Source organism: Gammaproteobacteria bacterium (assembly GCA_033720895.1).
Taxonomy (GTDB): Bacteria; Pseudomonadota; Gammaproteobacteria; order Natronospirales; family JAJUFS01; genus JAWWBS01.
Map to the genome: position 1 here is coordinate 1 of JAWWBS010000006.1, position 54,915 is coordinate 54,915.

At 62.1% G+C, this 54,915-nt stretch carries 59 protein-coding genes, 1 other RNA gene and 1 riboswitch (1 of these 61 only partly in view); of the genes, 25 read left to right on the forward strand and 35 right to left on the reverse strand.

The window, feature by feature from the left end:
• The 3 genes from R3217_01925 to R3217_01935 form a co-directional block, all read left to right on the forward strand.
• Positions 1-333, forward strand: a 333-nt coding sequence (locus tag R3217_01925; GenBank protein MDX1454192.1) for a UDP-N-acetylmuramate:L-alanyl-gamma-D-glutamyl-meso-diaminopimelate ligase, incomplete at its 5' end; no start/stop codon positions are given.
• Positions 330-953 carry a flavin prenyltransferase UbiX gene (locus R3217_01930; protein MDX1454193.1) on the forward strand — a complete coding sequence of 208 codons (624 nt, stop codon included), beginning with the start codon at positions 330-332 and terminating at the stop codon, positions 951-953. The genes R3217_01925 and R3217_01930, both read left to right, overlap by 4 nt.
• Positions 943-1,563, forward strand: a complete 621-nt coding sequence (locus tag R3217_01935) for an LON peptidase substrate-binding domain-containing protein (protein ID MDX1454194.1) — start codon at positions 943-945, stop codon at positions 1,561-1,563. The genes R3217_01930 and R3217_01935 overlap by 11 nt, the downstream gene beginning before the upstream one ends.
• 9 nt (positions 1,564-1,572) lie before the next feature.
• Here R3217_01935 and R3217_01940 read toward each other — a convergent pair whose 3' ends face one another.
• From R3217_01940 to hemL, 5 genes are all read right to left on the reverse strand, one after another.
• The gene (locus tag R3217_01940; GenBank protein ID MDX1454195.1) at positions 1,573-2,082 is read right to left on the reverse strand and encodes a DedA family protein; all 510 of its coding nucleotides are present in this window, start codon (positions 2,080-2,082) and stop codon (positions 1,573-1,575) included.
• A 115-nt stretch (positions 2,083-2,197) separates the two neighbouring features.
• Entirely contained in the window at positions 2,198-2,638 is a 441-nt protein-coding gene (locus tag R3217_01945) for a cyclic nucleotide-binding domain-containing protein (protein MDX1454196.1), read from the reverse strand.
• Between the two features lie 67 nt (positions 2,639-2,705).
• Entirely contained in the window at positions 2,706-3,167 is a 462-nt protein-coding gene (locus tag R3217_01950) for a cyclic nucleotide-binding domain-containing protein (protein ID MDX1454197.1), read from the reverse strand.
• Positions 3,168-3,214: 47 nt separating this feature from the next.
• Positions 3,215-3,661, reverse strand: a complete 447-nt coding sequence (locus tag R3217_01955; protein MDX1454198.1) for a group II truncated hemoglobin — start codon at positions 3,659-3,661, stop codon at positions 3,215-3,217.
• Complete coding sequence (hemL, locus tag R3217_01960) at positions 3,658-4,929, reverse strand: glutamate-1-semialdehyde 2,1-aminomutase (protein ID MDX1454199.1); 1,272 nt, start codon at positions 4,927-4,929, stop codon at positions 3,658-3,660. The genes R3217_01955 and hemL overlap by 4 nt, the downstream gene beginning before the upstream one ends.
• Before the next feature lie 217 nt (positions 4,930-5,146).
• Between hemL and R3217_01965 the strand changes: the two genes are divergently transcribed.
• Positions 5,147-6,556: a DUF418 domain-containing protein gene (locus R3217_01965; GenBank protein ID MDX1454200.1), complete on the forward strand. Its 1,410-nt coding sequence runs from the start codon at positions 5,147-5,149 to the stop codon at positions 6,554-6,556.
• A gap of 41 nt (positions 6,557-6,597) precedes the next feature.
• On the forward strand, positions 6,598-7,956 hold the full coding sequence (locus R3217_01970; protein MDX1454201.1) for a DUF418 domain-containing protein: 1,359 nt from the start codon (positions 6,598-6,600) through the stop codon (positions 7,954-7,956).
• Positions 7,957-7,964: 8 nt separating this feature from the next.
• On the opposite strand, the gene thiE is transcribed toward R3217_01970, so the two are convergent.
• Positions 7,965-8,603: a thiamine phosphate synthase gene (gene thiE / locus R3217_01975; GenBank protein ID MDX1454202.1), complete on the reverse strand. Its 639-nt coding sequence runs from the start codon at positions 8,601-8,603 to the stop codon at positions 7,965-7,967.
• Positions 8,604-8,609: 6 nt separating this feature from the next.
• Positions 8,610-9,410, reverse strand: a complete 801-nt coding sequence (locus R3217_01980; GenBank protein ID MDX1454203.1) for a hydroxymethylpyrimidine/phosphomethylpyrimidine kinase — start codon at positions 9,408-9,410, stop codon at positions 8,610-8,612.
• A gap of 141 nt (positions 9,411-9,551) precedes the next feature.
• On the opposite strand from R3217_01980, the gene R3217_01985 reads away from it, so the two are divergent.
• Positions 9,552-9,716 carry a rubredoxin gene (locus R3217_01985; protein MDX1454204.1) on the forward strand — a complete coding sequence of 55 codons (165 nt, stop codon included), beginning with the start codon at positions 9,552-9,554 and terminating at the stop codon, positions 9,714-9,716.
• 24 nt (positions 9,717-9,740) lie between these two features.
• Here R3217_01985 and R3217_01990 read toward each other — a convergent pair whose 3' ends face one another.
• The 3 genes from R3217_01990 to R3217_02000 are packed head-to-tail and all read right to left on the reverse strand — an operon-like array spanning position 9,741 to position 11,954.
• Positions 9,741-10,616, reverse strand: coding sequence for a TraB/GumN family protein (locus tag R3217_01990; GenBank protein ID MDX1454205.1), 876 nt, complete (start codon positions 10,614-10,616; stop codon positions 9,741-9,743).
• Positions 10,613-11,197, reverse strand: coding sequence for a class II aldolase/adducin family protein (locus tag R3217_01995; protein MDX1454206.1), 585 nt, complete (start codon positions 11,195-11,197; stop codon positions 10,613-10,615). Before R3217_01995 ends, R3217_01990 begins: the two co-directional genes overlap by 4 nt.
• Positions 11,190-11,954: a metallophosphoesterase gene (locus R3217_02000; GenBank protein MDX1454207.1), complete on the reverse strand. Its 765-nt coding sequence runs from the start codon at positions 11,952-11,954 to the stop codon at positions 11,190-11,192. The genes R3217_01995 and R3217_02000 overlap by 8 nt, the downstream gene beginning before the upstream one ends.
• Positions 11,955-11,985: 31 nt before the next feature.
• On the opposite strand from R3217_02000, the gene R3217_02005 reads away from it, so the two are divergent.
• A complete protein-coding gene (locus tag R3217_02005) occupies positions 11,986-12,648 on the forward strand; it encodes a class I SAM-dependent methyltransferase (protein ID MDX1454208.1) in 663 nt (220 codons plus the stop codon).
• A 61-nt stretch (positions 12,649-12,709) separates the two neighbouring features.
• On the opposite strand, the gene R3217_02010 is transcribed toward R3217_02005, so the two are convergent.
• The 6 genes from R3217_02010 to R3217_02035 all read right to left on the reverse strand — a co-directional run bounded on the left by R3217_02010 (position 12,710) and on the right by R3217_02035 (position 19,902).
• Positions 12,710-15,016, reverse strand: coding sequence for a TonB-dependent receptor (locus R3217_02010; protein MDX1454209.1), 2,307 nt, complete (start codon positions 15,014-15,016; stop codon positions 12,710-12,712).
• Positions 15,017-15,095: 79 nt separating this feature from the next.
• Entirely contained in the window at positions 15,096-15,404 is a 309-nt protein-coding gene (locus R3217_02015) for a hypothetical protein (GenBank protein ID MDX1454210.1), read from the reverse strand.
• 53 nt (positions 15,405-15,457) lie between these two features.
• A complete protein-coding gene (locus R3217_02020) occupies positions 15,458-16,045 on the reverse strand; it encodes a hypothetical protein (protein MDX1454211.1) in 588 nt (195 codons plus the stop codon).
• A 93-nt stretch (positions 16,046-16,138) separates the two neighbouring features.
• Positions 16,139-17,557 carry an adenosylhomocysteinase gene (gene ahcY / locus R3217_02025; GenBank protein ID MDX1454212.1) on the reverse strand — a complete coding sequence of 473 codons (1,419 nt, stop codon included), beginning with the start codon at positions 17,555-17,557 and terminating at the stop codon, positions 16,139-16,141.
• Between the two features lie 18 nt (positions 17,558-17,575).
• Positions 17,576-17,672: riboswitch (S-adenosyl-L-homocysteine riboswitch) on the reverse strand.
• Positions 17,673-17,742: 70 nt separating this feature from the next.
• Positions 17,743-18,906, reverse strand: a complete 1,164-nt coding sequence (gene metK / locus R3217_02030) for a methionine adenosyltransferase (GenBank protein MDX1454213.1) — start codon at positions 18,904-18,906, stop codon at positions 17,743-17,745.
• A gap of 120 nt (positions 18,907-19,026) precedes the next feature.
• The gene (locus tag R3217_02035) at positions 19,027-19,902 is read right to left on the reverse strand and encodes a DMT family transporter (protein ID MDX1454214.1); all 876 of its coding nucleotides are present in this window, start codon (positions 19,900-19,902) and stop codon (positions 19,027-19,029) included.
• Positions 19,903-20,131: 229 nt separating this feature from the next.
• Between R3217_02035 and tkt the strand changes: the two genes are divergently transcribed.
• From tkt to R3217_02060, 5 genes are all read left to right on the forward strand, one after another.
• Complete coding sequence (gene tkt / locus R3217_02040; protein ID MDX1454215.1) at positions 20,132-22,129, forward strand: transketolase; 1,998 nt, start codon at positions 20,132-20,134, stop codon at positions 22,127-22,129.
• Positions 22,130-22,161: 32 nt separating this feature from the next.
• A complete protein-coding gene (gene gap, locus R3217_02045; protein ID MDX1454216.1) occupies positions 22,162-23,172 on the forward strand; it encodes a type I glyceraldehyde-3-phosphate dehydrogenase in 1,011 nt (336 codons plus the stop codon).
• Between the two features lie 74 nt (positions 23,173-23,246).
• On the forward strand, positions 23,247-24,428 hold the full coding sequence (locus R3217_02050) for a phosphoglycerate kinase (protein ID MDX1454217.1): 1,182 nt from the start codon (positions 23,247-23,249) through the stop codon (positions 24,426-24,428).
• A 73-nt stretch (positions 24,429-24,501) separates the two neighbouring features.
• On the forward strand, positions 24,502-25,944 hold the full coding sequence (pyk, locus tag R3217_02055; GenBank protein ID MDX1454218.1) for a pyruvate kinase: 1,443 nt from the start codon (positions 24,502-24,504) through the stop codon (positions 25,942-25,944).
• Positions 25,945-26,068: 124 nt separating this feature from the next.
• The gene (locus R3217_02060; protein MDX1454219.1) at positions 26,069-27,001 is read left to right on the forward strand and encodes a diguanylate cyclase; all 933 of its coding nucleotides are present in this window, start codon (positions 26,069-26,071) and stop codon (positions 26,999-27,001) included.
• A gap of 24 nt (positions 27,002-27,025) precedes the next feature.
• Here R3217_02060 and R3217_02065 read toward each other — a convergent pair whose 3' ends face one another.
• The gene (locus R3217_02065) at positions 27,026-27,574 is read right to left on the reverse strand and encodes a peroxiredoxin (GenBank protein ID MDX1454220.1); all 549 of its coding nucleotides are present in this window, start codon (positions 27,572-27,574) and stop codon (positions 27,026-27,028) included.
• A gap of 92 nt (positions 27,575-27,666) precedes the next feature.
• Complete coding sequence (locus tag R3217_02070; GenBank protein ID MDX1454221.1) at positions 27,667-28,368, reverse strand: ParA family protein; 702 nt, start codon at positions 28,366-28,368, stop codon at positions 27,667-27,669.
• A 178-nt stretch (positions 28,369-28,546) separates the two neighbouring features.
• Between R3217_02070 and R3217_02075 the strand changes: the two genes are divergently transcribed.
• Entirely contained in the window at positions 28,547-29,743 is a 1,197-nt protein-coding gene (locus R3217_02075; protein ID MDX1454222.1) for a patatin-like phospholipase family protein, read from the forward strand.
• Here R3217_02075 and mgtE read toward each other — a convergent pair.
• The 10 genes from mgtE to R3217_02125 form a co-directional block, all read right to left on the reverse strand.
• Positions 29,731-31,089, reverse strand: a complete 1,359-nt coding sequence (gene mgtE / locus R3217_02080; GenBank protein MDX1454223.1) for a magnesium transporter — start codon at positions 31,087-31,089, stop codon at positions 29,731-29,733. The genes R3217_02075 and mgtE overlap by 13 nt on opposite strands.
• A gap of 135 nt (positions 31,090-31,224) precedes the next feature.
• Complete coding sequence (gene rapZ / locus R3217_02085) at positions 31,225-32,139, reverse strand: RNase adapter RapZ (GenBank protein ID MDX1454224.1); 915 nt, start codon at positions 32,137-32,139, stop codon at positions 31,225-31,227.
• Positions 32,140-32,266: 127 nt separating this feature from the next.
• A complete protein-coding gene (gene raiA / locus R3217_02090) occupies positions 32,267-32,587 on the reverse strand; it encodes a ribosome-associated translation inhibitor RaiA (protein ID MDX1454225.1) in 321 nt (106 codons plus the stop codon).
• A 10-nt stretch (positions 32,588-32,597) separates the two neighbouring features.
• Positions 32,598-34,037, reverse strand: coding sequence for an RNA polymerase factor sigma-54 (gene rpoN, locus R3217_02095; GenBank protein MDX1454226.1), 1,440 nt, complete (start codon positions 34,035-34,037; stop codon positions 32,598-32,600).
• An 84-nt stretch (positions 34,038-34,121) separates the two neighbouring features.
• Positions 34,122-34,859 carry an LPS export ABC transporter ATP-binding protein gene (gene lptB / locus R3217_02100; GenBank protein ID MDX1454227.1) on the reverse strand — a complete coding sequence of 246 codons (738 nt, stop codon included), beginning with the start codon at positions 34,857-34,859 and terminating at the stop codon, positions 34,122-34,124.
• On the reverse strand, positions 34,856-35,407 hold the full coding sequence (gene lptA / locus R3217_02105; protein ID MDX1454228.1) for a lipopolysaccharide transport periplasmic protein LptA: 552 nt from the start codon (positions 35,405-35,407) through the stop codon (positions 34,856-34,858). The genes lptB and lptA overlap by 4 nt, the downstream gene beginning before the upstream one ends.
• Positions 35,394-35,945, reverse strand: a complete 552-nt coding sequence (lptC, locus tag R3217_02110) for an LPS export ABC transporter periplasmic protein LptC (GenBank protein MDX1454229.1) — start codon at positions 35,943-35,945, stop codon at positions 35,394-35,396. Before lptC ends, lptA begins: the two co-directional genes overlap by 14 nt.
• Positions 35,942-36,448 carry an HAD-IIIA family hydrolase gene (locus R3217_02115; GenBank protein ID MDX1454230.1) on the reverse strand — a complete coding sequence of 169 codons (507 nt, stop codon included), beginning with the start codon at positions 36,446-36,448 and terminating at the stop codon, positions 35,942-35,944. The genes lptC and R3217_02115 overlap by 4 nt, the downstream gene beginning before the upstream one ends.
• Positions 36,449-36,462: 14 nt before the next feature.
• On the reverse strand, positions 36,463-37,446 hold the full coding sequence (locus tag R3217_02120) for a KpsF/GutQ family sugar-phosphate isomerase (GenBank protein ID MDX1454231.1): 984 nt from the start codon (positions 37,444-37,446) through the stop codon (positions 36,463-36,465).
• A gap of 57 nt (positions 37,447-37,503) precedes the next feature.
• Positions 37,504-38,472 carry a calcium/sodium antiporter gene (locus tag R3217_02125; protein MDX1454232.1) on the reverse strand — a complete coding sequence of 323 codons (969 nt, stop codon included), beginning with the start codon at positions 38,470-38,472 and terminating at the stop codon, positions 37,504-37,506.
• 184 nt (positions 38,473-38,656) lie between these two features.
• On the opposite strand from R3217_02125, the gene R3217_02130 reads away from it, so the two are divergent.
• Both R3217_02130 and murA read left to right on the forward strand, forming a co-directional pair.
• Entirely contained in the window at positions 38,657-38,887 is a 231-nt protein-coding gene (locus tag R3217_02130) for a BolA/IbaG family iron-sulfur metabolism protein (protein ID MDX1454233.1), read from the forward strand.
• 32 nt (positions 38,888-38,919) lie between these two features.
• Entirely contained in the window at positions 38,920-40,179 is a 1,260-nt protein-coding gene (gene murA, locus R3217_02135; GenBank protein MDX1454234.1) for a UDP-N-acetylglucosamine 1-carboxyvinyltransferase, read from the forward strand.
• A 69-nt stretch (positions 40,180-40,248) separates the two neighbouring features.
• Here murA and R3217_02140 read toward each other — a convergent pair whose 3' ends face one another.
• Positions 40,249-41,379, reverse strand: coding sequence for a trypsin-like peptidase domain-containing protein (locus R3217_02140; protein ID MDX1454235.1), 1,131 nt, complete (start codon positions 41,377-41,379; stop codon positions 40,249-40,251).
• Between the two features lie 248 nt (positions 41,380-41,627).
• Between R3217_02140 and petA the strand changes: the two genes are divergently transcribed.
• The 5 genes from petA to R3217_02165 all read left to right on the forward strand — a co-directional run bounded on the left by petA (position 41,628) and on the right by R3217_02165 (position 45,633).
• Complete coding sequence (gene petA / locus R3217_02145; GenBank protein ID MDX1454236.1) at positions 41,628-42,224, forward strand: ubiquinol-cytochrome c reductase iron-sulfur subunit; 597 nt, start codon at positions 41,628-41,630, stop codon at positions 42,222-42,224.
• Positions 42,224-43,687 (forward strand): cytochrome bc complex cytochrome b subunit, encoded by a 1,464-nt coding sequence (locus tag R3217_02150; protein MDX1454237.1) that lies wholly within the window; start codon positions 42,224-42,226, stop codon positions 43,685-43,687. The genes petA and R3217_02150 overlap by 1 nt, the downstream gene beginning before the upstream one ends.
• Before the next feature lie 5 nt (positions 43,688-43,692).
• On the forward strand, positions 43,693-44,454 hold the full coding sequence (locus R3217_02155) for a cytochrome c1 (protein ID MDX1454238.1): 762 nt from the start codon (positions 43,693-43,695) through the stop codon (positions 44,452-44,454).
• Positions 44,455-44,528: 74 nt separating this feature from the next.
• Positions 44,529-45,158, forward strand: a complete 630-nt coding sequence (locus R3217_02160) for a glutathione S-transferase N-terminal domain-containing protein (protein MDX1454239.1) — start codon at positions 44,529-44,531, stop codon at positions 45,156-45,158.
• Positions 45,159-45,177: 19 nt separating this feature from the next.
• A complete protein-coding gene (locus R3217_02165; GenBank protein MDX1454240.1) occupies positions 45,178-45,633 on the forward strand; it encodes a ClpXP protease specificity-enhancing factor in 456 nt (151 codons plus the stop codon).
• Positions 45,634-45,683: 50 nt separating this feature from the next.
• On the opposite strand, the gene R3217_02170 is transcribed toward R3217_02165, so the two are convergent.
• Positions 45,684-46,304 (reverse strand): DUF1295 domain-containing protein, encoded by a 621-nt coding sequence (locus tag R3217_02170; protein ID MDX1454241.1) that lies wholly within the window; start codon positions 46,302-46,304, stop codon positions 45,684-45,686.
• Positions 46,305-46,354: 50 nt separating this feature from the next.
• Between R3217_02170 and R3217_02175 the strand changes: the two genes are divergently transcribed.
• A complete protein-coding gene (locus R3217_02175) occupies positions 46,355-46,855 on the forward strand; it encodes an O-acetyl-ADP-ribose deacetylase (protein ID MDX1454242.1) in 501 nt (166 codons plus the stop codon).
• Positions 46,856-46,864: 9 nt separating this feature from the next.
• Here R3217_02175 and R3217_02180 read toward each other — a convergent pair whose 3' ends face one another.
• From R3217_02180 to R3217_02195, 4 genes are read right to left on the reverse strand one after another with little or no spacing between them, the layout of a single operon-like run.
• Complete coding sequence (locus R3217_02180; protein MDX1454243.1) at positions 46,865-48,268, reverse strand: FAD-linked oxidase C-terminal domain-containing protein; 1,404 nt, start codon at positions 48,266-48,268, stop codon at positions 46,865-46,867.
• Positions 48,268-48,855 carry a phosphoheptose isomerase gene (locus R3217_02185; protein ID MDX1454244.1) on the reverse strand — a complete coding sequence of 196 codons (588 nt, stop codon included), beginning with the start codon at positions 48,853-48,855 and terminating at the stop codon, positions 48,268-48,270. Before R3217_02185 ends, R3217_02180 begins: the two co-directional genes overlap by 1 nt.
• A gap of 35 nt (positions 48,856-48,890) precedes the next feature.
• Positions 48,891-49,253, reverse strand: a complete 363-nt coding sequence (locus R3217_02190; GenBank protein ID MDX1454245.1) for a YraN family protein — start codon at positions 49,251-49,253, stop codon at positions 48,891-48,893.
• Positions 49,222-51,195: a penicillin-binding protein activator gene (locus R3217_02195; GenBank protein ID MDX1454246.1), complete on the reverse strand. Its 1,974-nt coding sequence runs from the start codon at positions 51,193-51,195 to the stop codon at positions 49,222-49,224. The genes R3217_02190 and R3217_02195 overlap by 32 nt, the downstream gene beginning before the upstream one ends.
• A 127-nt stretch (positions 51,196-51,322) precedes the next feature.
• Between R3217_02195 and rsmI the strand changes: the two genes are divergently transcribed.
• Together rsmI and rnpB are read left to right on the forward strand one after the other, a co-directional pair.
• The gene (gene rsmI / locus R3217_02200; GenBank protein ID MDX1454247.1) at positions 51,323-52,165 is read left to right on the forward strand and encodes a 16S rRNA (cytidine(1402)-2'-O)-methyltransferase; all 843 of its coding nucleotides are present in this window, start codon (positions 51,323-51,325) and stop codon (positions 52,163-52,165) included.
• 73 nt (positions 52,166-52,238) lie between these two features.
• An RNA gene (gene rnpB, locus R3217_02205) (RNase P RNA component class A) lies at positions 52,239-52,596 on the forward strand.
• A gap of 20 nt (positions 52,597-52,616) precedes the next feature.
• On the opposite strand, the gene R3217_02210 is transcribed toward rnpB, so the two are convergent.
• On the reverse strand, positions 52,617-53,639 hold the full coding sequence (locus R3217_02210) for a phospholipase A (protein MDX1454248.1): 1,023 nt from the start codon (positions 53,637-53,639) through the stop codon (positions 52,617-52,619).
• Between the two features lie 295 nt (positions 53,640-53,934).
• On the opposite strand from R3217_02210, the gene mraZ reads away from it, so the two are divergent.
• Positions 53,935-54,387: a division/cell wall cluster transcriptional repressor MraZ gene (gene mraZ / locus R3217_02215; GenBank protein ID MDX1454249.1), complete on the forward strand. Its 453-nt coding sequence runs from the start codon at positions 53,935-53,937 to the stop codon at positions 54,385-54,387.
• Between the two features lie 14 nt (positions 54,388-54,401).
• Positions 54,402-54,915, forward strand: partial view of a 16S rRNA (cytosine(1402)-N(4))-methyltransferase RsmH gene (gene rsmH / locus R3217_02220; GenBank protein MDX1454250.1) — the 5' portion only. Its footprint extends 419 nt past the window's final position; the window shows 514 of its 933 coding nt (coding positions 1-514); its start codon is at positions 54,402-54,404; its stop codon lies beyond the right edge, outside the window.

Genomic DNA, 54,915 nt, shown 5'->3' on the forward strand with positions numbered 1-54,915 from the left:
GGGGCCCGGCGCAAGCATCCCGACGGACGCCTGTTTGCGGTACTGGAGCCACGCTCCAATACCATGAAGATGGGTGTGCACCGCGATACATTGGGTGGCTCTCTGCGCGAGGCCGATCGGATCCTGTTGTCACAGCCCGAGGGCGTTGAATGGTCCTTGCAGGATGTCGCGGTGGAACTGGGGGATCGGGCAGCAGTGACCAGCGGTATCGATGCGCTGGTAACCCTGCTTGCCAGCGAGGCGGTTGCCGGCGATACCATCGTATTGATGAGCAACGGCGGTTTTGGTGGTATTCACGACAAGCTGCTGTCGGCACTGGAGGCAAAGTCATGAGCAATACCGGCAAGCGACGGATCGCACTGGCAATCACCGGTGCGTCCGGCGTGCAATATGGCTGGAGAGTGCTGGAGGTCCTGTTGACCTCCGGCCATGCCGTGCAGTTGATGGTCTCCAAGCCCGCCCAGGTGGTCTTCGGGACCGAGACCGACATCAGGCTGCCGGCGAGAACGGCCGATATGCGGACGTTCGTCGCCGACACTTTCGATGTCGATGCGGCACTCTTGCAGGTTCATGGTCCCGAGGAATGGACCGCGTCCTGTGCCAGCGGTTCCAACCCGCCGGACGCCATGGCGATCTGCCCTTGCAGCATGGCCACGCTGTCGGCCGTTGCGGTCGGTGCCAGTCGCTCGTTGATCGAGCGTGCTGCCGACGTGATTCTCAAGGAACGTCGGCGACTGGTGCTGGTACCGCGCGAAGCCCCTTTTTCAAGTATCCACCTCGAGAACATGCTGCGCCTGTCACAGGCGGGCGCCATCATCCTGCCACCTTCACCCGGCTTCTACGGTCACCCGCAATCGGTCGGTGACATCATTGATTTCGTTGCAGCGAGGGTCCTTGACCAGCTGGAGATCGACCATGCCCTCGGGCCGCGCTGGGGTGCGGATGAGCACTGAAGAGCTGCCCGTTTTCCCGCTGGGTACGGTTCTCTTTCCCGAGGGGCCGTTGCCGCTGCGGATTTTCGAAACCCGTTACGTCGACATGGTGTCGCGCTGCATGAAAGAAGGCAGCGGCTTCGTGGTTGCTGCGATCACCTCAGGTGATGATGTCGACACCCGCGGTTTTCACGACACCGGCACGATTGCACATATCCGGGATTTCGAGTCCTTGCCGGATGGCTTGCTGGGCATATTTGCCACTGGCGGACAGCGGGTTCGCATCCTGTCCAGTCGCAAGCAGGGCGATGGCTTGAATGTCGGCACGATAGAGAGGCTGGCAGACGAACCGGGCTGTGCCGTCGCCAGCGAACACGAGGACCTGCGTGGCTTGCTGCAGGAACTGCTTGTGCAATTGCCGGAATATTACGGCAGCATTCCGCGTCGCGATGACGATGCCAGCTGGCTGGGTTACCGGTTGAGTGAAATCCTGCCCTTGTCGCTGAGCCAGAAGCAGTACTTCCTGGAAATGGAAGACCCGGCCCGACGCCTGGATATCCTCAAGCCGCTGCTGGGTTCCCTGCAGATGATCGAGCCCACGGGAGAGTCCGGTTCCGGCGCCAGTCATTGAGAGTCGATTTCAAACGGCCAGGAACCATTCGGCGCCGTAATACCCCGGCAGGATGTACAGCGGTGCCCAGGCCAGGGCCGATAGCAGGTCGGTTGCGATGAAGACGCGCCTTGGCATGCCGGCCGCTCCCGCGACCGTCGGCATGACAGGGCGAATCAGCCCGATGAAACGGCCTGCGACGATGGCGAACATGCCGTAGCGAACGAAAAAATCATGCGCCTTGTCCCATTTCTCCTGGTGCTTCTGCATCCAGCCAAGGTGCCTGGCTTCCATGCCGAAGAAACGCCCCAGGAAATAGGAAATGGTGTCGCCGCAAATGGCGCCGGCGGCGGCCCAGGCCATCAACGGCCAGGCAGAGATGTCAGCCGCTGCGCCGGCTGCTGCTGCCGCAAACAGGATGGCAACGCCGGGAACGATGATCCCGACCACGAAGAAGGATTCGACACAGGCGGTGAAAGCAATGCCGATACCGAGGTATTCGGGATTGCCTGTCAGCCACTCGATGAAGGATTCGAACATGCCTGCTGCCATCCTGCTAGATCGCGCTTGAGGTGAAGGCGCCATTGAAAACGGCGCTGGTCGTGATGCCCAGCGCCGTTTCCGGGTTTGTCTGGAGTGTCAGCTTACAGCCCGGTCAATCGTTGTTCCACTCGTCGCCTTTTTCTTTCGTGACCTGGCCCGTGGTTTCTCGCAGGCGCTGGCTGAGCAGGAATGCCAGCGACTGGAAGAAACGGCCGAAAAACCCCGGGTTCTCGCGAATGATCGCCTGCACCTGTTCATGGGTGATGTAGACGACCTGCACGTCGGTCTCGGCAATCACGCTGGCATTCGCCGCATCCGACTCGATGAATGACATTTCACCGAAAATCTCACCCGGACCGGCTTCGGAAAGCTGGATCTTGAAGCCAAGATGGTCGCGGCAGACCTTCGCCTTGCCCTTGGCAATGATTACGATGCCGCGAGACTTGTGGCCTTCTTCCAGGATGACATCGTCTTCGTGGAAGGTCTTCTTCTCGGCCTGGCCAAGCAGTGTCTGCCATTCGGCATCGCGCAGGAACTTGAACGGATTTTCCATAACTTCCCCCCTTTACTTGCAGAAATATAGCAGTTGAATCAAGTGTTTGCCTCGCAAAATGACTGCGTCATATCAATTCCCAGTCGGGAATCCTGCCGAATCGACGGGTGAACGGGTCGCCGCCCGCCTCGAGATTCAGACGGCGCAGCCGCTGGCTGATGATGTAGGCAATGGATTGATAGAACCGTCCCGCCAGCCACGGGTTGGAGGCAAACAGTGGCAGCAGGCGACCCTCGGTGAACACCAGGCAGTCGGTCGCTTCGCGGGCTCGCACCGAGGCGGTTGCCGGCCCGGCCTTCAACAGGGCGTTCTCGCCGACCAGTGCGCCTGCCCGGAGCGTGGACACGATGATGTCCTGCCCGCCGTGGCATCTGCAGATGTCGACCGAACCGTGTTGCAGAACGAAGATCCCGGCGGGTACAGCGCCTTCGCGGATCAGCAGCTGTCCGCTGCTGAGCCGTGCCAGCTGGGCCTTGCGATACAACAGGCGCGTGTCTTCAGCCGTGAGGAATCGAAATTGTCCTTTCATGTTGCCCGGCACTCCCTGGCATGAGGCGTATGAAAGGAGGGGCGGTATCAGGCCTCGTTGCCGTCGCCCTGGCCTTGCTCGTGGCCGTGTTCCGCGCGATTGCGCATGTGGTGGGCTGTCATGGCAAAGCTCTGCATCAGGCGTTCGCGCAGGAAATCGTCCAATTGCATTTCCTCGAGCGCCGTGGCCATGCAAAGCAGCCACTCCGCCGCCTCCCGTTCGCCTATGGAAAAGGGAAGGTGGCGGTAACGTAATCGGGGATGACCGTGAATTTGATTGTAAAGAGCCGGACCGCCGAGCCAGCCAGACAGGAAGAGGTACAGCTTGTCACGGGATTCGGCCAGGTCCTCAGGATGCATGGCCCTGATGGTCGCCGCCTTGTCCAGGCGGTCCATGGCGTCATAGAAGCGGTCGACCAGCTCGCGGGTACCTGCCTCCCCACCGATTCGGGCGTAGGGCGTATCCTGTTGCTGCCCCGGTACTTTCTCGTTCACAGCGCCTTGAGAACCTCGCGGGCAGCGGCAACGGTTGCCTCGATATCGGCATCGGTGTGGGCCGTCGAAACGAAGCCCGCTTCGAATGCGGAGGGAGCGAGATAGACACCGGCATCGAGCATGCCGTGGAAGAACTTCTTGAACCGCTCGACATCACAGGCCATCACGTTCGCAAAGGTCGTGATGCTCTCCTGCTCGGTGAAGAAGAAGCCGAACATGCCGGGCACGTGGTTGAAGTGCATCGGAATGCCCGCCTCGGCGGCTGCATCCTTGAGGCCTGCCACGAGCTTGTCCGTGCGCTCGGCCAGTTGCTGGTGGAAGCCGTCCGCACTGACGATGTCCATCATCGCGATGCCGGCCGCCATGGCCACGGGATTGCCCGACAGCGTGCCGGCCTGGTAGACCGGACCGAGCGGCGACAGGTGCTCCATGATCTCCCGCTTGCCACCGAAGGCACCGACCGGCATGCCGCCACCGATGATCTTGCCCAGAGTGGTCATGTCGGGGGTGACGCCGTAAAAGGCTTGCACGCCACCGGCGGCAACACGGAACCCGGTCATCACTTCATCGAAAATCAGCACGCTGCCGTGCTCGTCGCAGACCGCTCGCAGCGTTTCCAGGAAGCCCGGCACCGGTGGCACGCAGTTCATGTTGCCTGCGACCGGCTCGACGATGATGCAGGCCACGTCCTTGCCATGCTCCGAAAAGAAGGTGCGCACGCCTTCGGCGTCGTTGTAATCAAGGGTGATGGTGTGTTCGGCCGCACCTTTTGGCACGCCCGGCGAGGTCGGCACGCCGAAGGTCAGGGCGCCCGAACCGGCCTTGACCAGCAGGGCATCGGAATGACCGTGGTAGTTGCCTTCGAATTTCACGATCTTGTCGCGGCCGGTGAAACCGCGCGCCAGGCGAATGGCCGACATGGTCGCCTCGGTGCCGGAGTTGCACATCCGCACGAGGTCGATGGACGGCACCAGCTCGCAGACCTTTCTCGCCATTACTGTTTCTGCCGGCGTGGGCGCGCCGAACGACAAGCCCTTTTCGGCCGCCTTGATCACGGCCTTGCGCACATCGGGATGGTTGTGGCCGGCCACCATCGGGCCCCAGCTGCCGACGTAATCGATGTAGCGCTTGCCCTCGGTATCCCAGGCATGCGGACCCTCTGCACGGTCGAAGAACACCGGATCGCCGCCAACGCTCTTGAACGCGCGGACCGGGGAATTCACCCCGCCGGGGATGTAGCGCCTGGCTTCGTCAAATGACTGGGACATGGAACCTCCTGCTGTCCTTCAAGGTGACCGGGATGCGTATGCTACCTGAAATTTTCAGCCAATTCGGACCCGTGGACAGGCGGGATGCCGCCTTGTACAAGAATTTCCGGTGTTATACTGAACTAAACCACCCGTGGGTGGTCACAATAGCCGGAGCCCCCGCAGCGGGGCAGGTCAGATAAACGATTGCGCGCCGCGGGGCGCGGGGGGAAAGGGCATGAATACCACCGTCGATTCAGCGGGGCAGCTGAACGAAATCCAGACTTCCAGCGAAACGCCGAAGGAAGCTGCCGGGCCGATTACGGCCGCCGAGCGCATCCTGACGCTGGACGTGCTGCGCGGCTTCGCGCTGTTCGGCATCATGTTCGTCAACGTACATGCCATGGTCCATCCGGATGCCTGGTTCGATATTGCCTGGAGCACGCTGAGTGCCGGCGATTACGGCTTCGAGGCCTTCAAGATCCTGTTTACCCAGGGCAAGTTCTACACCCTGTTCGCTTTCCTCTTCGGGCTCGGCTTTGCCGTGCAACTCGACCGGGCAGAGAAGAAGGGCGTCCGCTTTGCCGGCCGCTTCTTCTGGCGAATCCTGCTGCTGTGGTTCATTGGCGTCACGCACATGATCCTTATCTGGGACGGCGACATCCTCAACACCTATGCCGTTGGCGGCCTGTTCCTGCTCTTCTTCTTTGGTTGCAAGCGAGGCCTCGACCGCCTGGTTCGGCGCTTCAGCAAGAAGCGCGACAAGCTGCCCCGCTGGACAGCGCTGGTGGTGTCCTTCCTGCTGATCTTCGGCCTCTTTGGTGGCGGTTACTTCGCCTTCCAGGGCCAGATAGCCGCCGTGGAGGATCTCAAGGCGCGCGCCGTGGCGGGCGAAGAATTGAGCGAGGAAGAGCAGGAGCGCTATGACCGCATCGTTCACCGTGAATCGGAGGCGGGCCGGGCCGAGCAGGCCGAGCAGCGCGCCGAAACACGTGCGGTTTACACTGACGGCAGTTACCTCGATACCGTCGAATTCCGTGCCGGTCGTTTCGCGAACCGTGCAATTTCAGGACCGTTCTGGCTGGTCATTGCCGGCATCTTCATTCTTGGCGCCTACTTCGGGCGCAACAATTTCATCGGTCGGGCCGCCGAGTTGAAGGGTGGATTCAAGAAACTGCTGTGGATCAGCCTGATCGCCGGCTTGCCGCTCACCTCGCTGTTCCTATACGTGAACATCCTCAGCGAGCATGAGACCGGATTCAGCATTCTTCGTTTCGCCGGCTTCTTTCTGAAAACCGCTTCGGGCCTGGCCTTTGCCCTGTTCTTCGTGGCGGCAATCACGCTCGGCATGCTGGGATCGGCCCAGCGCTGGCTGAAGTGGTTTGCACCGGTGGGTCGCATGGCGCTGACCAACTACATCATGCAGTCGATCATCGGCACGTTCTTCTTCTATGGCTGGGGCCTTGGCATGATGGAACACTTCAACAACGGACTTGAACTGGTGTACATGATCACGATCTTTGCCTTCCAGACATGGTTCTCGATCTGGTGGCTGGAACGCTACCGCTTCGGACCGCTGGAATGGCTGTGGCGCTCGGGTACCTACCTGAAGTGGCAGCCGATTCGAAAGGCCGCTGTTACGGCCTGATGGCCATCATCCAATAACGAAAATGAAAACGGGGAATTTTCATGACATCGTCAACTGACCAGCAAACGGGCCTTGCGCCCGTTTCGGCTTCCGAACGCATCCAGACCATCGACGTGCTGCGCGGCTTTGCGCTGCTTGGCATCCTGCTGGTGAACATGCACTTTTTCTACAAGCCCATCATGGAAGCGTTCAACGTCGACGCGGACGCGCTCTCACCGCTGGGATATGGCGTCGAGTGGTTCATCGGCTTCTTTGCGCAGGGCAAGTTCTATCCGCTGTTTTCGTTCCTGTTCGGCCTGGGCTTTGCCGTGCAGCTGACCCGCGCCGAGGCGAGGGGCGGACCGTTCAAGCGGACCTATGCACTGCGTATCTTCATCCTGCTGGTGATTGGTGTCTTGCATGGCACGCTGATCTGGGCGGGCGACATCCTGACCATGTACGCCATCATGGGCTTCGTGATGTTGCTGCTGTTCATGTTCAAGCGACTGCTGGAACTGCCGTTCAAGCGCAAGGATGGCACGCGGCGCAGGATCCCGTTCTGGATCGTGTTGCTGTTTGCAGCCCTGTTCTTCGCTCTGCCCTTGCAGATGTTCAGTTTCTGGGTGGGTTCCGTACAGGAGGCGCAGGCGCTGCAGGAAGCGGGTGCCGAACTGACGCCGCAGCAGCAGGAATTCATCAAGCAGATCGAGCAACAGCAGCAGTACACCAGTCCCGAAGCGCAGGAGCAGGCACGCTACGCATACGGCGAGGGCAGCTGGCTCGAGGCCACCAAGCAGCGTTCCCAGGATTTTGCCTTGATGCTCTCCGGACTTCCGCTGGCCGGCTGGTTCGTGTTGTGCATGTTCCTGATAGGAGCTGTATTCGGCCGCCTGAATCTCATCGGCAGGGCAAGCGAGTTCAAGGGTTTGTTCGTTACCTTGCTGGTACTGGGCGTTGCTGTCGGCATGCCGCTGTCCTGGCAGTACACCGGCCTGTACTTCGAGACGAATCTCATGAAGCCTGGACCTGAAATGCTGAAGGCCAACCAGCTGAACATGTTCGCTGGCCTGTTCATGTCCCTGATGTTCGTCGCAGCGATAACCCTGTTAATGCAGACGGGTGCGTCCAAGTGGCTGGGCAAGCTGGCACCGATGGGACGCATGGCGCTGACCAACTACCTGTTGCAGTCCTTCATCAGTACCTTCGTGTTCTATGGCTACGGACTCGGGTTCTTCGGCCAGATCGGTCCGGTGACGGCGTTCATCTACGCCATCGTGTTCTGGTCCTTGCAGATTCCGCTCAGCATCTGGTGGATGAATCGCTATGCCTTCGGGCCGGTGGAATGGCTGTGGCGCACGCTGACCTACATGAAACGCCAGCCGATGAAACTGGCAAACAGGGATCCGGTCACGATCGCCTGAGCAGCCAGTCAGGCCCGGGAGATGGCCCTGGCATACTGACGCGCATTGTTTTCGACTGCCGTCACGCTGTCGACATCGAACAGGCCTTTGACCACGGCAATCATCTGCGCCCCGGCTGCCATCACGGCCGGGGCGTTTTCCGTTGTGATGCCGCCAATCCCGCAACAGGGCAGCCCGAGCTCGGCTGTCTGCGCAAAAATATCGAGTTCGATGGTCGGCGCGTCCGGCTTGGTTTGTGACATGAACAGGGCGCCGAAGGCCAGGTAGTCCGCACCTGCAGCGGCGGCGCTGCGAGCCCGGTCGAGGTCGCCGTAGCAGGACACGCCGATGATCGCATCCTTGCCGAGGTGTCGACGGGCCTTGTCCAGTGCCGTGTCGTTGGCACCGAGGTGCACGCCATCCGCGCCGCTGGCCAGGGCCAGGTCGACATCATCGTTCACAATGAACAGTGCGCCTTCGTCATGGCAGACCCGGCGCAAGGCGTTCGCTTCATGGAGTTTCAAGCGGCGGTCGGACGTCTTGTCCCGGTACTGGACCAGGCGCGCGCCACCCCGGATGGCGGCTTCCACACCCGCTTCGAGGTCGAAACGAGACCGGCTGGACTCGTCGGTAATGGCGTAAAGGCCTTGCAGGTGGTGCGTGCCCAACTCGTCTCAGTCCTGCTGCGCGCGCAAGGGCCAGCTGCGCCAGGGCACATCCTGGCCACGACCGGGTTTGAAGCCACGGGCAATGGCTTCCTGGGTGAACTGCTGAGCGTGTTTGACCGCGCGCTCCATGGATTCGCCCTGAGCGAGGAAGCTGGCAATGGCGGAAGCCAGGGTACAACCCGAGCCATGATGGCTGCCGGGGACGCGCTCCCAGCGCCAGCTGCGATGCTGGCCGTCGCGTTTGTAAAGCGTGTTCTCGACTTCAGGAGTGTCCTCGTCGCCGCCCTTGCACAATACGTACTGGCAGCCGGTGGAAAGCAGCCGCGTGGCGCGGGCGCTCTGACTGTTTTCGCCGGGCGCCAGGGCGCGAATCTCTTCTGCGTTGGGCGTGAGCACCGTGGCGCGAGGCAGGATCTCGTGCAGGTAGACCTCCAGCAAGCGTTCTTCTGCCAGGCGTGCGCCGCCTGCCGCCACCAGCACGGGGTCGGCAACCACGGGTATCTCCGGGATCTTGGCCAGCAGCCGGGCAACTTCCATGCCGATCTCGGCGGTCGCCAGCAGGCCCAGCTTGATGGCCTTGATGTTCAGGTCCTTGAGCACGGTCTCGGCCTGGAAGCGAACGAAGAACGGCTCCACGGGCTCGATTTCGTACGCATTGATGGTGTCCTGCACCGTCAGCGACGTGACCACGGGCGCGGGATGGGCGCCGGTTGCCGAGATGGCCTGGATGTCGGCGGCCAGGCCGGCGCCACCGCTGGGGTCGTTGCCGGCGATGACCAGCACGCTGGGAATCTTCTTCTTGTCCATGCCTGCCATGGTACTGCAAAGCCTTGTGAACTGTTCAACCAGGATGGCGATTTGACCTCGTGCTGCCGGCCACGGAGAATGCCCGGCTCTGGCAGGCATCCAGCCTGAACCCCATGGAAACCAGTCGACAAGGTTGTGGTAATGAAAGCCTACATGTGCGTTATCTGCGGCTTTATCTACGAAGAGGAAAAGGGCCATCCCGAGACCGGCATCGAGCCGGGTACGAAGTGGGAAGACGTGCCATTGAACTGGCAGTGCCCGGATTGCGGTGCCGGCAAGGAAGATTTCGAACTCATCGAGATCTGATATCCCGGGGTTGGCGAAGCGGTCTCAGTCGAGGCGATTCACCGCCAGCCCGTCGGCCCGCAGCAATACGGGCAGGCTGTCCGGCCCGGCCAGGTGTGCGGCCCCCACGACCACCAGCGACGTTCCCGGTATTTCCAGCAGTTCCTGGAGCTGGCGAGTCCAGTCACGATTGCGCCTGGCCAGGAATATCTCGTTCAATTCCGGCTGCTCCTTGAAGCTTTGCGCGACCAGCTGGTCCAGTCTGTCCAGGTCACCCTGTCGCCACGCTTCCACCAGTTCGGCCATTTCGCTCGCGGAGCTGTCGATGTTCTCGAGGTATTGCAGCAGCATGGCAACCTGGGTATCCAGCGGCAGGTCATCGAAGAATTTCATTTGCTGTCTTGCCGTCTCGAGGCCTGCCATCGGCAGTTCCCTTGCGCGAGCCATGGCCTTGACCTGCGCCTCGACCCCGCTGTCCGGCGTGAAGCCAAGCCGTTGCAGGTGCAGCGCCTGGTACTGGATCAGCAACAGCCAGGGCTCGTAGCGTTGCAGTTGCGCCAGTGGCAGGTCGGCCGCCGAGGTCAGTTCCATCAGCCGCTGGTAGTCCTCGCTGCCGATCAGGTCGGGCAGGGTTCCGCTGCCGGGAATGGTGCCCAGCGCCATGACAATGCGTGCCACGCTCTGGGGATCTAGTTCGTTGGCCGGCAGTTCGAAAACAATGCGGTCGGCGGTGTCGACCAGTTCCTCGATGATCGGCGGCAGTTGCCTGTCGCTGCCTGGCAGGATGTGGATGCTGCCAAGCAGGATGATGCGACTGTCGGCATCGCGGAATTCGAACGCCGGTGGCGTATCCGCGACAGCAGGCAGCGCGCTGCCTGCCAGCAACAGGGTGGCGAGCGCGATGATCAGGCGCAGGTTCATTGGCCGGCTTCCTTTGCCGTACCGGCCTGCAAGGCAAGCCAGGCGGTCCGGGCTGACAACTCCAGCGAGCAGGCCCACTTGTACGCCAGGTCGAGCGTCTTGCCCTGCACGTAGACACCATGCCCTCGATAGACGACGGCCTTGTTGCTGGCCAGCGCGTCGGAGATCAGGTCGGCCGATTTCTCGACATATTCCGCGTAGCCTGCGTTGATGACAGGCACTTCCGGAAAATAGTACTGGCCTTCGAAGTCGATCGGTTTGAAGGCCTTGCCGTTCATGGTCAGTGCCACCGTGTGGGGATTGTGGGTGTGCAGGACGGCGGTCGCCTCTGGATTCTTCTGGTAGACCTTGACGTGCATGGGCCCATCCAGCGAAGCACTTTCACCGACGCTGCCATCCATTCCACAGGCAATGAGGTCATTCGCCTCCAGCGTGTCGGCACAGCAGCCCGTTGGCGTGACCCAGACGGTGTCACCGTCGCGAACCGAGGCGTTGCCGCTGTGACTGTCGTTCAGGCCGTGCTGGCGTGCCAGCCGGTAGTAGAACACCAGTGCGTCCCTGGGGTCGGCAGGTTCAAGCATGGGTGGTTTCCTCGTCCGGCAGCCAGCAGATATCGGTATCGATAGTGCCATCGTCATGCAGCTCCAGCCAGCGATAGGCGGGCGGGCGGGTGTCGAGTGCGAATTCATCCGAGCGGGGCAGGAACTGCGTGCCGGTGGAGGGCGTGCCAAGAATCCTGAGCTTGCCCTGCTGGCTGTCCCAGGCCTGGTGCACATGACCGAACAGGCACAGGCTGGCCTCCAGGTCCTCCAGCAGCGCCAGCACCTCGGCGCCATCGTCCATGCCGACGCTGTCGAGCCAGCGACTTCCCATTACGACCGGTGGGTGATGCAGGGTAACGGCCAGGTGGCGATGTCCGCGGCCCGCCGCAGCCTGGCGCAGCCGCTCGCGTTCTTCGTTCGGCAAGCTGCCACCAGCCTGGCCAGCAATGCGCGAGTCCAGTGCCACGATGCGCCAGTTGCCAAGATCATGCTGGCCACACCAGTACAGTGGCGGTTCACTGAACGCGGCGCCCGCTTGGACCGGATCGTCGTGGTTGCCGGGCAGGGCGATCACGGGGCAGTCCCAGCGACGCGCCATGTGTGCCAGGCGCGCGTAGCTTTGGTCGAATTCGTCGTTGGCCAGGTCACCGGTCAGCAGTACAGCATCGGCTGGCCAGTGATTACGGCGTGCATGGTAGAGTGTGGCCTCGAAGCTGCGTTGCGGAACAGCACCGCGCCATTCGGCGGCTGGATCGTTCAGCAGGTGCATGTCGGTAAATTGCAGCAAGCGTGTCATTGTCAGCCCTTCGCGAGTCGAGGTATCCAGCATGAGCAACAGGACCCTGAGTGTAACGGACTCCGTGTACGACTACCTGTTGAAGGTGTCCTTGCGCGAAGACGAGGTGCTCGTGGCATTGCGGCAGGAGACCATGGCGATGCCGCAGTCCAACATGCAGATTGCGCCCGAGCAGGGCCAGTTCATGCAGTTGCTGCTGCAGCTCATTGGTGCAAGGCGGGCCATCGAGGTCGGTACCTTCACAGGCTATTCGAGCATCTGCATCGCCCGGGCGCTGGGCGTTGACGGCGAACTGATCTGCTGTGACACCAGTCGCGAGTTCACCCGCACGGCGGAGAGCTACTGGCAGCGAGCCGGGCTGGCGGACCGCATCGAGCTGCGTCTCGGTCCTGCGGATCGAACCTTGCAGGAGCTGGTCGATGCCGGTGAGTCCGGGTCCTTCGATTTCGTGTTCATCGATGCCGACAAGAAGGGCTATCCGGAATACTACGAACTGGCTCTGCAATTGCTGCGGCCTGGTGGCCTGGTCGCCGTCGACAACACGCTCTGGTACGGGCGGGTGGCCGATCCGGCCAACGATGAGAGCAACACCGAGGAAATTCGCCAGTTCAATGCGAGCCTCGCGGATGACCAGCGAATCGATCTCAGCCTGGTGCCGATCGGTGATGGCCTGACCCTGGCCAGGAAGCGCTGAGGTCGAACGCAATGAAAAAGCCCGCCGTCAGGCGGGCTTTTTCATGCAAGGCGACGCTGCTTCAGAATGCGCCGCGCAAACCGAGGGTGAAGTTCCGCCCTGGCAAAGGCGCGAGATCCTTGAGGAAGGACGCATGTCGGCGCGCTTCCTCATCCAGCAGGTTGCTGGCGCGCAGGAATACTTCCCAGTCCAGGTGTCGGCCAAGCAGGCGATAGGAGACGCTGGCGTCCACCATCAGGTAGGCCTCGGTGGGCAGCTCGAGCATGGCCGTGTCGTCCTGCTCGTCATGCTGCGTCGCCTTCAGGCCGGCGGCCCATGCCGTTGACTTGAAATCCAGTCCGGCGCCAAAGCGACGTGGTGGAATGCGCGGCAGCATGCCGCCGGCATCCAGCTGTCCGGTCGTTTCATCCGCAAAGACCCGCAGCGACAGCTCGCTGCCGGCTTTTTCCCAGAGGCTGGTTTCCAGCTCGGTTTCGAAGCCTTCCAGCGTGGCATCGGCCTGGGTGTAGACAGCCACTGGCAGGCCATCCAGCTCGGTGCCGGTGCGCGCCAGGTAGATGAAGTCATCCACCGAGTTGCGGAACAGGTTCAGCGTCCAGGTCACGCGACCCTGGTGCTTGCGGAGGGTCAGGTCGATATTGTTGGCGGTCTCCTTGCCGAGATCGGGATTGCCGATTTCATACTGCAAGGTGGCCAGGTGAGGACCATTGGAATACCGCTCTTCGATGTCCGGGATGCGTTCCGCCTGCGTCAGGTTGATGCCGAGATTCCATTGTTCGGCGGTGCGCCAGACATAACCGGCGGACAGGCTTCTTGCCGTGTCATCCTGTTCGGGGCCGGTCTGTGGTTTCTGGTCCTGGGTTTCGAGGCGGGCACCGATCTCGAACCGACCGGGGCCGATTTCCTTCTCTTCCACCAGGAAAATGCCCAGGGTGTCGGCCTCGGTCGGCGGCACGTAGGCCTCGGCACCAGTGGCAGCGAAATCACGCTGGGTAAGCTGCAGGCCGTAGGCGCCGCGCCATCCATTGATGGGCAGGTGAACCAGCTCCAGGCGGGCATCCACGGCATCGTTCTCGAACACCGTGCCCACGGCACCGTCTTCGATTTCCCTGTGGGTGTAGTCATTGCGGCCAACGCGCAGCTTCAGGCTTTCGATACCGCGCCATGGCTCCAGGAAGCGTCCTTTCACATCCATGCGCGTCTGTTCGAGGTCGATACGCACGCCTTCTTCTTCTTCCGCCTCACCCGCGGCAGCCAGCGGCTCTTCCTCGTGGGCATGACCGGGGACCCCGTAGTTGCTGCGATAGGTGCTTATCGAGGCACCGAAGTGATCCTCGCCGTCGACCCAGGAAAGCCCGAAGGCACCGCCCTCGGCATCGATGTCGCTGTTTTCGAGGTGATCGCCTTCTCCGGATTCGATGGCCGTGCCTTCTTCCAGGGCTTCGAGGGTACGAAGCGCAAGGCTTTCGGAGGCGGCGGGGATTTCCACGTCATCGGTCGTGCGCGTGAAGGCATCGGCATGCCACGCCAGCTTGCCGGCACCGCCATCGATACGCAGTACCGCCGTCTGTTCACTGGCGGCCGTGTCCGTGCGCAGCTCGAAGCTGCCCTCGTAGGCGCTCAGCGCCTGCTCGTCCGGGATGCGGCTGTCCTCCAGGTTGACCACGCCGCCAAAGGCGCCGTTGCCATACAGCAGGGTTGCCGGTCCCTTGACGATCTCGACCGCATCGATCAGCAAGGGCTCGATCGACACCGCATGATCGGGCGACAGGGCGGAAACGTCCATCGACCCGATGCCATCCTGCTGCACCCGGACGCGGTTGCCGGACAGGCCGCGGATGACCGGCCGGCCCGCCGCCGGGCCGCCGTAGGTTGAACTGACGCCCAGCTGGTTCGACAGCGTTTCGCCGATGCTGGCTTCCTTGAGCGCATTCAGGTCGTCGCCGGAAATCAGCTCGACAGGCTGCGCCAGGTCAAGCTTGCCAATGCCGGCAAAGGGCGAGGAACGAACGATGATGTCGTCCAGCACGGCATCGAAGAGTATGTCGATATCGGTGACGCCGGATTCGCGCACCACTGCATACTCGGATGTCTGGCTGTTTTCACTGCGGATCCTGACCAGGTAGCGACCGGCCGGGATGTCCTCGAGGTGAAAGTGACCTCGGTTGTCGGTCCGCGTGCTTTGCTCCAGCCCTTCCAGCGTCACGCTGGCATTGCTGACAGCCTGGCCGTCGGATGTGACAACGCGACCCTCGAGATCGCCGGCGTGAGACGCCAGCGGCAGCAGGGCCAGCGTGGCAATCAGGAAGGGATTCTTGCTTGCTGGGCGGCCGCCTTTCGCGACGGCGCCGGTATTCCATAGAAACATCTGTTTTCTCCACTGTGCGGCTGGGCAGCCGCGAGTCTTGCCTGGGACCGCAAGTGCATTGCGGTAATGACCACAAGGATCAGGCAGCAGGTGGAGCTTTGTTGCGAATCTCGCGCGGCTTGCTGTGCAGGACAGCCTGTGAGCTCCGGACTTCCGGGATGCTGCCCGGCACCGAAGGTGTCAGCGTGTAGCAGGCGGGCGGAATGGCATGGTCCTGGCGCTCTGCCTGCTGGCAAACGCGGCAGTCTTCGATGCTGGAGTGATCGGCATCCGCAAAGGCATGCGCCGCAAAGCCCAGCTGCATGACCAGCAGCACGCCAGCAAGCAGCAGGCGCAGCGGCGAGGCTGGCCTGGTGACTGAGCTGGAATTTGGCAGTTCTTTGCGCATGGCTTCGACTGATCGAGACGTTGACCGGAATCTGTCAGACCGCGGTGGGCTGCCTAGGTTCCGACAAAATGCCGTCCCAACGCAAGTCCATAGGCGTAGATGGCCGGGATTTGCAGTGCGAGCGCCGAAAATGCCGCCAGCCCCGGGCGTTGCCGCACCCGGGCTGGCATCAGCCGTGGGCCGAAATGGCCAAGCAGGGCCAGGACCAGCATGGAGGTCGCGGTGCCGACGCCGGGCCACAACGAGGGACTGTCGACGCCCATCGCGAGTGCGGTCCACTCGGCCAGCAGGGCAAGCAGGCCCCAGGCCTGCAGGGGGATGGTCAGGCCCGGTATGCGACCGATGACCGGGATGGCAGGCAGCAGGAAGCCGAGCAGCAGCACCAGGTGGAACGCCTTGTCGAAACCGTTCTCTACCTGGCCGAGTGTCTCGCCCAGCGGGGGCGCATCGGCCAGGCCGAACACGGCCGGGTAGCTGCCAAAGACCAGGGCGACGACGAACAGCGCCCGCAGTCCCGGCTGGTACAGGTAGTTCCATAGTGGTCGCTGTTCGGGGTGTCGCTCCACGAAGCGCTCGCCCGCTTCTTCCAGGAAGAAGGCAGGGGGAAGCAGGACGATGGCGATTATCAGCAAGTGCAGCATGGCGTCATCTTACCGTGGCGGCCGCAGGACGAAAAACGGGAGCCTCGCGGCTCCCGTCTTCGTTTCCGGTATCTCGCTCGAGAGCGAACGGAATCAGTAGCGATAGTGCTCCGGCTTGAACGGGCCGTCCTGGCTCACGCCGATGTAATCAGCCTGTTCCTTGGACAGCTTCGTCAGGTTCGCGCCGATCTTCTTCAGGTGCAGTTCAGCCACCTTCTCGTCCAGGTGCTTCGGCAGTACGTACACGTCGTTCTTGTACTTGTCGCCGTGGGCGAAGAGTTCGATCTGCGCCAGCGTCTGGTTGGTGAAGGAGTTCGACATCACGAAGGACGGGTGGCCGGTGGCGCAACCCAGGTTAACCAGGCGACCGCGGGCCAGCAGGATGATCTTCTTGCCGTCTTCGAAAACGACGTGATCGACCTGGTCCTTGATGTTCTCGAAGGTGCAGTTCTTCTCGAGAGCCGCAACGTCGATCTCGTTGTCGAAGTGACCGATGTTGCAGACGATGGCCTGATCCTTCATGCGCTTCATGTGATCGTAGGTGATCACGTTGTAGTTGCCGGTCGCGGTCACGAAGATGTCGGCGTGCTCGACGGCTTCTTCCATGGTGACGACCTTGAAGCCTTCCATTGCCGCCTGCAGGGCGCAGATCGGATCGACTTCGGTGACCCAGACCTGGGCAGACAGGCCGCGCAGCGACTGTGCCGAGCCCTTGCCCACGTCACCGTAACCGGCGACCACGGCAATCTTGCCGGCAACCATCACGTCGGTGGCGCGCTTGATGGCGTCGACCAGCGATTCGCGGCAACCGTAGAGGTTGTCGAACTTCGACTTGGTGACCGAGTCGTTGACGTTGATGGCCGGGAACGGCAGCGTGCCTTCCTTGACCATGCGGTACAGGCGGTTCACGCCCGTTGTCGTTTCCTCGGTAACACCCTGGATGTTCTTCTTGATGTTCGAGTAGAAGCCCGGCTTCTCTTCCAGGCGCTTCTTGATCGACTTGAACAGCGCGACTTCTTCCTCGCTGCCCGGCTTGTCGAGCACCGAAGCATCTTCCTCGGCCTTGGCACCCAGCAGCACCAGCATGGTGGCATCACCGCCATCATCGAGGATCATGTTCGGCGTGCTGCCGTCATGCCATTCCATGATGCGGTGGGTGTATTCCCAGTACTCGTCCAGCGTCTCGCCCTTGAAGGCGAAGACCGGAATGCCGGCAGCGGCCATCGCGGCAGCCGCGTGGTCCTGGGTGGAGTAGATGTTGCAAGACGCCCAGCGGACTTCCGCGCCCAGCTCGACCAGGGTCTCGATCAGCACGGCGGTCTGGATGGTCATGTGCAGGGAACCGGCAATCTTCGCGCCCTTGAGCGGCTTGGACTTGGCGTATTCCTCGCGGGTGGCCATCAGGCCCGGCATCTCGGTTTCGGCAATGGCAATTTCCTGCCGGCCGAACTTGGCGAGATTGATGTCCTTGACGTCGTAGTCAGTGAAATTCTTGTCTACCACTGCGTTCATAATTGAACTCTCCAATTAATAGAACGAGCGCCGTTGCTATGAATGACCGCTCGGCAAGCCTGGCAACCCGGGTCGCTCGAACGAGCTGGGGGTTGTCGCAACGCTCCTTGCCTGAACGGGCAGGGCGACCCCTGGTTTCAACCGGGGAGATCGCCCTGCGAATACAAGTCGTTGATTATACCGCCTCAGGAGGCGGCTTTCATGCCCGCTGCATCACGCAGCTCTTCGGCCTTGTCGGTGGCTTCCCAGGGGAATTCCTCGCGACCGAAATGGCCGTAGCTGGCCGTCGGGCGGTAGATCGGCTTGATCAGGTCCAGCATGGTGACGATGCCGTAGGGACGCAGGTCGAAGTGCTCGCGCACCAGCGCCTCCAGCTTGCCTTCGTCGACCCTCGCCGTGCCGAAGGTCTCGACCGAGATCGAGGTCGGCTCGGCCACGCCAATGGCGTAGCTGACCTGGATTTCGCACTTGTCGGCCAGGCCCGCGGCGACGATGTTCTTGGCCACGTAGCGGCAGGCATAGGCTGCACTGCGGTCGACCTTGGACGGATCCTTGCCGGAGAAGGCGCCGCCACCGTGACGGGCCATGCCGCCATAGGTATCGACGATGATCTTGCGGCCGGTCAGGCCGGCATCACCCACCGGACCACCAATGACGAACTTGCCGGTCGGGTTGATGTGGAACTTGGTGTCCTTGGAAATCCATTCGGCCGGGATGACGGGCTTGATGATGTGCTCCATCACCGCTTCCTTGAGGTCATCCTGCGAGATTTCAGGGTTGTGCTGGGTGGAAAGCACGACAGCGTCCACACCGGCGGCCTTGCCGTCTTCATAGCGGAAGGTGACCTGCGACTTCGAGTCCGGACGCAGCCAGGACAGCTCGCCGGCCTTGCGCACGTCGGCGTGCTTCTTTACCAGCCGATGCGCATAGGTGATCGGCGCCGGCATCAGTACGTCGGTTTCGTTCGAGGCATAGCCGAACATCAGGCCCTGGTCGCCGGCACCCTGTTCTTCCGGGTTGCCGCGGTCCACGCCCTGGGCAATGTCGGGCGACTGCTTGCCGATGGCATTCAGCACGGCACAGGTTTCCCAGTCGAAACCCATTTCGCTGGTATAGCCGATGTCCTTGATGACACCACGAATCAGGTCCTCGAGATCGACCCAGGCAGAGGTGGTCACCTCGCCGGCAACAATGGCCATGCCCGTCTTGACCAGCGTTTCGCAAGCAACGCGCGCGTTCTTGTCCTGCTCCAGGATGGCGTCGAGGACGGCATCGGAGATCTGGTCGGCCATCTTGTCCGGATGACCCTCGGAAACCGATTCCGAGGTGAAGAGATAATTCTTGTGCATCAAAGACTTCCTGTTGATCCAGTCGTAGCACCCGGCCGCGGCCGGGTACGCGAAGTGGCCCAGTCTACAACGGCTTTTGCGCGATTTCTAAGAAAGATGTGCTATCCGTAACCGGTGACGTCAAGGCGGTGTCACCGGCTGCGGAATCCGCTCGCGGCGCAACAGGTAAAGACCGCTGCCGACAACCACTGCCGCACCCGCCCAGACGGCCATGCCCGGCAACTGGCCGAAAATGGCGAGGTCCAGCAGCAGGCCCCAGAACAGGCTGGAGTATTCGAACGGTGCCACGATGGAGGCGGGGGCCCGCTTGAAAGCCTCGGTAATCAGCAACTGCCCCAGTGCGCCGGTGACGCCCATGCCAAGCAGCCACCAGGCATCGCCCGCCTGCAGGGGCACCCAGCCGGGCGCGGCCAGTGCCCCGGCGCCAATGGCCAGGAAGACCACGAACCAGAAAGCCATCGCCGCCGAGGTGTCGGTCCTGCCCAGCAGGCGCACGCTCAGGACATTCAGGGCATAGCAGGTCGCGCCGACCAGGGCGGCGACGGCGCTCCAGCCTATGGTGTTGAAGCCTGGCCGCAAGGCGATCAGCACGCCCCCAAAACCGATGGCAATGGCCAGCCAGCGTTGCCACTCGACGGTTTCGCCCAGCAGCGGCACGGACAGCGCCGTGATCAACAAAGGTGCGATGAAGAACAGCGTGTAGGTCTCCGACAGCGGCATCTGGCTGATGGCGTAGATGAAGCTGGTCAGCATGATCACCGCCAGCGCGCCGCGCATGAGGTGCCAGCGCCACCGCACGTTCACCAGCGTGGTGAAGCCGCGCTCGCGCCACCAGACCCAGGCCAGCAGGAAGGGGATCGATACCAGCCCGCGCAGGGCAGCCACCTGCAGCGGCGGATAATGGCCGGACAACTGCTTCATGGTGCCATCCATCAGCGACAGGCTGGCCATGGCGGCCAGCATCAGCAAGATGCCCTGGATGTTGCTGTTGCGCATGCGAAAGGCCTGCCAGTCGGTGATCGAAAGTGGCGGGATTCTAGCGAGTCTCGGCGCCCTGCTACAGCTCTCATGCGCAAGGGCAAAAAAAAACCGCTCAATTGTCGAGCCCGATTGTCCTAAGTCATTGTTTTTCAAGCGCAGGCAGGGTTTCGGCGCCGCGCCGCGGGGTTGCCCCGGCAGGGGCTTTTCGGCGAAAATGCGCGGCTTCACCGAGCAGGGAGTCCCGATGTCTTCACGACGCGAACTTGCGAACGCCATTCGAGCGCTCGCCATGGATGCCGTTCAGTCGGCCAATTCAGGTCATCCAGGCGCCCCGATGGGCATGGCTGACATTGCCGAAGTGCTCTGGAACGATTTCCTCAAGCACAATCCCGCCAACCCCGACTGGGTCGACCGCGATCGCTTCGTGCTGTCGAACGGCCATGGCTCGATGCTGCTTTATTCCCTGCTGCATCTCAGCGGCTATGAGCTGTCCATCGACGACCTCAAGAACTTCCGCCAGTTGCACGCCAGGACACCGGGTCATCCGGAATACGGTTACGCCCCGGGTGTCGAGACGACGACCGGCCCGCTGGGCCAGGGCCTGGCCAATGCCGTCGGCATGGCGCTGGCCGAAAAGATGCTGGCCGCGCAGTTCAATCGCGACGGGCACGACATTGTCGATCACCACACCTGGGTGTTCATGGGCGATGGCTGCCTGATGGAAGGCATTTCGCACGAGGCCTGCTCGCTGGCCGGCGTCATGGGCCTGGGCAAGCTGATCGGCATTTACGACGACAACGGCATTTCCATCGACGGTGAAGTGGACGGCTGGTTCCGTGACGACACGCCAGCGCGCTTCGAAGCCTACGGCTGGCACGTGATTCGCGATGTCGATGGTCATGACGCCGACGCCGTCAAGGCGGCCATCGAGAAGGCGAAAGCCGAGACGAACAAACCGACCCTGATCTGTGCCAAGACCGTCATCGGCTTCGGCTCGCCGAACAAGGCCGGTACCGAGGGCGTGCATGGTGCCGCGCTGGGTGAAGACGAGGTGGCGGCCTCTCGCAAGGAGCTTGGTTGGGAGCACGGTCCTTTCGACATTCCCGAGTCGATTTACGCCGGCTGGGATGCGAAGGAAAAGGGCCAGGCTGCCGAAAACGACTGGGATGTGAAGTTTGCACGCTATGCCGAAGACCATCCGGAACTGGCTGCCGAATTCACCCGCCGCATGCAGGGCGCGCTGCCCAGGGACTGGCAGGCCAAGTGCAGCGAGCTCGTTAAAACCATGCTGGAAGGCCAGGACAAGGTCGCCACGCGCAAGGCCTCGGAAATGGCCTTGAACATCATCGGCCCGGCACTGCCGGAGATGGTCGGTGGTTCGGCGGACCTGACCGGCTCCAACAACACCTTCTTCAAGGGGTCCAAGGCAATCAGTGCCGACGACGCCTCCGGCAACTACCTGTTCTACGGCGTGCGCGAATTCGGCATGGCTGCCGCGATGAACGGCATGAGCCTGCACGGCGGGTTCATTCCCTACGGCGGCACCTTTCTGGTGTTCTCGGATTATTCGCGCAATGCCATTCGCATGGCCGGCATCATGAAGCAGGGCGTCGTGCACGTCCTGACCCATGATTCCATTGGCCTGGGCGAAGACGGCCCGACCCACCAGCCGGTGGAGCATGTCGCTTCGCTGCGCCTGATTCCGAATGTCTCGGTGTGGCGCCCCTGTGACACGGTCGAAACCGCGGTCGCCTGGCAGCAGTCGGTCGAGCGCCGTGACGGTCCGAGCGTGCTCGCGCTGTCGCGCCAGGGCCTGCCCTACATGCCGCGCAGCAAGGATGCCGTCGAGAACATCGCCAAGGGCGGCTACATTCTCAAGGACTGCGAAGGCATGCCGGAACTGATCCTGATCGGCACGGGTTCCGAAGTGGAACTGTGCATGCAGGCCGCCGAGCAGCTGGCGGCGGATGGAACCGCCGTGCGTGTCGTGTCGATGCCGAATACCAAGGTGTTCGACCAGCAGGACGAGGCGTATCGCGCATCGGTCCTGCCGCGTGAAGTGACCAGGCGCCTGGCTGTCGAAGCCGGTGTCACTGACGGGTGGTGGCGATTCGTCGGCACCGAGGGTCGCGTCATCGGCCTGGACCGCTTCGGCGAGTCCGCACCGGCCAAGGCGGTATTCGAGTACTTCGGCTTCACGACGGACAATGTCGTGAAGCAGGCAAAAGCATTGTTGAACTGATTTTTTGACTTCACTGATTGGGAGATAGAGACATGGCGATCAAGGTAGCGATCAATGGTTATGGCCGCATTGGCCGCAACGTACTGCGCGCGCTGTACGAATCCGGGCGCACCGGCGAAATCCAGATCGTGGCGATCAATGACCTGGGTGATGCGGAAACCAATGCCCACCTGACCCGCTTCGACACTGCGCACGGCAAGTTCCCGGGCGATGTGTCGGTCGAGGGCGAGCACATGGTCGTCAACGGCGACAAGATCAAGGTGCTGGCCGAGCGCGATCCGGCCAAGCTGCCCTGGGGCGAGCTGGGCGTCGATGTGGTCATGGAATGCACCGGCTTCTTTGCCAGCAAGGAAAAGGCTTCGGCCCACCTGCAGGGTGGTGCCAAGAAGGTGATCATTTCCGCCCCCGGCGGCAATGACGTCGACGCGACGATTGTCTATGGCGTCAACCACGACACCCTGAAGGCTTCGGATACCGTCATCTCGAACGCTTCGTGCACCACCAACTGCCTGGCACCGCTGGTCAAGCCGCTGCACGACGAGATCGGCATCGACACCGGCCTGATGACCACCATCCATGCCTACACCAACGACCAGGTGCTGACCGACGTGTTCCACAAGGACCTGCGTCGTGCCCGTTCGGCCACCATGTCGATGATCCCGACCTCCACCGGCGCGGCCAAGGCTGTCGGCCTGGTGATGCCGGAACTGAACGGCAAGCTGGATGGTTACGCCATGCGCGTGCCGACCATCAACGTGTCCATTGTCGATCTCGCCTTCGTCGCCAAGCGCGATACCACGGTCGAGGAAGTGAACGACATCCTGAAGAAGGCCTCCAACGGCGCGCTGAAGGGCATCCTGAACTACAGCGATGGCCCGCTGGTATCGATCGACTTCAACCACGATCCGGCGTCGAGCACCTACGATGCAACGCTGACCAAGGTTGCAGGCAAGCTGGTCAAGGTCTGCTCCTGGTATGACAACGAGTGGGGCTTCTCCAACCGCATGCTGGATACGACGGTTGCGCTCTTCAATGCGAAGTAAGTCGTACTGATGCGTGTTACGAGCGAATCCGCTTCGGCGGATTCGCTCTTTTTGAATCAAATGGAAGCAATGCAATGAACATCACCAACATGACCGACCTCGATCTCAAGGGAAAGCGCGTACTGATTCGCGAAGACCTGAACGTGCCGGTCGCCGACGGCAAGGTCACTTCGGATGCGCGCATCCGTGCCGCACTGCCGACCATCAAGCTGGCGATGGAGCAGGGCGCGAAGACGATGCTGATGTCGCACCTCGGACGTCCTGAAGAAGGTGTCTACGCCGAGGAATTTTCGCTGGCCCCGGTTGCGGAGCGCCTGACCGAGCTGCTGGGTGTGAAGGTGCGCCTGGAGAAGGACTGGCTGGACGGTGTCGAGCTGGAAGACGGTGACGTCGTGCTTTGCGAAAACGTCCGCTTCAATGCCGGTGAAAAGAAGAACGACGATGCACTGGCAAAGAGGATGGCGGCGCTGTGTGACGTCTATGTCATGGACGCCTTCGGCACCGCGCACCGTGCCCAGGCTTCGACGCATGGTGTGGCGAAGTTCGCGCCGGTTGCGGCTGCAGGCCCGCTGCTGGCCAACGAGCTGGATGCACTGGGTCGTGCACTGGAAAACCCGGCCCGCCCGATGGTTGCCATTGTCGGCGGGAGCAAGGTGTCGACCAAGCTGACCGTGCTGGATGCGCTGTCGAAGAAAGTGGACCAGCTGATCGTGGGTGGTGGCATTGCGAACACCTTCATTGCGGCAGCCGGCCATAATGTCGGCAAATCGCTGTGTGAAGCCGACCTGATCCCGGAGGCCAGGCGCCTGACCGAAGCTGCTGCTGCCAAGGGTGGCGAGATACCCGTACCCAGCGATGTTGTCGTTGCACAGGAATTCTCCGGTGACGCCGAGGCTGATGTGCGGACCGTCGAAAACGTCGGCGAGACCGACATGATCCTGGATGTCGGCCCGGATACCGCCGAGTACCTCGCGGATATCCTGCGCAAGGCGGGTACCATCGTCTGGAACGGTCCGGTTGGCGTGTTCGAGTTCGACCAGTTCGGCGAGGGCACGCGCACGCTGGCACAGGCGATCGCCGATTCGTCGGCCTTCTCGATTGCGGGCGGTGGCGACACCCTGGCCGCGGTCGACAAATACGGTGTGGCTGACCAGATCTCCTACATTTCTACCGGTGGCGGAGCGTTCCTGGAGTTCCTGGAAGGCAAGACGCTGCCGGCGGTGGCTATACTGGAAGAACGCGCCAAGGTGGCCTGATGTTCGAACAAGCCCCGCGGTTGCGGGGCTTTTTTTGGTCAACGGAAGAGACAGGCACAAAGGGGAAAGTGCAGTGGCAAGACGGACCAAGATCATCGCAACACTGGGGCCGGCGACGGATGCACCGGGCGTGCTCGAGAAACTCATCGAGGCCGGTGTCGATGTCTGTCGCCTGAACCTGTCGCACGGCTCGCCGGACGACCACCGGGGACGGATGAATCGCGTCCGCGAAGCATCGAAGACGACCGGCAAGGCGGTGGGTGTCTTTGCCGACCTGCAGGGTCCGAAGATCCGGATTGGCAAGTTCGCCGCCGGCTTCACGGAGCTCGTTGACGGCGCGTCCTTCGTGCTGGATGCCGAGCTAGACGAGACCGCAGGCACGGATACCGCGGTCGGTATCACCTACAAGGAATTGCCGGATGATGTTGCGCCGGGCGACCGCCTGTTGCTCGATGACGGCCTGATCGTCCTGGAAGTCGAGAAGGTGTCTGGCAGGCAGGTGCACTGCACCGTCGAGGTCGGCGGTCGACTGTCCAACAACAAGGGCATCAATCGCCAGGGCGGTGGCCTGAGTGCGCCGGCATTGACCGACAAGGACAAGGCCGATATCAAGCTGGCGGCCGATCTCGACGTGGATTACGTCGCCATTTCCTTCCCTCGCGACGCCAACGACGTGCAACTGGCCCGTGATCTCGTCTGGGATACCGGATCCCGCGCCGGCATCATCGCCAAGATCGAAAGGGCCGAGGCAGTCGATCGCATCGAGGAGATCGTCGAGGCCTCGGATGCCGTGATGATTGCGCGCGGCGACCTTGCTGTCGAAATCGGCGATGCCGAACTCCCGGCCGTGCAGAAAAAGATCATCCACGTGGCCCGCGACCTGAACAGCGTTGTGATCACGGCCACCCAGATGATGGAGTCGATGATCAACAACCCGGTTCCCACCCGAGCCGAGGTGCTGGACGTTGCCAATGCGGTCATGGACGGTACCGATGCCGTCATGCTGTCGGCGGAAACCGCCGCCGGCAAGTACCCGGTAAAGACGGTCGAGGCCATGGCGCGTGTCTGCGTCGGGGCGGAGAAACAGCGCATGACCCAGCGCTCCAAGCATCGCCTGAACAGCCATTTCGAACGCGTCGACGAGGCCATTGCCATGGCGGCCATGTACACGGCCAATCACCTGGGCGTGGGCGCGATCATGTCCCTGACCGAGTCCGGATCGACCGCGCTGTGGATGTCGCGCATCCGCTCGGGCATCCCGATCTATGCCATGACCCGCCACGAGGCCACCCGGCGACGCGTGACCCTGTACCGGGGCGTTTACCCTGTCGAATTCGACATAATCCATTCGCATCCGAACAAGATCCTGGCGGATGCCACCAATCGCCTGGTCGCCATGGGGGCAGTGCAGAAGGATGATTTCGTGATCATCACCAAGGGTGATTTCACCGGGGTTGCCGGTGGCACCAATGCACTCAAGATTCTCAAGGTGGGCGAACACGAATCCGACGATTGAGCCAGGCCAGGCTGCCCTGCACCGGGATTCCGAAAGGGCAGGGGTGGCTTGTCGCGTCCGTCAACTGGGTTAGACTGCTGGTATGAAAGGTCGCAGGAAAGAAGATCAGCCGAGGGAGTCGGCCATGGGCAAGGTGGCGCGCAAGGCGCTGATTGCCAGCGACGAACCGCACACTCGGCGAGAACTCGAAACCGCACTGCTGACTGCGGGATTCCAGACGCTGTCGGTCGACAGCACGGACGAGGCTATCGATGCGCTGGATGCGCTGCCATCCATGGAAATCATCCTGGTTGACGAGTTGCTGCGAGGCAAGGGAGCCGCGCACCTCTTCGAGCACCTGGCGAAAAGTGCCGTGTTCGAAAACACGATCAAGATCCTGATCAACAGCCAGGTCGACAACGACCACGCACGCAAGGCGCTGGCATTGTCGGTGGATGACTGCATTGCCAAGCCGATCCAGGCTGACGAACTGAAATTGCGCCTGGCACTCTGGAAGAAGCTGGGAGAACTGGCAGGGAAGGTGGCAACGGTTGCCTCGCATGACCAGGTGACCGGGCTGTATTCCCACGGGCTCATTCTTGAAACCGCGCAGCACGAGCTGGACCGCGCGGCGCGCGACGAGACCCCTCTTTCCGTCCTCCTCACGGACATCGACAACCTGCGACAGATCAACGAGCACTTCGGCCACCAGATGGGCGACAAGGTCCTGTCCAGTGTCGCGCAGCGTCTCAAGGTCGCATTGCGTTCCTACGACCTCTCAGGTCGGTTCGGTGGTGAGGAATTTCTCACGGTGCTGCCGCGTTGCGGCCGGGCCAATGCGATGGAGGTGGGCGAGCGTGTCCGCCGCGCCGTGGCGGCCGAGCCTTTCCTGATCGATTCCATCAAGATGAATGTCACCGTCAGTGTAGGTGTGGCAACCACCATGGGGGACGAGCGTGTAGCCGCCCGGCGCATCATCCGGGCGGCCGACCACGCGCTTTACAAGGCCAAGCGCGAAGGTCGGAACCGGGTCGAAATGGCTGTCAGCCTGAAGACCTGGGCTGGCCAGTCGAACTGAGCGGCCAGCCCGTCGCGCTTCGTATCAGCCTGCCTCTGTTGCCGTAGCGGCATTCGCCTTCAGCAATTCGAGCACTTCTTCGGCATGCACGTCGGGGTCGACGTCTTCGTAGTGATGGAAGATCTCTCCCTGCGGGTTGATGATGAAGGTCTCGCGATTGGCTGTTTCGAAGACGATATAGGAATCAACGGCGTCATAGGCCTTGGCCACCTTGCCTTCGGTATCTGCCAGCAGCGGGAAGGGCAGGGAGTATTTCTCGGCAAACGCCTGGTGTGATTCGACGTCGTCCATGCTCACGCCAAGCACGGCGGCACCGAGCGCCTTGAAACGGAATATCTCGTCGCGGAAATTGCAGGCCTCGGTGGTGCAACCGGGCGTGTCATCCTTGGGGTAGAAATAGAGGACGACCCATTGTCCGCGGTAATCGGACAGTGACTGCCACTCCAGGTTCTGGTCCTGGAGCTTGAATTCAGGTGCCTGCTGTCCGACTTCGATACCGCCTGCCAGTGCGCCGGCACTCAGCAGGGCGGAAGCGATCAGGGTGTACAGGAAAGTCTTTCGGAATGCGCGCATGGCGTTCTCCTGTTGCGGGGGTAGGTGTCGTGCTGGTGGATGCGCCGCCGGCAATCGAGTGCCTGCCAGTCGGACTTGATGAACAGCGGGTACTATAGCGTACTTCGAACGACCCGCGGGCCATTGATGACCTGGGCTGCACTTGGCGGGCGTTGCGCAATCCACTCCATCAGCTTGTCCCAGTCTTCCCGGTCGGCGTCGGCGCGGGCATCTGCCAGCTCGTAAATGCCGATACCCTTTTCGGAGCAGCGCACGTAATTCTGCGTGTCACGAAAAGCAGTCACGAAGGGGATATGCAGGCTGGTGAGAAACTTTTCCAGCGAGCGGAACATCCGGGTGCGCTGCCTGGCGCGGTTGGCCACCACGGCAATGCGGTCTTCGCGGCGATCCAGCTTGGCGATGAGCAGCAGGTCGGAAATGCAACGCGAAGCGGCATGTATGTCGATATCCGATGGCATGACCGGAATGATGACGGCATGCGCATTGCGGGTGACTTCGGTCAATCCTTGCGGGTCCAGCGCTGCCGGCGTATCGATGACCAGCCGCTCGGTCTGCGTGGGTACGCGCAGCTGCCAGCTGCGAGTCACGCCAAGGTTGCGCTGGTAGGCTGCGATACCGTTGACGAAGGGCAGGTCCTCGGAACGCTTTGAAAGCCAGCGCATGGACGAGCCCTGCGAATCCTGGTCCATCAGCGTCGTCTGGTAATCGGACATGGCAAAGCGAGCCGCCAGGTTGGTGGCAATGGTGGTCTTGCCGCATCCACCCTTGGTGTTGAGAACCACGATTTTCTGCATGTCGAGACCGCTGCCTGCAAGTCGGCCTACGAGCATAGCGCAAGTACTGGCCGCTTTTCGAGAATGCGTGTCACAAAAGGCCTGTCGCGGCAGCTGGCTGCAGCCAGCCACGCTGTCGAAGTTTTCCTTCAGTCCCCTCGTATGTACCGTCACGCGCCTTTCGAGGCACAATAGCCACATGATCGAGGATGAAAAGCACACTTCGGGATTGATACTGACGGGTGGTGGTGCCCGCGCGGCCTACCAGGTCGGTGTACTCAAGGCGATGGCGTCCTGGGTCGAGAAGGACGCTCGCCTGCCGTTTCCCGTCATCACCGGGACTTCCGCCGGCTCCTTGAATACGCTGCTGCTGGCCAGTCGTGCCGCAAGCTTTCGCGATTCCGTATCACACCTGGAAGCTGTCTGGTCGAACCTGACCGTCAGCAAGATTTTCCGTAGCGACACGAGCACCATGCTGCGTACCACCGGTCGCTGGTTGCTGTGGTTGTTGCTCATGCGGCATCCCCGGTTTGCTCCACCGTCAATCCTCGATAACCGGCCATTGCGCCAGCTGATGGAGCTGCACATGCGACTGCCGCGCATCCAGCAGGCCATCGATACCGGTATCCTGGATGCCGTGGGTGTCACGGCGGCCGGCTATACCTCGGCACGCTCGGTCACGTTCTTCCAGGGGCGACAGGGCCTGGTTTCCTGGTCACGAACCCGCCGTGACGGCGTGATGGCCGACATATCCCTCGATCACGTCATGGCATCGTCGGCATTGCCGATCATTTTCCCGGCTCAACGCATCGGCAACGAGTACTTCGGCGACGGCTCGATGCGCCAGGCCGCACCGCTCAGCCCGGCCATTCATCTAGGCGCAACGCGCTTGCTGGTCATTGGCACGCGCAACGAGGATTACAATGCGGTGCGCAGCCAGTCGGTTGTCGGTTATCCGACCTTCGGCGAGATCGGCGGCTACATTCTCGACTCGCTGTTCATGGATGCGCTGTACACCGATATCGAACGCCTTCGGCGCATCAACGAGCTGGTGAGGCAGATCGGCCGCAAGCCGCGTGGTTCGCTGCGGCCGCTGTCGGAAATCGATGTGGCGGTCATGGTGCCGAGCCAGGACATTCGCGACATAGCCGAACGTCACATCCGTGACATCCCGCGCACCATGCGGGTGCTGCTGCGCCTGCTGGGTGCGACCGGACCGAAGGGAGCGCAGTTGCTCTCCTATCTTCTCTTCGATGGCGACTACTGTCGCGAGCTGATAGAGCTGGGATACCGGGATGCGCATGAACGGCGCCATCTGCTGGAACCGTTCCTGCCCAACGTGCTGGCGGATGCGACAAAGGCTGAGGCTGCGACGCCCGAGCCTCAGGTAAGGTAAATCGCCCCGAGCCCCAGGAAGGCCGTGAAGCCGATGACGTCGGTGATGGTGGTCAGTACGACGCTGCCGGCCAGTGCCGGGTCGATACCCAGGCGCTTGAGCAGCAGGGGAATGCCGACACCGGCAAAGGCGGCGGTCAGCATGTTGATGATCAATGCTGCCGCGATGATGGCGCCCAGCGGCACCGAATTGAACCAGAGGGCGGCCACGCTGGCGACGACCAGCGCCCAGGCAAGGCCATTCAGGGCTGCCACGGACAGTTCCTTGATCATCAGCAGCCGGGCGTTGGATTTCTCGACCTGGCCGAGTGCCAGGCCGCGGATGATGATGGTCAGTGTCTGGCTGCCGGCAATGCCACCCATGCTGGCGACGACCGGCATCAACACGGCCAGTGCGACGACCTCGTTGATGGTGGCCTGGAACAGGCCGACCACCCACGACGCTAGGAATGCCGTAGCCAGGTTGATGCCCAGCCACACGGCGCGGCGGCGGGCGCTGCGGGCCACCGGCGCGAACATGTCGTCTTCCTCGTCCAGGCCGGCCATGACCATCAATGAATGCTCCGCTTCGGAGCGGATGACGTCGACCACGTCGTCGATGGTGATACGACCCAGCAAGACGCCTTCTTCGTCGACCACGGGCGCGGACACCAGGTCGCGGTCCTCGAAGGTCTTGGCGACTTCGGTGGTCGGGGTTTCTGCAAGAATGCCCTTGACCTCCGTATCCATGACTTCGGCAACCGTCGTCTGGGGATCCGTGACCAGGGTCCGGGCAAGGCTCAGGGTGCCAAGCAGGCGACCATAGCGGTTCACCACGAACAGCCGGTCGGTGTCTTCGGGAATGCTTTCGTGCAGCCTCAGGTAGCGGGATACCACGTCAAGGGTGACGTCCGGGCGGATGGTCACCGTGTCGGTGTTCATCAGGCCGCCGGCGCTGTCCTCCGGGTAGGCCAGCACATCGGTCAGCAGGCGACGGTTCTGCTCGTCCATCGAGCGCATCAGCTGCTGCGTGACCTGCTCCGGCAAGTCGGCAAACAGGTCGGCGAGATCGTCGATATCGAGGTCTTCGGTTGCCGCAATCAGTTCCTCGGCATCCATGCCGCGAATCAGGCCGCCACGGACCTCGTCATTGACGTGCAGCAGGACCTCGCCATCGTCTTCGGCGTCGACCAGCTCCCAGACGATTTCACGTTCGGCGGGACGCAGCGATTCGAGCAGGTGGGCGATTTCGGCGGGGTGCAGGGAATGCATCATGCGCCGCACGCTGCGCAGCGTGCCGGACTCCAGCGCCTCGCGAATCAGCTCGAGGCGGCTGGCGGAGCTGACGCTGGATGCGGCTTCCGACATGCAAGAGTCCCCTGTTTGCGTGGTGTCCTGACTAGCTATCCCGATACCGACTGGCAGCGAGACCGTGCTTGCAACTGCCGCGAGTTTAGCGGCTGCCCCGGTTCGAGTCCATCGCGTCCAGGGTACGGGAAGGCGTCAGTTGTTGTTCGACAGCAGTGACAGCTGTTCGCCATAAAGCACTTCGGACAGGGTGGAATGGCGCACGGTGGTGTTCGGGTAATGAGGCGCAAAGTGCCGACCAAGCTGATCGGCGATGAACACCGAACGGTGCCTGCCGCCTGTGCAACCGATGGCGATGGTGAGGTAGTCACGATCGGCTTTCTCGAAACCCGGCAGCCAATGTTCGAGAAAACGAATGATGTCTTCCAGCATGTCGCGGACAGGTTTCTGCTCCAGCAAATAGCTGGTGATCTCCGGATCCCGGCCGCTGAGCGGTCGAAGTTCCTCGATCCAGTAGGGGTTCGGCAGCACGCGGACATCGAATACGAAATCGGCATCGCGCGGCGCTCCGTGCTTGAAGCCGAAGGAGTGGAACAGCAATGAAAGTTTCTGCTGACTCCCTTCCTGCAACCGGGCTTTCAGCAGCTGGCGCAGTTCGTGGACGTTCATGCCGGTGGTATCGATCATCAGGTCAGCATGATCGGCAATCGGGTCGAGCAGTTCTCGCTCAGCTTCGATGGCCTTCTCGATGCCGAGGCTGTCACCGGAGCGGGCACGGCCCAGCGGATGCATGCGGCGCGTTTCGTTGTAACGGCGAATCAGGTGATCGGTATCGGTGGTCAGGTAGATGATGCGGCAATCGATGTTTTCGTCACGCAAGTTGTTGACCAGCTCCGGGATGTCACGCATCTCGCTGGCGCCGGCGCGGACGTCGATGCCGATGGCGATCCGGCGTGACGGACCACCACTGCCCAGCAATTCTTCCTCGGCATAGGTCTTCAGCAGGCGCACCGGCAGGTTGTCGATGCAGGTGAAGCCCTGATCTTCGAAGGTATTCAGGGCTACCGATTTGCCCGAGCCACTGAGGCCGCTGACCAGGAAAAGTTGCATCGTCGACATTCCATGTTTTCGATGTTCATTGTGGCCGCTTTTCCAGCCAAACGAAAGACGGGTCCGGCGCGCGGAGGGCAAAAAAAGGCGGCCATTGGCCGCCTCGTGACAAGGTACGGGTCGTACGTCACATTTGTGCGTACTTGTGGGCTTCCTTCTGGTGGTGGTCCTTGAATTTTTCTTTCTGCTTGACCACCTGGCGGTCCATCTTGTCGATCAGGCCGTCAATGGATGCGTACATGTCGTCCTGGATGCACTCCGCATAGAGATGATGGCCCTTGAGATGCAGGCTGGCCTCGGCCTTGTGCTGCTGTTTTTCCACCGTAAGGATGACGTGGACATCAACGATGTGATCGAAATGTCGCTCCAGTTTTTCCAGCTTGGTATCCACATAAGATCGGAGGGCGTCCGTGACGTCGACATGATGACCGGTGATATTCACTTGCATGGTCCACTCCTTACCTGGTTACAGGTTGATTGCGGGTGCCTGTATCGACACTCTTCCTCAGATATGAAGCCGGGATGCGCATGGCTTCCCGGTACTTGGTGACGGTTCTTCGCGCCACCTCGATGCCCCGTTCCGTCAGCTCGTCGGCAATGCGGCGATCACTCATCGGTCGGGACGGATTCTCGTTCTGGATCATGTTGCGGATGACCGCGCGCACGGCCACCGGCGACGTTTCCGCTCCATCCTTGTTCTGTAATGGTTGCGAAAACAGGAATTTCAACGGGATGGTGCCGCGAGGCGTGTGCAGGTACTTGTTGGCGGTGACCCGGGAAACGGTCGACTCGTGCACCTCGGCTTGCTCGGCAACGTCCTTCAGCAGCAAGGGGCGCATGGCTTCATCGCCATTGTCGAAATAGTCCTGCTGGGCATCGACCGCGAGCGCAGCCACCCGGGAAAGCGTGTCATTGCGGACCGACAGGCTGCGTATCAGCCAGCGGGCCTCCTGCAATTGCGCCTGCATCTCCGGGCTCTTGTCCGAGGCCTGTCGCATAAGGCGGACATACTGGGTATTGAGACGGACACGCGGCAGGATTCGGACATTCAGCTCGACCTGCCAGCGACCCTTGTTGCGAATCAGCAACAGGTCGGGAATCACGTAGTCGTTGCGTTGTTCGCCGATGGCATCACCCGGTTTCGGGTCCAGCTCGCGAATCATGGCGAGGGCTTCTTCAACCATGTCGAGGTCACTGCCGCAGGCGGCTGCCAGTGCGGCCGTCGATTGCCGGGCCATCTGTTCAAGATGCCGCTCGACAATGCGCATGGCCAGTTCACGCCCTGGTCCCGGCGATTTCAGGCGGAGCTGGGCGAGCAGGCATTCCGACAGGTTGCGGGCTCCGACGCCCGGGGGGTCGAGCAGCTGGATCCGGGCCAGCACTTCTTCTGCCAGCTCGACGGGCTGGTTCTCTGCAGCTGCAAGCTCGTCGAGGGGTTCGCGCAGGTAGCCGTCGTCCTCGAGACTCTCGATGATGGCTGCGGCCAGTTGTGCTTCGGCGTCCGGCAGGCGAGCAAAGCGAATCTGCTGCGCAAGGTGGTCTTTCAGGTCAGGTGCGGCATCCGCATAGTTCTCGAGGGTATTGAAGTCGCCACCGGAAAACTGCCCGCCGTCATGATCCGGCCACTCGTCGCCCAGGCCCCCGTCGGGCAGTTCCCACTCGCCATCGGATGCGCCGTCATCGGCAGGGTCGGGGACATGCTCGGCGAGCTCGATATCGGCTTCGGAATTGGGGCCGAGGGGTTCGGCATCGACCTCGAGCATCACGTTGGCCTCGAGTGTCTGGCGTATTTCCTGCTGGAGTTCGAGTGCGGACAGCTGCAATAGGCCGATCGCCTGCCGCAACTGCGGCGTCATGGCGAGCTGCTGGCCGAGCCGCAGCTGAAGCGACGCTCTCATCGGATACTGCACTCCTCGCTTGCGATCCCGACCGAATCGCTGGCCGGGCAGGAGAAGGCTCGTGCTGCCCTCTCTCACTGTTAGTTATAGCCGAAAATCGTCGCCGAGGTAAACTTTCCTAACCTGTTGATTTTCAAGTATTTGTGAAGAATTACCCTCGGCTATGACCTGGCCTTCGCTGATTATGTAGGCCCGCTCGCAGATTCCCAGGGTTTCGCGCACATTGTGGTCGGTAATCAGGACGCCGATACCGCGTTCTTTCAAGTGGGTGACGATGCGCTGGATATCGATGACCGAGATCGGGTCGACACCGGCGAACGGTTCATCCAGCAGCACAAAGCGGGGATCGGCGGCCAGCGCGCGGGCAATTTCCACCCGCCGGCGTTCGCCGCCGGACAGGGCGATGCCTGCCGACTGGCGGATATGGCCAATATTGAGCTCCTCCAGCAGGGTCTCCAGCTTGTCCCGGCGCTGGGTCTTGTCGAGGTCCCGCCGGGTTTCGAGAATGGCCATGATGTTGGCTTCCACACTCAGCTTGCGGAAGACGCTGGCCTCCTGGGGCAGGTAGCCGACGCCGGCCTGGGCACGCGAATGCACCGGTTGTCCGGAGATGTCGGTGCCATCCAGCAATACACTGCCGCCATCGCGTGGCACCAGGCCGACGATCATGTAGAAGGAGGTGGTCTTGCCAGCCCCGTTGGGGCCGAGCAGGCCGACGATCTCGCCGGCATTGACGGTCAGCGACACGCCATTGACCACGGTGCGCTCCTTGTAGCGCTTCACCAGGTCGCGGGCTTCGAGCTTGTTGCCGGCTACGGTCATGGTTGTTCCTTGTCTGCCGACGCTGCTTGCGGCTTGTCGGCGGCCTTCTTCCGTGGTGTCAGGATGAACCGCACCCGTTCCGGTGTTTCCTTGTTGGATTGGGCCAGTACCGTGCGTGTATCGAGGTCGTAGCGAATGGTTTCGCCTTCGAAACGGTCACTCCCCTGGGTCAGCCAGGCCTTGCCGGTCAGCGTGACGACGTCGTTGGCCGCATCGTACTCGAGACGCCTTGCCTCGCCGGCCACCGGGGGCTTGCCGGTAGGTGCCTGGCTGAAGCGGACCGGGCTGCCGACCAGGGTTGCGGCTTCGACTTCCCCTTCGCTGGTTGCAAGGCGAATTTCGTCAGCACGAATGTCCAGCGTGCCGCGCTGGATTCGCGCGTTGCCGACGAACTTCGACACACCATTCGCAATGTCGGCTTCGAAGCCGTCGGCGGTGACCAGCAGCTCGTCGGCGCCAGCCGCAACAACCTGGTCGCCAGCAAACCCTTCGAGCGGGCTGGCGGCCAGGATCAGCAGGAGCAGGAGAACAGGACTATTTCTTGGCATAACGTGCTACTACCTCGCGTTCGATGGCGATGTATTGTCTTTGCATGTCCACCAGCAGGCCTTCTCCGCGAATGCTGCTTTCTCCCTGGCGAATCAGCACGGCTTCGTCGGATCGGGCGACTTCCTTGCCCGGGTCGAAAACAATGTGGCTGGTTTCAAGGGTCAGCTTCTGGTCGTTGCCCGCCTTGCTGAGTTCGACATCGCCACGGGCTTCCAGGATCTCGGTTTCACTGTCCAGTCTGCCGCTTGGCGCGCTCAGTTCCCAGCGTGCCTCATCGAGCTCGGCGACACTATGGAGGTCTGCGAGATAAATGTATGGATCGTCGGGAAAATGCTCGGCCCGGCGCGCTCGCAGGAAGCTGCCCGGCAGGCCGTCGGCGTCATGGCTGGTGATCAGCAGGTCGGTAAAGTAGCTGTCCGGTTGTCGTGCCTGTTCATCACTGTCGGGCTGGTTGCCAGCCTGCTGGCTCAGCCACCAGTAACTGCCAATGGCAGCAGCCAGCAGCACGGTGAAGGCAAGTCCGCGGGTGTCGATCATGCCGAATCGAGACGGGCAGCAAGCAGGAGGTCCGTGAATTCACGGACGGCACCGTCACCACCATCCTTGCCGGAACGCCAGACACACTTGCGAATGACTGCCTGATCGGCATTTCTCACGGTTGCCGGCAGTGCCACCATCTCCAGTGCGGAGATGTCCGGCAGGTCATCACCCATGTAGGCAGTTTCCGAGGCGGGAATCCCCAGTTCGTCCAGCAACTCCTGGAGCGCCGACCCCTTGTCTTCGCGATTGCGAATGATGTGCCGGATGCCGAGCTCTTCCATGCGGGTGTTGACGATCGGCGAGTTGCGACCGGTGATGATGCCGACTTTGACCCCGGCGGCCATCAACGCCTTGATGCCGTAGCCATCGCGAACATGGAATACCTTCATGCTCTCGCCGTCGGCGGTGTAGTAGAGATGTCCGGAGGTGAACACGCCGTCGACGTCGAACACGGCGAGGCGAATCCGGGCAGCTATGTCGTGCAGCTTGCGAATGTCCATTGCAGTTCCCGGTTTCAGACGATGCCTGCGCGGAGCAGGTCGTGCATGTTGAGTGCGCCGACCAGGCGGCCATCGTGGTCCACGACCAGCAGGCCGTTGATCTTGCTGTCTTCCATGATCTTCAGCGCTTCACCGGCGAGTATGCCCGGGGCTACCTGCTTGCCGCCTGGCGTCATGACATCGCGCACCTTGGTGGCGTGCACATCGAGCTTCCTGTCGAGGGTCCGGCGCAGGTCACCGTCGGTATAGACACCGATGACGTTGCTGTCGTCATCGAGGATGGCTGTCATGCCCAGGCCCTTGGCTGACATTTCCACCAGCGCTTCGCTCAGCAGTACGTCACCATTGACTCGCGGTACGGCATCACCGCTGTGCATGAGGTCTGAGACATGCAGCAGCAGGCGACGTCCCAGCGACCCGCCGGGATGCGAACGGGCAAAATCTTCCGCGGTGAAACCACGCGCTTCGAGCAGCGCGACCGCCAGGGCGTCGCCCATGGCAAGTGCGGCCGTGGTGCTGGCAGTCGGTGCCAGGTTCAGCGGGCAGGCTTCCTTGTCCACGCTGACATCAAGGTTCACGGTCGCCGTGGTTGCCAGTGTCGACGCGGGGTTGCCAGCCATGCCGATCAGCGGCACGCCGAGCCGCTTGATCAGCGGGAGGATCGTCAGGATCTCGCCGGTTTCTCCGGAATTGGAGATCGCAATGACAACATCGCCACCGGTAATCATGCCGAGATCGCCATGTGATGCCTCGCCCGGGTGCACGAAAAATGCCGGGCTGCCCGTGCTCGCCAGCGTGGCGGCGATCTTCGATCCGATATGGCCGGACTTGCCCATGCCGACCACGACGATGCGGCCCGTGCAGGCCAGGCAGATTTCGCAGGCCGTTTCGAAATCCTTGCCGAGGCGATCGGACAGTGCCGTCAGCGCGTCGCGCTCGACGTTGATGACGGCCTGTGCGTTTGCCACGAAATCGGGCGGCGATTTGCGATCAGTCATGGTGCCCCTCTTGTTGTTCTTCCTGGTGCCCTGGTCCAGGGCGGCACGCCAGGTTTGTCAGGTGAGGATACCGAAATAGAGGATGAGCTGGTATGCACCGAAAAGGGCCAGCAGTACCCCGCCCATGGGGCGACTGATCTTGCCCGGGCCGCCAATGCCGTAGGCGAGGCCGAAGAACAGCAGCGTCAGGCCCATCATGATGGGGAAGTCGCGGGTCAGCATTTCGGGGGGAATGGGCCCGGGGGCAATCGCACCCGGCAGGCCCATCACCGCCAGCAGGTTGAAGACGTTCGAACCCAGCACGTTGCCGATGGCAATGTCATGCTCGTTCTTCTTCGCCGCGACGATCGACGCGGCCAGTTCGGGCAGGCTGGTGCCGATGGCGACAATGGTCAGGCCGATGATCAGGTCGCTGACCCCGAAGGTCTCGGCGATATTCACTGCACCCCACACCAGCATGCGTGAACTCGCCAGCAGCACCACCAGCCCGACCACGGTCCAGGTGATGGCGCGCGGCAGCGGCATGTCGGCCGGGATTTCTTCCGTGAATTCGGCAATCAAGGGGTCGCTCGCCTTGGTGTCCCTGCCCAGCTTGATCAGCCAGACCAGGAAGCCGGCCAGCGCGGCGAGCAGCAGCACGCCGTCGATGCGGTCCATGCTGCCGTCAAGCAGCAGGGCGATCGACGCGATCATGATGGTCAGCAGCAGCGGCAATTCCCGTTTCAACGTGGCCGAGCGAACGTACAGCGGCGTGAACACGGCGGTCAGGCCGAGAATCAGCGCGATATTGGTGATGTTCGACCCGATGGCATTGCCCATGCCCAGTGCCGGATTGCCGCCAATTGCTGCCATCATCGAGACCAGGATTTCCGGCGCCGAGGTGCCGAAGCCGACGATGGTCAGGCCGACGATGAGCGGCGGCACGCCGAGATCCCGCGCAGTGGCGGCGGCGCCTTCGACAAAGCGGTCCGCACCCCAGACGAGGAGAACGAAGCCGGCAATGATGGCAGTGATGGATAGCAGCATCAGGTGTCTTTATCCGTTGCGGGAACGCCGCATGATATAGAGGCCGGGCGGTTGCTGCCAATCCCGGCGTGCATCACGCCGACCGTGAGCCCGCGGGCCGATTGAGGTATCATCGCCAGCCTCGTGAAGCTGCGCGAGCAGGCCAGGCGGCCCGGCGCAGCAGGGCTGATAGCGGAGATGTTGCATGACAGCAGAAGAAATCCAGCGAATGATCGAGGCCGGACTGCCGGAAGCCAGCGTCGAGGTCCGCGGTGACGATGGCCAGCATTTCGAAGCCACCATCGTTTCGCCCGGTTTTGCAGGCCAGAACACCATCGCCCGTCACCGCCAGGTCTATGCTGCCCTGGGCGACAAGATGGGTGGCGAGATCCATGCGCTGTCGATGCGCACGCTGAGTCCCGAAGAGGCCGACTGAGCCATTCGATCCCACGCATTTAGGAGCCACACTTGGACAAGCTTTTAATCGAAGGCGGTGCGCGCCTCGAAGGTGAAATCCGGATTTCCGGCGCGAAGAACGCGACCTTGCCCATCATTGCCGCCACGCTGCTGGCCGATGGCCCGGTGACGGTCGGCAACGTGCCGCACCTGCACGACGTCACTACCACCATCGAACTGCTGGGCCGCATGGGTGTCAGCATGACCATCGATGACCGCATGCGCATCGAATCCGACCCGACCACCATCAACACCTACCTGGCGCCGTACGAGCTGGTGAAGACCATGCGCGCTTCCATCCTGGTGCTGGGGCCGCTGCTGGCCCGTTATGGCGAAGCCGAAGTGTCCCTGCCGGGCGGCTGTGCCATCGGTACGCGACCGGTCAACCTGCATATCGAGGGCTTGCGGGCGATGGGCGCGGACATCGAGGTCGAGGGTGGTTACATCCGCGCCAAGTGTGATCGCCTGAAGGGCGCTGGCATCGTCATGGACACGGTGTCGGTGACCGGTACCGAGAACCTGATGATGGCCGCTGCGCTGGCCGATGGCGTGACCGTGATCGAAAACGCGGCACGCGAACCGGAGGTCGTCGACCTGGCGGAGTGCCTGAACAAGATGGGCGCGAAGATTTCCGGCGCCGGCACCGACACCTTGCACATCGAGGGCGTGAAATCGCTGTCTGGTACGGAATACATGGTCCTGCCGGATCGTATCGAGACGGGCACCTACCTGGTGGCCGCGGCCATGACGGGCGGTCATGTCAAGCTCAAGGACACCCGCCCCGATCTGCTGGATGCCGTGCTGGTCAAGCTGCGCGAAGCCGGCGCCACGCTCAACCTTGGTGATGACTGGATCGAGCTGGACATGAAGGGCAAGCGTCCCAAGGCCGTGTCGATGCGGACCGCGCCGTATCCGGCGTTCCCGACCGACATGCAGGCGCAGTTCACGGCGCTGAATGCCGTGGCCGAGGGCACCGGCACGATCACCGAGACGGTGTTCGAGAACCGCTTCATGCACGTGCTGGAAATGCAGCGCATGGGCGCCAACATCAAGCTGGAAGGCAATACCGCAATCATCACCGGCGTGGAGCAATTGAAAGCGGCACCGGTGATGGCGACCGACCTGCGTGCATCGGCCTCGCTGGTGCTGGCTGGCCTGATGGCCGAAGGCACGACCGAAGTCGAGCGCATCTACCACATCGATCGCGGGTATGAATGTATCGAGGAGAAGCTGCAGGTGCTGGGCGCCAGGATTCGTCGCGTACCCGAGTAGGCGGCGTCCGACGCCGGCAAATGACCATGGCCCCTTGAGCGATCAAGGGGCTTTTTTTGTGCGTGACGATCAGCGCAGTGCTTGCGGGTTGCGCTCGGTGACCGTGGCGGTCACCACGAATACCTCGCCGCCACGAACGCCGCGAATTCGCAGGTACTGGCCGGGCGGCGTGGAGGCGACAATCGCCAGTCCGCTGCGGGCATCTTCGATGCGCTGGTCGTTCAGGTGGGTGATGATGTCACCGACCTCCAGCCCGGCGCGCTCGGCGGGCGAGGCGGCGTAGACGTCCTTGACGATCACGCCGCGCGTATCGAGCAGGTCGAAGGCCTCGGCCAGCTCCGGCGTCAGGTCCTGCGGGTCCACGCCCAGCCAGCCACGAATCACCCGACCATGCTCGACCAGTTGCTGCATCACGCCCCGCGCCAGGTTGACCGGTACCGCAAAGCCGATGCCATTGGAGCCGCCATCGCGCGAGAAAATGGCCGTGCTGATGCCGATCACTTCGCCGCGGGTGTTGATCAGCGCGCCACCCGAGTTGCCGGGGTTGATCGCCGCATCGGTCTGGATGAAATTCTCGAAATTGGAGTGGCCGAGATAATTGCGCCCGGTTGCACTGATGATGCCCTGGGTCACCGTCTGACCGACGCCGAAGGGATTGCCGATGGCCATCACCACATCACCCACCCGCAGGTCATCGGAACGACCGAGGGACACCGTCGGCAGGGTGGAAAGGTTCACTTTCAGCACGGCAAGGTCGGTATCGGGGTCGACACCGACCACATCGGCCTGCGCCACCCGGCCGTCTGCCAGCGCAATCTGGATGGCCTCGGCGCCTTCGATGACATGGTTGTTGGTGACGACATAGCCATCCGGGCTGATGATCACGCCGGAACCCAGCGTGGTTTCGATGCGATCCAGTCCGGGAATGTCTTCCAGGCTGCGTCGCAACTCCGGGTTGTCGATGGACGGGAGGATGGCATTGCGGCTGCGCCGGGCAGAGTGGATGTTCACCACGGCCGGTGCGCTGATGGCCACGGCGTCGGCATAGGAAGCCACCTCGCCGCCGGCTGGCAAACCCGTGCTGGCCGCGCCGCCATTGGCGAGCAGCTCCGGCTTCAACCAGATGACCACGAAGGCCAGCGCCAGGCCGGCCGTGATGCTCTGGAACAGGAAGATCAGTGACTTTTTCAGTGACATCATCTACTTAGCGCAGCCTCCCTGGCTGTTTTCAGGCCTCCGGCATGGCCGTGTCCCCATGATGAAAAATCCCCGCTGCAAAGCTTACACGAGACCGTTTGCTATGGTCAGGTCGCGCGCCGGACGTGTATAATGCCGCATTCCGTGTCTGCGTACACGAGACCGGAAATCGAATTTTTTCAATTGCTTGCATTCGTGTCCTGCTGCCGGCTGGCAGGTTCAGACACGACCAGGTTTCAGGAGAGCTTTGGATGAGTACTGACGGCGTTGACCTCAATCGACGTCACTTCCTGACTGTCGCGACCTCCGTGGTCGGCGGCGTCGGGGTTGTGGCAGCGGCCGTGCCCTTTGTGGCTTCGATGGAACCGAGTGCCAGGGCCCGCGCGGCCGGTGCCCCGGTGGAAGTGGATATCAGCAAGATCGAGCCGGGCGCCATCATCAAGGTGGAATGGCGCGGCAAGGCCGTGGCGATCGTGAATCGCACCCCGGCCATGCTGGAACGTACCCAGGCCCTGGGTGCTGAAACCCTGCGAGACCCGGAATCCAAGGTCGAACAGCAGCCGAGCTATGCGACCAACGCATTGCGTTCGGTCAAGCCGGAAATCTTCGTCGCGGAGTCGGTCTGCACCCACCTGGGTTGTTCGCCGCAGTACCGCCCGGAAGTGGCACCGGAAGACCTTGGCCCCGACTGGAAGGGTGGCTTCTTCTGCCCCTGCCACGGCTCCAAGTTCGACCTCGCTGGTCGCGTCTACCAGGGCGTGCCCGCACCGACCAACCTGATCGTGCCGCCGTACACGTTCCTGAACGAAACGACGCTGCTGATCGGTGAAGACGGAGGTAAGGCCTGATGTCCGCGAATCCTGACTTCTTCGATCGCATGTCCAACGGCTGGGATCGCTTCATTGCCTGGATGGACGAGCGCGTGCCGCTCACCAGCTTCATGAAGAGCCAGCTGACCGAGTACTACGCCCCGAAGAACTTCAACTTCTGGTATTTCTTCGGCGTGCTGTCGCTGATCGTGCTGGTCAACCAGCTGGTGACCGGCATCTTCCTGACCATGAACTACAAGCCCTCGGCCGACGACGCTTTTGCCTCGGTCGAATACATCATGCGCGATGTGGAGTGGGGCTGGCTGATTCGCTACATGCACTCCACCGGCGCTTCGGCGTTCTTCGTGGTGGTCTACCTGCACATGTTCCGTGGCCTGATGTACGGCTCGTACAAGGCACCACGCGAACTGGTGTGGGTATTCGGCATGCTGGTCTACCTGATCCTGATGGCCGAGGCCTTTGCCGGCTACCTGCTGCCGTGGGGCCAGATGTCCTACTGGGGTGCGCAGGTGATCATCTCGCTGTTCGGTGCGATTCCGGAAGTGGGCGAGCCGCTGGCGCAGTGGATCCGTGGTGACTTCTACATTTCGGACATCACCCTGAACCGCTTCTTTGCGCTGCATGTGATCGCACTGCCGCTGATCCTGCTGTTGCTGGTGGTGTTCCACCTGGTGGCGCTGCGCCACAACGGTTCGAACAACCCGGACGGCGTCGAGATCAAGAAGCTGAAGGACGAGAACGGCATTCCGAAGGACGGCATCCCGTTCCATCCTTACTACACCTCCAAGGACCTGGTCGGCATCATCGTCTTCCTGATGGCCTGCTCGCTGGTGATCTTCTTCGCACCGGAGATGGGCGGCTACTTCCTGGAGCACGCCAATTTCGAGCCGGCTGACCGCCTGAAGACGCCGGAGCACATCGCGCCGGTCTGGTACTTCACGCCGTTCTACGCGATTCTCCGCGCCGTACCGGACAAGCTGCTGGGTGTCATCGCCATGGGTGCTGCCATCTTCCTGCTGCTGGTCCTGCCGTGGCTGGATACGCACAAGGTCAAGTCGATCCGCTACCGCAGCGTGCTGTACAAGGGCCTGCTGATCCTGTTTGCCATCACGTTCATCGTGCTGGGCTACCTGGGTCTGCAGCCGGCAACGCGTCTCTACTCGGAGTTCGCGCTGCGCATGTCGGAAATCTACTTCCTGTTCTTCTTTGTCTCCTGGGTCTATTCCACGGAGCGCACGCCGGGCTTCTACAAGGGTGCGACGGCGGCGGTACTGGCGATCATCACGCTGGCCGACCTGCCGCGCTGGACGGCCTGCGCTGCAGATGCCGCCAGCTGTTCGGCAACGTCGCTGGAAGGCAACGTGCTGCTGATGCAGTTCTGGCTGATCCCGGCCGTCTATACGGTCGTATTCCTGTTGCTGCCGGCGTTCACGCGCCTGAATGACTCGAAGCCTGTACCGGAAAGGGTGACCACGGAATGAAGACCATGACCAAGCAACTCATCAAGTCCCTGACCCTCCTGGTTGCCGGTTCGATGCTGCTGGGTGCGTCCGTCACTGCCAGCGCGGCCGGTGGCGTCAAGCCGAAGTACCAGGCCAGCGTCGACGTGTCGAATACCGACTCGTTGCGCCGTGGCTCCAAGTACTTCGTGAACTACTGCCTCGGCTGTCACTCGCTGAAGTACGTGCGCTACAACAGCCTGCTGGACGACCTGAACATCTCCGAAGAGCAGCTCTCCGCGCTGATGTTCACCCAGGACAAGTCCACCGAGATGATGACCATCGCGATGCCGGAAGGCGATGCCGAGCGCTGGTTCGGCATTGCGCCGCCGGATCTGTCGCTGACGGCGCGCTCCAAGGGCGCGGACTGGATCTACAGCTACCTCAAGACGTTCTATGTCGAAGAGGGTCGCCCGGCCGGCGTGAACAACCTGACGCTGAAGGGTGCGAGCATGCCGCACGTGCTGGCACCGTTGCAGGGTTACCAGCGTGCGGTGTTCGAGACCGTGACGGATGCCGAAGGCAATCCGCACGAGGAGTTCAAGGGCTTCGAGATGGTTACCGAGGGCAGCCTGTCGGCCGAGGAATACGATGCCGTGGTCAACGACATCACGACCTTCCTCGTCTACGTCAGCGAGCCCGTGCAACTCAAGCGCCAGAGCGTCGGTATCGGCGTGCTGGCCTTCCTGCTCGTCTTCTTCCTTTTTGCGTATTTCCTGAAGCGCGAAATCTGGAAGGACGTGCACTGATCGGATGAGTCCGGCTGCCGGGAGTGCATCCCGGCAGCCGTTCATCCTCTATCGATTTTCCGGAGTAGACTTCCATGGCAGTAATTTCCAATCGCCGTTCCGTGATGACGCTGTTCTCGCATCCGACCGATCCTCACAGTCATCGCGCCCGAATCGTGCTGGCCGAAAAGAACATCACCTACGATGTTGTCAACGTGCAGGATGAAGAACTGCCGGAAGACCTGGTCGACCTGAACCCCTACAACTCCATCCCGACGCTGCTCGATCGCGAACTGGTGCTGTATGACGTGCACACCATCATGGAGTACCTGGATGAGCGGTTCCCGCATCCGCCGCTGATGCCGGTGGACCCGGTCAGCCGCGCGCGTTTCCGCATTGCCATGTATCACATCCAGCGCGACTGGTATTCGCAGGTCGACATCATCGAGGCCGACGCCGACAAGTCTTCGGTCACGAAGGCGAAGAAGGAGCTCAAGGAGTCCCTGCTGGCCAGCGCGGACCTGTTTGCCGCCAAGCCGTACTTCCTGAGCGACGAGTTTTCGCTGGTCGATTGCTCCATCGCGCCGATTCTCTGGCGCCTTCCGCAGTACGGCATCGACCTTCCCTCGCAGGGCAAGGCCATCAAGAAGTATGCCGATGAAATGTTCGCGCGGCCGTCCTTCAAGAACAGCCTGACCGAGATCGAGCAGGAGCTGCGCGCCTGACAGCGCGTCGAATGTCCCGATGGTGTCACGTCGTCCATTCCTGATTCGTGCCATGTACGAATGGCTGGAAGCCTGCAACGAGCTGCCACATTTCCTGGTCGATGCGGGCAAGCCGGGCGTCAACGTCCCGGCCGAGTTCGTGCAGGATGGCAAGATCGTGCTGAATGCCAGTGCCAATGCAGTCAAGAACCTGTACCTGGGTAACGAGGAAATCGCCTTCGAAGCCCGCTTCGGCGGGCAGCCGATGGTGGTCAGCTTTCCGCCGCTGGCGGTGGTTGCGATCTATGGTCGCGAGTCCGGGGAAGGCATGATGTTCGGCCCGGAGGATGACATCGAGGATTCGGCCTTCGAGGAAGATGACGACGGCCTGTCAGAAACCGATATGGAAGTCGTCGAGTCGGATCCGGACAAGGCGCCAGCAGAGTCGAAGGGCGGCAAGAAGAAGGGACCGCCCGACCTCAAGGTCATCAAGTAAATGTCAGAAAGCCGGCTTGCGCCGGCTTTTTTTTGCTCGCTTCCCACGTGTCAGAAAACGTACGGGATCAGCCAGCGGGTCTTGCGACGATACGCCGCAAATTCGGGATAGCGACTCAGCGACCGATCCTTGCGAACCATGTTGGGCACCCAGATGGCGCCGATGAACGTGACGAGCACCAGCATCGGCAGCCAGTGCATGGCCAGCAGGGTGAATCCACCGTAGATCAGCAGCTCGCCGAAGTAGTTCGGATTGCGCGACAGCCCCCACAGACCGTCTGTCAGCAACGTTCCCCTCGCATGCTTGAGGTGCATGTGCTTCTGCATGTCCGCGGCAAAGTGAAAGAAGACCCCGAGCGCATAGATCCCGATGCACATGGCGAGATACCAGTTCGGCGCATCCACATCGAAGTGCGCAATCCAGACAGGCGTTATCCAGTAGAGTGACAGTCCGCCCCAGATCACGAGGCCGTAGGCTATCCCGGTTTCGCGTTCCCAGCTGGCATCGCCGAACCAGCGGCTTTTCATGATCCACAGGAAGCCATAGGTGCCATGCAAGGCGAGGTACACCCACAGGGTCGTGTTGTCCCAGTTGCCGTACCAGCCCATTACGCCAAGAATGGCCAGGAAGTTGATACCCTTGTGGGTGTCGATGAAATGCTTCTCTTTCATGCGCTGTCCTCTTGGCGGTGCCTGCAGGCAGCATACCGGAGCAGCCGATAATGATTGAAGTCCGACAAGACAACATCACGGTCCTGGAGGTCGATGCGATCGTCAATGCGGCCAATAACAGCCTGCTCGGTGGTGGCGGGGTCGACGGCGCCATCCATGCAGCCGCTGGTCCGAAGCTGCTGGAATACACGCGTTCCCTTGGTGGCTGCCCGACGGGCGAGGCCAGGTTGTCGCCGGGATTCGACCTGCCGGCAAAGTGGGTCATCCATACCGTCGGACCGGTCTGGCAGGGCGGCGATGCGGGCGAGCCCGAATTGCTCGCCAGCTGCTATCGCAACTGCCTGGCCCTGGCGGCGGGAAAGGGGTTCGCAACAATCGCCTTTCCCGGCATCTCCACCGGTGTCTATGGTTATCCGAAGCAACAGGCGGCAGAAATTGCCGTGAAGGAAATGCGCGCCTGGGAGAAAGCGTTCAAGAAGATCGTCGCCTGCTGTTTCAGCGCCGACGACGCAACACGCTACGAGCGCGTGTTGCATTCCTTGCAGGGCTAGCCGGAGGGGCTAGCTTGCGGGAAAGAGCTTTCCCGGGTTGAGGATGTTGTTGGGGTCGAACTGCTGCTTCACGCGACGCAGCATTTCCAGCGTGGCCGGCTCGAGCTCGAGTGCCACGAAGTCTTTCTTGTCGAAGCCGATGCCGTGTTCGCCCGACAGGGTGCCGTCGAGTTCCAGGACGAGATCGAAGACCTCGGCAAGACAGTCATTGATGACCCGCATCTGCTCCGTGTTGTCTGGATCAGCCAGCAAGTTGACGTGAATGTTGCCATTGCCGGCATGACCGAAATTGACAATGGTGATGCCGTACCTGCCCGAGATTTCCTGCAGCCCGCCGATCAGCTCGGCCATGCGTGACACGGGCACGACCACGTCCTCGTTGATCTTCTTCGGTGCGACCTTTCTCAGCGCGGGTGACAACGCCTTGCGCGCTGCCCACAGCGCACGAGTCTCTTCCTTGCTGGCGGCCCGTTCCAGTTCGACCAGGCCGTCACGCTCGCCTTCGCCCCTCGCCGCTGCCGCCACGCGCTCGGTGGCGGCATCGAGAAAGTCCTCGTCGCCATCCACTTCGATCAGCAACATCGCGCCAGCACCTTCCGGCAAGTCCGTCTCGGCGTATTGCCGGATCATCTCGATTGCCGTCGAGTCGATGAACTCCAGCGCACAGGGTGTGACGGGCTGGGCCATGATGCGTGATACGGCAGCCGCACCCGCGGTCATGTCGGCGTAAACGGCTCGCAAGGTATGTTTTGCGGGCTGCAGTGGTGTGAGCTTGAGCGTGGCTTCGGTAATGATGCCGAGGGTGCCTTCCGAACCGATCAGCAGTCGCGTCAGGTCGTAACCGACGACGCCCTTGGTGGTGCGCACTCCGGTCCGCAACAGCTGGCCATCCCCGGTCACGGCGTTCAGTCCCAGCGTGTTGTCGCGAGGCGTACCGTATTTCACCGCCCGTGGGCCGGCCGAATTGCAGGCGAGATTGCCACCGATGGTGGCATAGGCACTCGATGTCGGATCGGGCGGCCAGAAGAAACCGTGCTCTGCCGCAGCGGCCTGCAGGTCCGCATTTGTCACGCCGGGTTGTACCACGGCATAGCGATCTTCGGGATTGATGCTGATGATGCGATTCATGCGCTCCATCGCCAGCACGATGCCGCCAGTCACCGGCACGGCAGCGCCGGCAGTGCCGCTGCCCAGTCCGCGGCCAGTGAGCGGAATCCGGTGTTCATTGCAAAGCCGCACGATGGCGCACACCTCGTCCTCGGAGGCGGGGTAGGCCACGGCATCCGGCATCGCCTGTCGCTTGGAATTGTCGTAGCCGTAGGTCCACCGGTCGGCAGGATCGGTCTTCAGCCGGTCACCGAGCAGCTTGTCGAGTGCGGCGAGCGCGGCTGGCGGAATGCGTGTTTCGCCCATCAGTCGCCGAGCAACTGGGCATCGATCAGGTCGCACATGACATGAATCAGCAGCAGGTGCACTTCCTGGATGCGCGCCGTGCGTTCAGCCGGTACCCGCAGTTCGATGTCGTTGCCCTGCAGGACCGGCGCCATCTTGCCGCCATCGCGGCCAGTCAGTGCAATGACCTGCATGTCCTTGTCGTGCGCGGCTTCGATTGCCTTGATGACGTTGCCGGAATTGCCACTGGTGGAAATGGCCAGCAGGATGTCGCCACTGCGGCCAAGTGCGCGGACCTGCTTGGAAAAGACTTCTTCGTAGGAGTAGTCGTTGGAAATCGACGTCAGCGTCGAGCTGTCGGTTGTCAGCGCGATCCCGGCGAGTGCCGGCCTGTCGCGCTCGAAACGATTCAACAGCTCCGAGGAGAAATGCTGCGCATCGCCAGCAGAGCCGCCGTTGCCGCAGCTGAGAATCTTGCCCTCGGCAATCAGTGTCCGGGTCATCATTGCTGCTGCCGTGACGCAGTCATCGGCCAGCAGGTCCATTGCCGCCTGCTTGGTGGCAATGCTGTCTTCGAAATGCTTGCGAGCACGCTCGTTGAAATCCATGGTGTTCTCCGGTTGCTGGCTTGCAGGAAGCGCCCTCAGCCAGCCTCAAAAGCGTTCTTTATCCAGTCGATTCTGCCAGTTTCACCGCTCTCTGCGACGACGTCAAAGCGGCAGGCCGTGTCGCTGGCTGCGTGGGCGGCCAGGTAGTGCGATGCCGTGCGCAGCAGTCGCTGCTGCTTGGCGGGGCTGACGCTGGCCGTGGCACCGCCGAAGCGGTCATTCTGGCGCAGCCTGACCTCGATGAAAACGAGCGTGTTGCCATCCTGCATCACCAGGTCGATTTCGCCCCAGCGACAGTGGTAGTTGCGGTCGCGGAATTCCAGGCCGGCCGAGTGCAGGAAATGCTCCGCACGCAGTTCGGCGGCATCACCGCGCTTGCGCCTCCAGGTCTTCTTCATTGCCACGTCCTGTGTCTTCACTACCGTCCTTGGTAGTCCTTTCAATGTTCGGCAGCAGCTTTGGCAAACCGTTGCGGAATTCCGCCCAGTAAAGATCGCGACGAATCCGGCCGAAGTTGTCGATGCTCAGCATGCCGGTCATGGCGGGCAGGGGCTGGCGCAGGGCAGGATCCTTGTTGTCGACCAGTGGTACCAGGCGGAATGCATCGAATCCGAGAGCGTAAAGGCGGATGGTGCGGTCGTAACGCGCCGGCCACAGCGCGCGCAGTTTGTCCTGTGTCTGCTTGCCGTGATTGGCCGGGTCCAGGACCCAAGGCATGTCGGCGAAACGAATGCCGTCCAGGTCGCGCTCGCGCTGGAGTCCCGGGTTGTAGACGCGGGACGTCGAGTAAACGGGCAGGCGTATCGCCTGGTGGAAGCGCAACTGCGGCCGTATCTGGCGGGCTTCGTCGGTGCTGGCACCCAGGAAGATGAATTCGACATCCTGGCGACGCCGCGGTTCGTATTCCAGCGGGACGCCGAGCACGCTGCGCAGCGTCTGCTCGCGCAGGCGGGATCCATCGATCTCCAGTGCCCGCATGATGGGTGTGGAGAAATCGGTCTGGTCGGACCGGAAGCGTTGCACGGTCAGCAGTTCACCATCGAGATCCTCGAATCGCTGCCGGAAGGCTGCCAGCAGGCGCAGCCCGAAATCGTTGTCGGGTACCAGCGCGACGGCCCGGCTGTGACCCTCGGCGGCAGCACGCTCGGCCACCTGGATGGCTTCGTCTTCCGGCAACAGGCCGAACTGGGTGATGTTGTCACCCGCATCCAGCTGGGCTTCGACGTCGAGGTAGTTCAGTCCGAGCACCGGCACGCCGAGGCGTGCCTGGTCGATGGCAGCCAGGGTTTCCTTGGTCAGGGGGCCGACAATGAACTCCGCGCCCTCGAGCACGGCGCTGCGGGCAGCCGCGACGGCCTTCTCTGCCGATGCGCCGGTGTTGCGTACCAGGACCTCGGGAATGCTGGGGCCGATTTCGTTGAATTCGACGTGCTGGTAATAGGCCGCCAGGAAACCGTCGCGTACCGCTTCGGCCGATGAGCGAAAGCGACCTTCCAGCGGCAGCAGCAAGGCGATTTTCTGCGGATAGTCGAAGCGTCGGGCATGGGCTGCGAGGATGTCATCGATGATCAATCGTGCTGCCGGATGCCCGGCATTGCGAGACTGCCACTGCAGCAGCCTGTCGGGAAATGCATAGGGGTCCTGCCAGGCAGTCCTGCCCAGCTTCGCAAGGTCGAACCAGCTCCGCAGGCTGCTTTTTCCTGCCGGCAATTCACTGGCGTCAAGCGACGTGCTTGATTGCGTCAGGCCCCGCCAGATCAACAAGGCGTCCGTTGCCTGCGCATCGCGGCTGGCTTGTTGTCGCAGGCTGTCATCCAGCATCTCGGTTGCCGTGACGATATCGCCCAACTGGTAGAGCGCCCGGGCGCGCAGGCGGGTGACCGCCGTTTGCAGGGAAGTATCCGCTGGCAACGCGTCCAGCCGCTGCAAGGCAAGGTGTGGCTGCTGGTCGCGAAGATCCAGCTCGGCATCCAGCAGGACCAGGCGATGGCGGACAGGGCCCTCGAGGTCGTCCCGCAGGCCGCCGCGCACGCGGCGTGCCTCATCGACGCGTCCCGCGTCCAGCCAGGCCAGCGCAGCTTCGATGCGCAGCTCGGCGGCCGTCGCGCCGAAGGTTTCACCCGCAAGGGCTTCGAGTCGTTCGGCGGCCGCCGCCGGGTCGTCGGCTCGCAGCGCACTGGCAGCACGGTACTCCGGCAGCTCCGACTTGTCGGGCGCGGTCGGCTGCACGCTGACGCAGGCCGAGAGCAAGACTGCCAGGCCGGCCAGCCAGGCGAGCCGCAGCGAATGGCGGCCAGTGATGGGAGAGCCGGCGGTGACGTGTCCGGAATTGGCTTGCATGGCGTAAGGCCCCGTTGCAGGATGTGGCGAGTTCGAAATCGCGCTTGCCGCGCGCCAGTCCGGCGCCTGAGCGGCCACAGGTAAAATTCAATGAGCGAGTCGCAAAGTATCGAGGGGGGCCGCTGAGGTGTCAACGCAGAAACCCGCTCTCCACGTGGTTGCGACGCCCATCGGCAACCTTGGCGACATCACCGCTCGCGCCAGGGACATTCTCGCATCGGTCGATATCGTGCTGTGTGAAGATACGCGGCATTCGGGTCGCCTGCTGGCCGAGCTTGGCATCAAGGCGGAACTGCGCTCCCTGCATGATCATAACGAGCGGCAGCGTATCGAACAGGTGCTTGGGGACCTCGATGGCGGCAAGTCGCTGGCCCTGATCAGCGATGCCGGCACGCCGCTGATCAGCGATCCGGGTTTTGCCCTTGTCAGGGCCTTGCGTGACGCAGGGCACGATGTCGTCCCCGTCCCCGGTCCCAGTGCCGTGATCTCGGCATTGTCGGCCGCCGGCCTGCCGACCGATCGCTTTTCCTTCGAAGGTTTCCTGCCGGGCAAGTCCGGCCAGCGCCGCAAGGTGCTGGCGGCCCTCGCCAGCGATCCGCGCACGCTGGTGTTCTATGAGAGCCCGCGCCGCATCCATGCCTGCCTCGATGACCTGGCAACCGAGTTCGGTCCGGACAGGCGGGTTGTGATTGCGCGCGAGCTGACCAAGCTGCATGAGGAGTTCATCGTCGGCAGCGTTGCAGACTTGCAGGCGAGCCTCGCCGGTCGCGAATTGAAAGGCGAGTGTGTACTGATGCTTGCCGGCAACGACAGCGAGAGTTCCGGCATCGGCCTGGATGCCGATACCTTGTTAAAGGCCTTGCTGGAAGAGCTGCCCGCCAGCAAGGCGGCCAAGCTGGCTGCGCGCCTGACGGGAGAGTCGCGCCAGGAACTCTACGCCCGCGCCAGTACGCTTGCCGGCAAATCCTGATTGTTCCCAGCTGATTCATCGCTGTTGCCCGATAAGTCTTGACTGACCGTCGGTTCAGCGTATCTTTGGCGCCGGAGTCGGCCAGACAGTCGCTGCGACCGCGCCACCGGCGCGACGTGGAGGAAAGTCCGGGCTCCGCAGGGCAGGGTGCCAGGTAACGCCTGGGCGGCGCGAGCCGACGGAAAGTGCCACAGAAAACATACCGCCGATGGTCTTCGGACACAGGTAAGGGTGAAAAGGTGCGGTAAGAGCGCACCGCGCGTCCGGCAACGGTTCGCGGCACGGTAAACCCCACTCGGAGCAAGGCCAAATAGGGGAACGATGACGCGGCCCGCGGAGTTCCCGGGTAGGCTGCTTGAGGTGCTCGGTGACGAGCATCCCAGATGAATGGCTGTTCAAGACAGAACCCGGCTTATCGGCCGACTCCTTCTTATTCCTTCCTGCCTGGTGCTTACAGCCAGTCGGTCAGCTGGATACCGATGCCCAGTCGCGTGACCGACCGGTTGTAGTCGATCAGGCTCTCGCCATAACCATTGAATATCTGCACGTAACCGCGTGCCTTCGGACTCAGTGCATAGCTGTAGGTCAGTTCGGCTGCACCATGCGCGCCCTTGGATTCGGTATGGTTGCGGAGCATCAAGGTGAAATTGTTGTCGCCGTTGCGCCAGCCCAGGCGCAATTCGAAATGCCCCATGTACTCGTCGATGTCCGGATTGTCGTCGTCCTCCGCCCGTTCCGGGATTCTCACCCAGGGCTTGAAGCTGATGGCGAAGCGGCCGCGCTCCAGCAGGAATTCCGTGTACAGCCGGTTCCAGCTGCGGGAGAAGGGCTCTGCACGACCATTGGACTGGTGGTTGATACCGAAGCGAATGACCCGGTTGGTGAAGCCGAGGATCTCGAAGTCATTGATGACATCCAGCATGACCTCGGGCTCGTGGTTGGTTTCCCGGAAGGGTCGCGACACCTCGCTGTTGTAGGCCTGCCACCAGGCCCGTTGCGTGTAGCCAAAGGACAGCTGCGTGTCGTCACCGAGCGGCTCGTTCCACATCGGCACCTTCAGGCTGATCTGGAAAGCCATCTCCAGGCTGTCGATGGACGCGTCGTAGCCCGACGCGGCGAAGCTCGTATCGTCGGCCTGGAAGTTGTAACTCAATGGAATCAGGTAGCTGGGGCGATGAGCGACCAGCGCAAAGCGGTTGTCGCGTCCGGACCCTTCCTCTTCCAGGCGCTGGCTGATGCTGGGCGGGCCCTCGAACAGCACGCGTTCTATGTCCAGCTCCCCTTCGGCACCGTCCTGGGAGCCGTCTCCTTCCTTGTTGACGCTGTCATCTTCGATGTCATCGCCTGGCGAGGCGGACGGTACCGAGATCGGGTCGGTGCTGGCGGCCGCGCTCGGGTCGGCATCCTGGGCGGCGCTACAGGGGCTGGCAAGCAGCAAGAAAGCGGGCAAAAGGGCGGCCAGCAAGGGTTTCATGCGTTTCTCCTCGATTCAGGGTGCAGCTTAACAGCCGCAAAGAGCCCCGAAAACTCTTAATATTGGCTTAAAAGACCTTCTCGTAACTTGTTGTTTTTATTGATTGTGCGGTCGCACAATTTTAGTGATTTTGCGCAATGCAGCATGCGCTAAGTCACTGACTGCCTTGGAAAAATCCTCTGCGGCAGTGGTAAATCAGCTTGACACTCCCGCTGAGCCCTACCTATAGTGTCATCAAGTGGGAAAAAGTGGGGAAGAATGGGATCGAGGTGGAAGCCCGAGCCCGGCAAAGAACATGTTCAGGGGTGTCACTAACGTCAAGCTGGATGCCAAGGGGCGGATGTCCATTCCGACCCGGTATCGCGAGCGCCTGCAGGAAACGGGCGCCGGCAAGCTCGTGGTGACCGTTGACCGTGATCATTGCCTTCTCCTTTATACGTTGCCCGAATGGGAAAAGATCGAGGCCAAGCTGGTCGCGCTGCCGAGCTTCAACGTGCAGGCGCGTCGCCTGCAGCGCTTGCTGGTCGGTCACGCCACGGAACTGGACATGGACAGCAATGGTCGTGTGCTGCTGCCGCAACCGCTTCGCGAATTCGCCGGCATCGAGAAGGCCGCGGTGATGATCGGCCAGGGCAACAAGTTCGAGATCTGGGACGAAGCATCCTGGAACGAGCGCCGCGATCACTGGCTGGGTGATGGTGATGACGAGGCGCCGCTGCCGGCCGAACTCGAATCGCTGTCACTGTGAGTGCCGGGGGCGGCATGGCAGCACACCGCCCGGTACTGCTCAAGCCAGCCCTCGAGGGGCTGGCTTTGCGCAAGGACGGGTTCTACGTGGATGGAACCTTCGGTCGCGGCGGGCATGCCAGGGAGTTGCTGGCAGCGCTGGGCCCGGAAGGCCGCTTGCTGGCCTTCGACAAGGACCCGCAGGCCATTGAGAGCGCCGAGGCGCTGGCCAGGGAAGACGACAGATTTCGCATCGTTCATGGGAGCTTCACCATGCTCGAGCAGGTAGTGACAGCCGAAGGAAAGACCGGTGCCGTCGATGGCGTGCTGCTGGACCTCGGCGTCTCTTCGCCGCAGCTCGATGATGGCGAGCGCGGGTTCAGCTTCCGCTTTGGCGGCCCGCTGGACATGCGCATGGATACCTCCCGCGGTGAATCGGCGGCGGACTGGCTGGCAACGGCGGAGCAGGAAGAGATTTCGCTGGTGATACGGGATTACGGGGAAGAGCGCTTTCATCATCGTATCGCCAGGGCCATTTGCGAAGCCCGCG

Excerpts from the sequence above, each read along its gene's own strand:
- lptA (MDX1454228.1), bottom strand. The coding sequence starts at position 35,407 with ATGCCAAGAAATAGTCCTGTTCTCCTGCTCCTGCTGATCCTGGCCGCC.
- R3217_01935 (MDX1454194.1), top strand. The coding sequence starts at position 943 with ATGAGCACTGAAGAGCTGCCCGTTTTCCCGCTGGGTACGGTTCTCTTT.
- R3217_01980 (MDX1454203.1), bottom strand. The coding sequence starts at position 9,410 with ATGGACAAGAAGAAGATTCCCAGCGTGCTGGTCATCGCCGGCAACGAC.
- R3217_02170 (MDX1454241.1), bottom strand. The coding sequence starts at position 46,304 with ATGAAAGAGAAGCATTTCATCGACACCCACAAGGGTATCAACTTCCTG.
- raiA (MDX1454225.1), bottom strand. The coding sequence starts at position 32,587 with ATGCAAGTGAATATCACCGGTCATCATGTCGACGTCACGGACGCCCTC.
- gap (MDX1454216.1), top strand. The coding sequence starts at position 22,162 with ATGGCGATCAAGGTAGCGATCAATGGTTATGGCCGCATTGGCCGCAAC.
- R3217_02160 (MDX1454239.1), top strand. The coding sequence starts at position 44,529 with ATGGCAGTAATTTCCAATCGCCGTTCCGTGATGACGCTGTTCTCGCAT.
- mgtE (MDX1454223.1), bottom strand. The coding sequence starts at position 31,089 with ATGTCGGAAGCCGCATCCAGCGTCAGCTCCGCCAGCCGCCTCGAGCTG.
- R3217_02195 (MDX1454246.1), bottom strand. The coding sequence starts at position 51,195 with ATGCAAGCCAATTCCGGACACGTCACCGCCGGCTCTCCCATCACTGGC.
- R3217_01990 (MDX1454205.1), bottom strand. The coding sequence starts at position 10,616 with ATGAACCTGCGCCTGATCATCGCGCTCGCCACCCTGTTGCTGGCAGGC.
- R3217_01950 (MDX1454197.1), bottom strand. The coding sequence starts at position 3,167 with ATGAAAGGACAATTTCGATTCCTCACGGCTGAAGACACGCGCCTGTTG.
- lptC (MDX1454229.1), bottom strand. The coding sequence starts at position 35,945 with ATGATCGACACCCGCGGACTTGCCTTCACCGTGCTGCTGGCTGCTGCC.
- rpoN (MDX1454226.1), bottom strand. The coding sequence starts at position 34,037 with ATGAGAGCGTCGCTTCAGCTGCGGCTCGGCCAGCAGCTCGCCATGACG.
- R3217_02005 (MDX1454208.1), top strand. The coding sequence starts at position 11,986 with ATGAGCAACAGGACCCTGAGTGTAACGGACTCCGTGTACGACTACCTG.
- R3217_02010 (MDX1454209.1), bottom strand. The coding sequence starts at position 15,016 with ATGTTTCTATGGAATACCGGCGCCGTCGCGAAAGGCGGCCGCCCAGCA.
- R3217_01930 (MDX1454193.1), top strand. The coding sequence starts at position 330 with ATGAGCAATACCGGCAAGCGACGGATCGCACTGGCAATCACCGGTGCG.
- R3217_02190 (MDX1454245.1), bottom strand. The coding sequence starts at position 49,253 with ATGAAGAAGACCTGGAGGCGCAAGCGCGGTGATGCCGCCGAACTGCGT.
- petA (MDX1454236.1), top strand. The coding sequence starts at position 41,628 with ATGAGTACTGACGGCGTTGACCTCAATCGACGTCACTTCCTGACTGTC.
- R3217_01945 (MDX1454196.1), bottom strand. The coding sequence starts at position 2,638 with ATGGAAAATCCGTTCAAGTTCCTGCGCGATGCCGAATGGCAGACACTG.
- R3217_02165 (MDX1454240.1), top strand. The coding sequence starts at position 45,178 with ATGGTGTCACGTCGTCCATTCCTGATTCGTGCCATGTACGAATGGCTG.
- metK (MDX1454213.1), bottom strand. The coding sequence starts at position 18,906 with ATGCACAAGAATTATCTCTTCACCTCGGAATCGGTTTCCGAGGGTCAT.
- mraZ (MDX1454249.1), top strand. The coding sequence starts at position 53,935 with ATGTTCAGGGGTGTCACTAACGTCAAGCTGGATGCCAAGGGGCGGATG.
- R3217_01965 (MDX1454200.1), top strand. The coding sequence starts at position 5,147 with ATGAATACCACCGTCGATTCAGCGGGGCAGCTGAACGAAATCCAGACT.
- R3217_01940 (MDX1454195.1), bottom strand. The coding sequence starts at position 2,082 with ATGTTCGAATCCTTCATCGAGTGGCTGACAGGCAATCCCGAATACCTC.
- R3217_02060 (MDX1454219.1), top strand. The coding sequence starts at position 26,069 with ATGGGCAAGGTGGCGCGCAAGGCGCTGATTGCCAGCGACGAACCGCAC.
- R3217_02150 (MDX1454237.1), top strand. The coding sequence starts at position 42,224 with ATGTCCGCGAATCCTGACTTCTTCGATCGCATGTCCAACGGCTGGGAT.
- R3217_02180 (MDX1454243.1), bottom strand. The coding sequence starts at position 48,268 with ATGGGCGAAACACGCATTCCGCCAGCCGCGCTCGCCGCACTCGACAAG.
- tkt (MDX1454215.1), top strand. The coding sequence starts at position 20,132 with ATGTCTTCACGACGCGAACTTGCGAACGCCATTCGAGCGCTCGCCATG.
- R3217_02050 (MDX1454217.1), top strand. The coding sequence starts at position 23,247 with ATGAACATCACCAACATGACCGACCTCGATCTCAAGGGAAAGCGCGTA.
- R3217_02120 (MDX1454231.1), bottom strand. The coding sequence starts at position 37,446 with ATGACTGATCGCAAATCGCCGCCCGATTTCGTGGCAAACGCACAGGCC.
- R3217_02155 (MDX1454238.1), top strand. The coding sequence starts at position 43,693 with ATGACCAAGCAACTCATCAAGTCCCTGACCCTCCTGGTTGCCGGTTCG.
- lptB (MDX1454227.1), bottom strand. The coding sequence starts at position 34,859 with ATGACCGTAGCCGGCAACAAGCTCGAAGCCCGCGACCTGGTGAAGCGC.
- R3217_01995 (MDX1454206.1), bottom strand. The coding sequence starts at position 11,197 with ATGCTTGAACCTGCCGACCCCAGGGACGCACTGGTGTTCTACTACCGG.
- R3217_02140 (MDX1454235.1), bottom strand. The coding sequence starts at position 41,379 with ATGATGTCACTGAAAAAGTCACTGATCTTCCTGTTCCAGAGCATCACG.
- ahcY (MDX1454212.1), bottom strand. The coding sequence starts at position 17,557 with ATGAACGCAGTGGTAGACAAGAATTTCACTGACTACGACGTCAAGGAC.
- R3217_02125 (MDX1454232.1), bottom strand. The coding sequence starts at position 38,472 with ATGCTGCTATCCATCACTGCCATCATTGCCGGCTTCGTTCTCCTCGTC.
- hemL (MDX1454199.1), bottom strand. The coding sequence starts at position 4,929 with ATGTCCCAGTCATTTGACGAAGCCAGGCGCTACATCCCCGGCGGGGTG.
- R3217_02210 (MDX1454248.1), bottom strand. The coding sequence starts at position 53,639 with ATGAAACCCTTGCTGGCCGCCCTTTTGCCCGCTTTCTTGCTGCTTGCC.
- R3217_02185 (MDX1454244.1), bottom strand. The coding sequence starts at position 48,855 with ATGGATTTCAACGAGCGTGCTCGCAAGCATTTCGAAGACAGCATTGCC.
- R3217_02130 (MDX1454233.1), top strand. The coding sequence starts at position 38,657 with ATGACAGCAGAAGAAATCCAGCGAATGATCGAGGCCGGACTGCCGGAA.
- R3217_02065 (MDX1454220.1), bottom strand. The coding sequence starts at position 27,574 with ATGCGCGCATTCCGAAAGACTTTCCTGTACACCCTGATCGCTTCCGCC.
- R3217_02175 (MDX1454242.1), top strand. The coding sequence starts at position 46,355 with ATGATTGAAGTCCGACAAGACAACATCACGGTCCTGGAGGTCGATGCG.
- R3217_02015 (MDX1454210.1), bottom strand. The coding sequence starts at position 15,404 with ATGCGCAAAGAACTGCCAAATTCCAGCTCAGTCACCAGGCCAGCCTCG.
- R3217_01985 (MDX1454204.1), top strand. The coding sequence starts at position 9,552 with ATGAAAGCCTACATGTGCGTTATCTGCGGCTTTATCTACGAAGAGGAA.
- R3217_02075 (MDX1454222.1), top strand. The coding sequence starts at position 28,547 with ATGATCGAGGATGAAAAGCACACTTCGGGATTGATACTGACGGGTGGT.
- R3217_01970 (MDX1454201.1), top strand. The coding sequence starts at position 6,598 with ATGACATCGTCAACTGACCAGCAAACGGGCCTTGCGCCCGTTTCGGCT.
- R3217_02035 (MDX1454214.1), bottom strand. The coding sequence starts at position 19,902 with ATGCGCAACAGCAACATCCAGGGCATCTTGCTGATGCTGGCCGCCATG.
- R3217_02070 (MDX1454221.1), bottom strand. The coding sequence starts at position 28,368 with ATGCAGAAAATCGTGGTTCTCAACACCAAGGGTGGATGCGGCAAGACC.
- R3217_02020 (MDX1454211.1), bottom strand. The coding sequence starts at position 16,045 with ATGCTGCACTTGCTGATAATCGCCATCGTCCTGCTTCCCCCTGCCTTC.
- R3217_02115 (MDX1454230.1), bottom strand. The coding sequence starts at position 36,448 with ATGGACATTCGCAAGCTGCACGACATAGCTGCCCGGATTCGCCTCGCC.
- R3217_02000 (MDX1454207.1), bottom strand. The coding sequence starts at position 11,954 with ATGACACGCTTGCTGCAATTTACCGACATGCACCTGCTGAACGATCCA.
- rapZ (MDX1454224.1), bottom strand. The coding sequence starts at position 32,139 with ATGCAACTTTTCCTGGTCAGCGGCCTCAGTGGCTCGGGCAAATCGGTA.